Raw genomic sequence first — 45,855 nt, 5'->3', positions numbered from 1 at the left:
ACCAGAAGGATTTCCGATTTGTCCATTTTAGGTGCCCAGAACTGGAATCTCAACCAACTGGGAATCAATATGTTGCAGTCAAAGTGTGTCAACCGTGTGTCAACGCAAAAAGACCGTTTAAATACTACATGTTCCAGGAACCTTCTCCCTGTCGGGAGTAAAAGTACAAAAAAAAATAACTTGACACACAAAATTGACACACCAGGCTAACGGTACGGCTCCTGTTTTTGATTTATTCTTTCAAAAAAAACAATATTTTTTATCTTTAAGCATGGCTAAGAAAAAGAAAATCCCGACCTGCGATTACAGTAAAGAGCTCGAAGCGCTGGAGAAGAAGAAGTTTTATAAAATGCTACTTACCCCCATGCCGCTGGAAGAAAAGCTGGACGAATTGGGCGATCTGTCTAACGAAGACTTGACTACTCTCCTGGAACAATTTAAAGTTGATGAAGATTACGAGATTTGTCACGCAATTAAGGTTATCCGGGATGGCAGGAAAGCAGATGGCATTACCGATTGATGCTTCTCTCCACTACAAGTTGATAATTATAGCTAGAATCGCAACCAGTTCTTACCACATATTCCACTTTATTCACAAGTATTTCTAAATTTTTTCCTTTTGGAAATGTCCCTTATCCCCGGTTATGCTGATTTATTCGGTGAACCCCAACAGACGTATGAATAATTTCTTGCAAATACCCCCAGCCATCTTGTCATCGGTGTGTTGATTGTTCTTAATAACGAGCTAAACGGGCCGCTGGATGATGCCCCTAACCAGCAACGCCTTCGCCGAATACTTGACCAACATTTTACGCCACAAAGAGCGGCACTACTGAACCGGGCTTTTCATAATTTCCGTGTGCGGGCGAACGGTAGGTATGAGAATGATGTTTTTGGCTCCCGTTATCTCATTGCTATGCTTATCAAGGAATTTAATCGTAACCTGCAAATTGAACGGGCAGACACTACCCCCGACGACGAATTTAATATATTAATGGCCTACTTTTTAGTGGTCGATGAAGTGAACAAAGAAGACGAACTAAGAGGAATTGCGTTAAATGCTATTCCCGTCGATCATCTCACTCCTTACCGTTGGGCCTGGACGAACAATGTCAACCAATTTGAATATACAGACCTACCGCATCCTGGCATGAATATATTCAAGCTCCTTTGCCTTTGCAAATATGCGAAGGAACATTACCGGCCATTTCTAAAAGAATATTTGAATTCATTGGGCTTCAATAATCTTGCGGAGTTCATGGGCAGTTTTGTTCAACTGGCAATGATGGTAACAAAGGAATTTCCCGAAGCCAATTTTAAGAAAACCACCGTCATTGAAGTGCAGGAAGGTGTTAATCCTGCCCACTTGGATCAACAGTGCATTAACACGCTACTAGGAACGAAGGTCTTTGGTTTGGCTGATCTGAAACAATATCCTCTGTACAACCTTCCGGGCAAAGGCTACTGTATGATGGACCGTTTTCTTTTTCTAAAAAAAATGTTCATCGGACCTTTTTTTGAACTACTGTATAACACTTCAATGAGGACCCATTTTGATCCTGATCCCCGGCGAAATTTCAATCCATACAGCTCCATCATTTCTACCGAAGTATTGGAGAAGTTGTGTTTTCAGGGCATTCTTAAAGGAATGCGTAAAACGAAACACGATGTACTTAGTTTCGATGAAGGTGATAATAGTATTCCTGATGGCTATTTTCGGAACAATAAAACGATATTTTTGTTTGAATTTAAAGGATACATTTTTCCTGCTAGCCTAACACTGAACCCGGATTTTACTGCAATCAAAAACTATATCGATAATCGTTTTGTTGCCAACGAGCGAGGGCGAGCCAAAGGGGTGGGCCAACTCGCTAACCAAATTGCCTTACTACAAGAAGGCCAGTATGTATTCGATCCTAAATTTAATGCCACGCTGTTGAATAAACGATATACTATCTATCCCATTATCTGCCACACAGAGTATTACTTTGCGATGCCCGGTGTTAATGATTATTTAAATGATGCTTTTCGCAGCCTGGTCGATCCTATAGCGCATCCGAACGTAACAATAAAAGATTTGGCAGTTGTAGATCTAACCACCTTATTGCAACTAGCTATACATGGAAAAGGCTATTCCGATTTGCAGGAACTCATTGACCGGTATCTTCACATTTCTACAACCCGTAAAAAGAAGTACGCACGTACTCCGATGGCTCGCGACTTTTATAATAAAATGGCTGGTTTCGATGAAATCTACCGGACAAGAACAAGATATGATTTGATTGATCCAAAGGGCGGGCGAGATGAAAAGGTGGCAGAATTGCTGGGAATACAGGATGCCGAAATGCTCGAAATAATTTAGTTTCAGCTGCTGGCTTTTCATTGACCTCGGCGTGATTTCTTTTTATTCAAATTTTCTTCATAAGCCGTTTTGATGGCTACCCAGCGCCTGGCTGCCAGACCGGGGTGCAGCTGCTCTTTAAAAACAGGCGCCGCCAGTTCTTTGTCGAACTTTGCACATAACCGGCGCACTTTTGGAAAACCGCTTATTGCCTGGTCCAGCATGAACCTGTCCTTTGTACTGATAGTGCCGGCTATCCGCTGGACACATAAACAAAGTAGATCATCAGAAGTAAGGTTCATGACTGTAAAACGTTAAAAAGGAGGTCCGAAAGACCATATTAACAGGAACGTATTGCCAACTAAAGCAAACCCTTCTATTTATTCGGCGGTTTGTTCCTTTTGGTCGGAACCATCGTTTTTATGAAGTAATTTTTGGGTAGCGGCCGAAGTTTCATTCATCCTTTCGCGCAGATCATTGCTACGCTTTTTAAGATCAGCTGCCCTTTCCGACAGCTCCTTATTGATTTCTTCATTGGTGGGTTCATTAGGTAATGAACGCTCGCTTTCCAGGTTTTCCATGTTCATTTCCTTTTATTGAACTGTAAAAATAAAAAATCAGGAAAAGATTTACAAGAGAAAAACCAACGAGAAAATATATAAGTGCTAATGTTTTTTAGATTCTGAAACGCCGCTACCATGTATACCGGGTCTACTTCACGACCCTGCGGAGCCCGCGCACCTCACTGTTGGTCTTATAAATCATTACCAACCGGCCAAGCCGCGCTAATTTGTGGGTTTCCTGCCACCAGGCATCCGACATGCCGAGGCCGCTCCGGGCTTCTGTTACTTGCGTTTGTCCATCTTTGTCAGCGTACACGGGTAACAACGGCTGTTTATCCAGGATGATACTTCTTTTGGAAACAATGGCCATTTTCGTTTTGTACATAGTTCGTACAGATTAGGATTTTCGGTTAAGAATCGGTTTTGCCAATATACGAAAGATGGCAATATCCGGTTTGCATACGACCAATACTTTCTTTACTGCCAGGTTTTTTATTTTCACCAGAACAAGGAGTATATTTAGCAGATCAATATCCGAAAACTATGTCTGCTATTAATGCTTACCTTACTGATGATTTTGTAGTGATTGCTACCGATACCCTCGCCCATTATAAAAGCGAAACTGCGGTCATTCCAAAAAATTTTATATCAAAGACTTTTAACCTGCCGCAATTTAATTGCTGTTTTACAATCAGGGGTTATGTCGCACTGGGCATGACATTCTACCACTATTTAAACGAGCAGGTGATCGCCAATGATGTTGAAACCGTTCTCCAGGTAGTAAAGGCGTCTTTTTTCAATACTTTACCAATGGATGATTACCCGAATTCCCATATAGGAACCATTAACCTGTTCGGATATTCTCGTGCAAGCCGCACCCTGCAAGGGTATCAGCTAACCGTTACCAAAGCCGGTATCGAATGTTCACAGCGAAAAAAAAATGAATTTATTCTATGGCCGAGTGCCGAAGGAATCAATGACATAATTGAAACCTTCGCATCATCTGAAAATCCACGTTCCGAAGAATATTTCCAGCAACTGATGACTGCCCTTTTGGAAAGGCAAAAAGCGGCCGATCAGGAATTGCCGCTGAACCTGCAGGTGGGTATTGGCGGCCAGATCCAATTTTCCCTGCTTGTTAAAAATGAAGCAGGAACCTCTACCATTTACCGTACTCAAATGATACACGACTTCAACGATTTTGAATCAACCTATATACGAGCCCTACAAGGAGAAGCCTTGAAATAGCGTTACCATTTGGTTGCGCTTTTTCCCCTGAACGCTGCACGAAGCCGGCAGCATTCTTTATATGCTTCTTGGTATTCAGGACCGGAAGGTATTGTCCTATTATAATGGCGCAGTTGGTCCACCTCCATCAGTAAAGCGCATTTCAGGTGTAGTTCTTCGGAGTTTCCCAGGTAAATATATATGGATGGATCGAAAGCCCACATCCTACACGGCCAACTGAAACGGCTTTCCATGTATGATTTCAGCCCTATGCCCGAAACCGGATGTTCAACAACTTCTAGGTAAAGCACCGGTGATAACCGGGATTGATAAACATCCCCCACAATGGTGGACGGGAATACGTCTTTAAAAAATTTCATGCCTCAAATTACTAAATATTTTAGCAATCCAAACCCAGTTTTAACTGCACGAAAGTCAATCTTTTGATTGATAAAATATTCAGGAGTACTGCTGTCCGGGCGGTAAAGGATTTTATAAATAGGCAACGGCCGGAGTTACCCGGCCGTCTTCTTTTCTCCAATTTATACCCTTGCGGGTAAAAGTATATTATGTTGCTATGATGAATTATTTTTTAAAAAACAGCACGAGAGGAATCAAGAGCTGGTTGTCATCCATTGTTTGTTAACCCGATTGTAATATACTACACGGAAAAATACCTAAACGTTAAAGCAATGTTAATCACCTGTTCATTATTGTTCAAATTTTCACACTGCTTCCTACCAGATGTGGCAGATGTTCATACGGAACACCTACAAGTTTTGCTACAGCTACCGCCGCGTTAATAATTCGGTGAAGGCACGAATCAATATCATCATAAATTCGCGCAATTCTACTCCGCTCAAATTATTAAATTCTTTGTTCTTCATCGAAAAGTAGCTGGCAAGAGAATAGTCCAATTCTTTACAGAATGTTGTATGTACAGATCTGCCCAATCCCAGCAATAAATGATAAGTGTAAAATAATGGCTGCTGTCGTGATAATGGAGGGCTTGGTATATTCGGTATTACGACCAAATAATTTTCTATCGGTTTTACCGCTTCTAATAACATCTGAACAGCCAGGCTAATACTGGATTTGAGAAATATGGGAGTATTTTTTTCTGCTTTTATCCAGCGTGCAAATGTGGTGGCGGAAATACTATTTTCTTTCATGATTGCCGCGCGGTACAGGTTGGGTAACTGGTGGGCGGCTTCCGCTACCTTATAAACTTCATTAGAGGTCATACGGTAAATATTTAACCTATAAACAGCATTTTGATAACTGCGGGGTATTTCCTGCCTATTCATTTTCATTCAGTTTATAAATCGCTGGTCTGCGAGCCGTTTATTGCAAAAAAATCTTACACCTGTAATTTCTGGTGTAAGAAATCGCATGGTTGTTACACCACCTTTGTTTTCAATAAATCACAAAGGTTATGTCAAAGCAAAACCGGCAACAATCTCCGCCCGATCTAACTACCGTCACCGTGTACTTTGTCATTATGGGGCTTGCGCCCCTTCATGCCGAATGCTTCTTTCTTTATTATCAGAAAAGAAACTGGACGCTGCGGGATCGTAAGCCTGTCCGTAACTGGAAAGTGCTGGCCTTTAACTGGGTAAGGTCCTTTGAGAAAGCCCGGCCGCTGATGAAGCGGTCGATCCGCTGCTATTAACAAAAGTGAGCGAGCGCCATAAGGGCTACGATTACTTATTCCTGCGGATATGGCTAAAAAAACTCCATTGGCGATAGCCAATGTCCCAGCAAAACGTAAACAATGTGTGTGTATGAAAAAGAAGTTGTTGATAAGTTTTTCGGGCGGCCGGACGAGCGCGTTCATGACGCAATGGTTACTCATAAATAAGCAGCATGTATATGATATGATCGTGGTATTTGCCAACACGGGCAGGGAGCGGGAAGAAACCCTGGCATTCATTCAACAGTGCGACGAGCGTTTCGGTATGAACCTGGTTTGGATCGAAAGCGTACCGATATACGAAAGGGGAAAAGGTGTTACAGCACGCATCGTAGACCATGCGACAGCTTCCCGTAACGGAGAACCCTTTGAGGCTTTTATAAAAAAGCATGGTATTCCAAATATGGGAGCGCCCAAATGTTCCCGCGAACTGAAAGCCTATGCCATCCGTGCTTACGCCCGTTCTATTGGCTGGAAGAACTATACCACTGCCATCGGTATCCGAACAGATGAACGCCGCCGTATCAACTGGAAAGAGGCACAGCGTCAACGAATAATCTACCCGCTCGTGACGATGATTTCCACAACGAGCCAGGATGTAAACACATTTTGGTCGAAGCAGGACTTTGATTTGCGGCTTGCCAGCTATGAAGGCAATTGTGATCTATGTTGGAAAAAAAGCAATCGCAAACTGCTCACCATCCTGAAAGATAACCCGCACTTAGCATCCTGGTGGGCAGCAATGGAACAGAAGTATGAAAATTTTGTACCGCCGGGTAGTATTGCAAACCCACATATCAAACCGCCGTTGCGTTTTTACCGCGACCATCTTTCTATCCATCAACTTATAGAACAGGCCGGGCAACCGTTTCGCCGTGCTACCGATGAAAGCCGCGTTGGCATTTCCTGCACGCAAATGCAGCTTTTTCAAAACGAGCTGGATAAAGAGGACGCCGGGTGTGCCAATTCCTGTGAAGGGTGGGCATGACAACATGCCAAATAGTATTTGTGAAGATGAAAAGTGAAGTTGTATATGCGACATGGCAGTTTATTCAGCGGCATTGGCGGGTTCGACCTCGCCGCTAAATGGGTAGGATGGGAAAATGTTTTTCAGGTTGAAATTGATTCGTTTTGCCGGCAGGTACTTGCGCACCAGTTTCCGGGAACCGTCCAGTTTAAAGATGTTACACAGTTTAACACAACACAGTATGATGGAACAATTGACGTTATTTCAGCAGGATTTCCATGCCAGCCATTCTCTCTTGCCGGTAAAAGACGAGGCAGTTCGGATGACCGTTATCTCTGGCCTCACATGCTGCGCATTATTAACCAAATCCGACCCACTTGGGTGGTTGGTGAAAATGTTGCTGGCATCACCAGCCTGGTTCACACAGAAAGCCCTACTGGAATGGCGGACCAAAGAGCTTTATGGATGGAAGATCAGATCCATTACCACCGACAGCAATTTATCGTTGATACCATCTGCCAGGATTTTGAACGAGTGGGATATTCGGTCGTACCGCTTATCATTCCAGCTTGTGCCGTGGGTGCCTGGCACCGAAGAGATCGCGTTTGGTTTTTGGCCTACGCCAATGGCGGGCGATGTTCGGGGAACAAGTACCCGCTGGGCAGTGCAGAAGCGAACTTACTTGCGCAACTACATCCATGGTTCTCGCTTAGCCATATATCCGAAGTCGAAGGACTACTCTTATCCCAACCCGGACTTATACGGCTATTTGATGGGGTACCCCTCTCGCTGGTTAGACAGCAGATAAAAGCGTTCGGCAATGCCATTGTACCACAGGTAGCCTATCAAATATTCCGGTGTATTCAGCAGATAAATTTTCAACTATGAACGTAGAACTAAAAAAAATCCACATGCGCATCCCTCAATATGAGGACAGCATTCAGTTCCATGCGGAGCTTTACATTGACGGCAAACACGCCGGTGCGGCCAGCAATGACGGCAACGGAGGCCCGTGTTTTTATGAAGGCTATACCCCCGAAGGCAGGCAACTGATTGCAAAAGCAGAAGCATACTTTAAAGGGCTGCCGCCTGTCAACCTTGCTAAACAAGGTGAAGAACCATCGATGATGGATCAAAGCCTGGAATACCATATTTCAACACTTTCCTATGATTATTACAACAAGCAAGAGTTGCATCGCCAAACGCTAAAAGGTTTTGTGTTTGGACAAAATGGAGAAAACCAATGGTTGGAATTTAAAAAACCTATCTCTCATTTTTTGAAGCATCCTAACGGTGAGAGCTTCCTTAAAAAATTTCCTTTAAATTATTTATATAGGAAATGTTCTTTTTATTATAAATTTATTTTTGTAATAGCAATGAAAAAAATTCTTGAAAATGAAGTTGTACCGCTGATGAAAGAGGGGGATGTATTATTCAATACCAATCTTCCGGCATCAGTAACTGAAAAACTTTCTGAAAAACAACTGGCAAAAAAGGCTCCCCGCGTGGTCAAACCAGACCAACCCGGACGTAGAAAACGGCTGTAGTATTCATCACCAATAAATATAACCAGTATGTATTTACGTTATCAGTTAGAATCGAAAAAATTCAATGAGCCATTCACGATTGATTACCCGGTTGCCAATGCGGAACAATCGAAAGATTACATGAAAATGCTCCTAAGTAAGCAAGGGGATGGTAAACGTTATAGCCATTTTGCCCTCCTGGACATGGCAAAAAACGTGATTGAGCGGTACCCATTAATCCGAAGAAAAAGCCAGCAGCAAAAAAATATCACCACCACCCGTAAAAAATTATAACAATGGCAATCGTAAAAAAAGACACCATCGTTTTTTCAAACGGTAGGGAAATTTCTGCGCCTGGTGGTATTATCTCTATCACGCGGACATTGGAACTTTCGGACTATTATTCCCGTAGCGTTTTCTTTTTAGACGGGCAAGCATCGGGCGGTAAAGTCATTAATATCTATCAGCTTTCAAAAGACGAGTTGATAGAGATTGCAGATTTGATGATTCAGTTATGGATAGAACTTAAAGACAACGTACGCCAGTCCGATATTACCAACCCGGCAATTTTTAAAGCAAAAAGCGCAAGAAAATAACGTAAGATGAGCGAGTTTTTTCACATACTGGATGCCCACTTGGATTTACTGCGTGACAAGGGATACCATGAAAAGGATTTAGGCAGCCCTAATAAAGAGGGGTTGCTTTTCAAAAATTTCCAATCCAAATTGTCCACCGCGGTTAACGAGGCTTTGCGGTTTAACGAATCCACTGATTTTAGTATTGATGCCATCGGTTATTTTGAAAAGCAACTGAAAAATCCTGTAAACATCAATATAGCTTACCGGTTTGATCCTGATAGCGGTGATCTTTCCATAAACCGGTTCACCCTTGAAACGGATGGAAAGGTTACCGCAACAACCATTCATTCCAACAAAGAGTTACCGCACGCCCAGCAAATACCGGTCATCCTACAGCGGGAAAGTTTGCGAAGATCCCGGATACTCCGCTCCCCGCCGCCCGGAGATTCCAGCAGACGGAAGTTGTGAACAAGTGCGTGTAACATTTAAATTCTCCGATTATGTTCGATAGTAGTTTATATATAACAGACCTCAACGGATTAAGACAGTTGGTAGAAATTATGAAAAATATTTCCCACACCAATCTATTTCCGGTCGTGTTGTCTGATGATAACTATAAACGGATAAATGAAAATACTTTCCAGAAAGGAACAGAGCTGATAGAAATTGCCAACATCAAAGGAGAATGGCGCTACCGGAATAAAAACTGCAAATGGGATACCGGAAATATTGTTCAGTTTATCGCCAACAGATACCAGGAAGGTTTGCAAAAATGCGAAGACCTTTCCGTTCTTCACGTATCAGCCTTCGCTGCCAAACAGTATTACCAGGACCTTAAAAAATCCTATCGCATTGAACATAAACGCAAAGATAAAATCCAGGTAAAACCATCGAAGAATCCATCTGGAAATAAGTTATAGCCAGATAATTTTTCCGAAATATTCATGTAATAACAGTACGCGCAATTCCTGTTATTTCCAATTCCGGCTGCCTTTATTCGCATCCAGCAAGTTGTATCGTTGTTACACAACGAACTTGTTGGTGCCCTCCGAAGTCGGCCACCAATGGCGGGAAATAACGCTCGGAACTCGCGTTTTTCAGTCACCCAAAAATGGTTTAGTGTGTATGGAAAAGAGTGTTGAAAGTAAACCAAACCAGCGTAAGTATTGGTGCAATATCCGTCTTACTGAACAAGAATTTGCCTTGTTACACGGCAAGCTGCAAACCACTACTTGCCGGAAAATAAGCGAATATGTGCGCAACGTATTGTTCGATAAACCGATTACCGTCAGGCAACGAAACCAGTCTTTGGACGATCTGATGACCGTTCTTATTCTTTACCGGAACGATCTTAATTCGCTGGGAAATAATTTCAACCAGGTGGTAAAGAGGATCAACAGTGTTCCACCCGGACCGGAATTTTTTACCTGGCTTCCGGTAGCAGAGAACCTGCAAAAAGAACTATTGAGCAAGATTGGCAGCTTCCAGGAAAGGATCGATCAACTCGGTGAACAGTGGTTGGGAAAATAGAAAGCGGCCCTAATATCCGCGGTGCGTTGAATTACAACGAAAACAAAGTAAAGGAAGGAAAGGCCGCGCTTATCGGCGCCGGATTGTACCACAAGGATGCCGACAAGCTAACGTTTGCCGAAAAATTAGGCAGGCTTCAACATCGCGCAGATTTAAACGGAACCGTTGAACATAAGTGCATTCATATTTCCATCAATCTCGATCCATCGGAGAATATTTCAAATGAACTGTTCCTGAAATTGGCTGCCGAGTACATGGCGTTGATCGGCCTAGAAGAACAGCCGTACCTGGTTTACCGGCATTCCGATGTGGCGCATCCGCACATTCATATTGTTACGACGGCTATCCTGCCTAACGGAAAACAAAAAAACCTGCATAATCTTGGTCGCAAAGAATCGTTTGCAGCCTGCCGGGAAATTGAGTGCCGGCATAATTTGGTTGCCGCCGACAAAGTGCAGCCGAAAACGTTACACGCTATAAAACCGCTTGATCTTACCAAAGTGGAATATGGTTTAAAAGAAACCAAAGCAGCTATTGGCAAGGTGTTGTATTCTGTCCTTTCCAACTACGATTTCGCATCGCTGGCTGAATTAAATGCTGTGTTGAAACAATTTAATATCGTTGCTGATGCTGGTTCGCCGGGTAGTAGAATGGAGAAGCACAAGGGTTTAGTTTACGCAATGCTAGATGCCAGTGGACAGAAAGTCGGCATACCTATAAAAGCCAGTAAGTTTTATTTCAAGGCACAGCTTTCTCACATCGAAACACTCGCAGAGAAGGGAGAACAAGGGCGGAAAAAGCATCGATCTGCTTTAAAGGAGGACATTGAAGAAGCATTAAGAAGATCGGACAGCCGTACGGAGTTTATTCGCCTACTCTCGGAAAAGCACATCAATGCAGTATTTCGGAGTAATGCCGAAGGCAGATTTTATGCGCTAACCTTTATCGATAATAAGCGCGGTTGCGTATTCAAGGGGAGCGATGTTGACCGGGAATATTCCTGCAAAAAGATACTAGACCGGCTCGACCGGCCGTATCTGCATGAAGCAAAAGAGCAACATTTTAATACCCAATTCAGTGAATCGATCATAGCTGAAACTGATTTCAACAAGGGATTTAAAAACGTACTTGCGGAATGGACTGCCAAAGGTTTGTTGATCCAGCCCACCAGCGGTAATAAAACTCCTGGTTTTCAATCGGGGCATTTTCAACTACCGGCTTCCGGGTACCACGCAGTTCCCCCAAAAATATCCCATTATCTGCGGGCCAATAATTATTCGGTAAAGAGTGCCTACGAGATTGAGAAATTTCTCCACCATCACACGGACAAATTTTCTGTTGATGTTTCCAAACCTCCGATAACTCCCCTGATGTTGCTGCCATCAATATCTCAATTCTTTACCAATCTTTTCCAACCGGTCGATCCAGATCCGATTGATGTTCACTGGCTGCGGGAAAGCAAGAAAAAAAGGAAGCGGCGCCGGCCCTCCTAATTAATAATGAGCCTTTAAAATGTGTGTTATGAGTAGTGGAGAAAATGAACAAGGGCTTCGGGCCATCACCGATTTTATGCGCAAAGGAAGTATCGTAATGTTGATACTTCACTTCTATGTGTTTTGTTACACAGCATTTGAGCTATGGGGATTAACAGCAACACCCGTTAAAAACGTTCTTCTTAATTTGGGGAAGACGGGTTTGTTTTCCGATCTCCACATCACGAAAGGTTTTGCTTTATTACTGTTGCTGTTATCTGTTTTCGGAAGCAAAGGAAAAAAAGATGAAACCATCCGACCAGGGCAAGTGCTCGCCTATATTTTTTTGGGCGTAGCCATTTTCTTTGGAAGTTATTTTTTGCTAACGATAGGTTTTGCAGTTGATATAACCGCTGTCGCATACATATCTATTACAACCCTTGGATTTGTACTATTTCTTACGGGTGCTGCCAGGCTATCCAGGCTGATAAAAGTTAAACTTGGCGGCGATATTTTCAATGAGGAAAATGAAACCTTTCCCCAGGAAGAACGCTTGCTTGAAAACCCGTTCAGTGTAAATCTTCCAGGTAAGTATCAGTACAAAGGCCAGGTCCGTAAGATGTGGCTGAATATAATTAACGGCGCTCGTATGGTGCTCATTATCGGCGGTCCAGGCGCTGGTAAAACGTACTTCCTGATTCGCAATATTATTAAGCAAAAAATTGAGCGAAAGAATTTTCCCGGCATGTTATTGTATGATTTCAAGTACGATGATCTTGCCGTAATTGCTTACAACTCCTGGTTAAAAGCGGCGCATTTATACAAAAAAAAGCCGCGCTTCCTGGTTATCAATTTTGATAACCCTATCGACAGATGCAATCCGCTGGAACCTTCTACCATGCGGGACATTACAGATGCCAGCGAGAGCGCCCGTACCATTCTTCTCGGCCTGAACATGCAGTGGATACAGAAAACCGGGGATTTCTTCGTGGAGAGCCCAATAAATTTTCTTACTGCGATCATCTGGTTTTTAAAAAAATTTAAGGGCGGAAAGTTTTGTACACTTCCTCATGCTATTGAACTGATGCAGGCGGATTACGATGATCTTTTTCCTATTCTCTCTACAGAACCGGAGATTGAAGTATTGATAAATCCGTTTATATCTGCTTACATGAACCGCGCAATGGAGCAATTGGAAGGGCAGATTGCGTCCGCGAAAATTGCGCTTGCCCGTTTGGCTTCACCACTGCTTTACTATGTACTGGGCGCTAGTGATTTTACCCTGGACATAAATAACCCCGATGATCCTAAGATCGTAGTACTGGCAAACAATCCTGAGAAAACGCAAGTTTATGGTGCCGTAATCTCGCTGTACCTCAACCGTGTGTTCCGTATCCTCCCCAAAAAGGGCATGGAAAAATGCTGCATCATTGCGGACGAATTTTCCAGCTTATACGCAAATGGTATCGAAAATTTTTTGGCTATTTCGAGGGGTTATAAAATTTTTTGTTACCTGGCAATTCAAAATATTGCGCAGCTACGTAAATCGTATGGGCGGGAGCAGGCAGATGTGATCTTCAACCTGGCGGGCAATATAATTTGCGGGCAAGCCATCGGTGACACAGCAAAGTCCGTAAGTGAAGCCATCGGTAAAATCGTTCAGACGCGGGAAAGTATTTCCATCAACCGCCAGGATACCAGCATAAGCCGAAATACGCAGCTTGACTTTGCAGTACCTGCCTCAAAAATTTCAACCCTTTCTGCAGGCGAGTTCGTGGGTATCCTGGCCGATAATCCCGACCAGGTAATCAAGTACAAGGCGTTCCATACATCTATACAAAATGACCACGAGGCGATTAAAGCCGAGGAATCAAAATATAAGGCACTGCCATCCAGTAAGGTAACAGACCTGGACCTGCAAAACAATTACATTCAGATAAAAAACGATATTATCGACCTGATAGAAACGGAGATTGAGCGGATCAAAAATGACCCCGACCTGGCACACCTCATTTTTGTTAAGCAGGACGGTAAATAACGGTAAGCATTACACGGTTTTAGGCCAAAGTTCATTTGGTTCAACCTGTAATGCCCACATAATTTTTACCAGGGTGGTGGTAGCGGGATCTTTTAAACCACGTTCGATAAGGGATATTTGTGCTTCCGTGGTTTCCGAGAGGTCTGCCAGGTGCGCCTGGCTCCAACCCCGTATTGTACGGAGATTCTTTAAATTTCTTCCGAGCTCTAATAGTACTATGTTGTCGCTGTTGCCTGCCATCAAGGAAAAGTGGCATCAAAATTTGGCACCAACCTTATACGTGCGTATAATTCCGAAAAAATTGTTAAATTACTGCTTGTTTTTCTCTTGTTACAACAAATCCCCTAAAATAAACCTCGGACTATGATTTTTGGCTTTTCATTGTTTAAGAAGAAGAAATACCCCGGCAAATCCCTAGTAATTATTGACAGGGATAAGGCTGCGCTTGATAAGATTAAAAAGATATGTGAAGAACATGAAATCAAGTGCTTCACAGCGTATGACCCTACCGCCGGCTTGAAACTGGTAACATCGCATAAGCCTTACGCCGCGGTGTTAAGTGCAGACTATGCCACAGACTTGACCAGGCTACGTAAGGCGCATAAGGAATATGAGAATCTACTCGTTATCATTTTGGCAGAAGAAAAATGGGCCAACTCACGGCAGGCCCTGGTTGATGCTCTTATAAAAACCGGCGCACAGGAGTTTGTGGCAAAACCGGTAAGTGCTACAAACCTTATGACTGTAGTTCAACGGCTATTTGAAAACAAGGCCATCACCTCAAAATGAACAGACTGATAAATTCTTATCTCCTTATATTAGCTTAACGATGATCCTGTAGCCGCCAGCAGGTTATTTACCCCTGTCCCCTTAATAAATAACCGTAATGAATAAATTTTCATGTAATTGGCAATCATTCGGTGTAGAAAGCAGCTTGGAACTATTTAATAATTTGGAAAACACTTCTTTTGGCATGGCGATCAAAAGCACGCCTAAAGAACATCGAGGTCCACTTTTGGAAAAAATGGTAGATGAACTGGAACAATTGGTAAAAACTACTACCGACCTTCAAAAAGCAAATAACAACAACAATGACACGAAAGAAGCACTAAACGAATTAATTGAAAAGTATCACTATTACAACTTCGCTTATTTTACGTTTTTCAGAAAATTCAGAGAAGAAATAAATAAACCTGAAAATTCATCACTATGACTAAGAGCAAAAAAGTAAAAAATTATATGATGTGTCTGTGCCTGGTGTTGCTGGTATGTTTTACCGGCAGCTATTTTGATAAACCAGGTCTGCCCACATTACCGCCTGTAAAAGTATTTTAGCCAGTAATGCTGCCCTGGTATAAAATGGTGGCGCATAAGCATTTTGTATTCATTTTCAGATAGCGTGAATTATGGAAATAAATCTGGAATACATTAGACAGTTGTACTTACAGCAATTAAGCGCCGAACTTTCGCCGGTTGAGCAGGCGGTGCTTTCGGAAGCTATTCAGCATCCGCACATAGATCGTTTGTGTGCTGAACTCAACGAACTTTATCACAGCCCGGAAATGAAAAAACTACTTCGAGAGCGGCCGACTGAAAAACGATGGAGGGAATTAAAAAAGCGGGCAGAAAAATCGACAGAACCACACGACGATTTAATATTTCCCCCAATGAAAAATTTCATTGCCTGTTCATTACTTCTCATAATGATGATGTATATACTTTGGAAACTGGTATAGGCAATCGCAACTCTTAAAACCCATCCAGCAATAACCATAACCTCTTTACAATGACAACGAGCCCAATAAACCCAAATAACAACGTAACAACAGGAAACCTTTCCAATGTAAAACTACTAATCGCGGAAGACGATGATATTGCGCAAATGATTCTCCGCAAACAGTTGGAGCCATATACGTTTTACCATATTTTCTTTTGTAGTGATGGTGATGATTTTATGACGATGCTGGAAACAATAAACCCCGATCTTGTTATTATGGATGTTCGTTTGCCCAACATATCAGGGCTTGACCTCGCCTGCCAGGTGAGAAATCATCCTAAGTTCGAGGATATTCCGATTTTGATGTTGAGCGCATCCGCATTTCGGGAAGATATTAAAGCGGGACTGGATGCAGGCGCAACAGAATATATCACCAAACCGTACAATGTCGAGAAGTTTCTGGAAAGATTACTGTATTACACGATGGAGGTTGCTGAGCGTAGAAATCACACCAGTTCAAATTAAGTAAATTTTGCATTTATCTTAGGCAGCACAACAGGTTTAGCGTAAAAATCTGAATTATCCATTATATTTAGGGCAAATCCTTTTCATTGGAAAAAATATTAGCCTTAAATAATATACAAACAGTTGGCTTTATTGATGCCAGCAATGTAGAACGCAAATACGCATTCACCAGTAAAATGGCAGCAAGTAGCGTATTTATAGAATACTTTACCATTGACGAATTTGCGGTAGAAGTAGAAGATGACGAAGAGGAAGGGGAAGAAGACTTCAACGATGATGTTGAATCTCCTGAACATGGCAGCAGCTTATCTGTAATTATGAAAAATAAAGGCAAGTATTATGAGTTCCTAATGTACCACAATACTTTTGAAATCGGAGTTCCGGTAATACTGGTGCAGACGATTATATTTCTTGTAAAATTAATTGAAGAAAGCGGGCCAGATCAACTTGTCGAATACTTAACCAGTCTTGCAACAGATCCGTTAATTCCTCACGAGATTGCTGATAGAGAATTTAAAAATGTTGCGCTAAAGATGCTAAAAGTAAAGATTCAAACTATCGAGGATTTAATTCATAAAAGTAAATCCTCACTTAACTAAAATCGATAGCGGACGTATTCATTTTTCAGTATCAATTTTCGCAACGTGTAATCAGACCCGATTCTGGCACCTCAATTTTGGTGCAATTCAGCATCCAATACCAAATTATCCGTAGTGGCATCGTCGTTGCCCGCATAAATCAGTTTGTAAAATGCGCTTTTCCCCTTTTTCTCATACGAAAGCTGTATTATTTTTCCCTCACTGGTCGTAATGGTATCACCATCGTTCACGATGGCTTGCAACTTTCTGGCAATGGTTTCGCTTTTCATTTTCAGTTTTGCTGCTAAAGCGTTACAAAGATCAGTACGTGAAATTTCAGTACCTGGTGTCACGGTTTCCATGATCGTAGTCAGGATTGTTTCGCATTGATTAAATTCACTTTCTCCATCCGGTTTTTCACATCTTATGAGTGTCTGTAATTTATCATCAAATGTTACATAAATACTGGACAGCTTTTTTCGGTTTCTCGTTTTCTTAAACCTAACCTCGAAAACTTCTACATCTTCATCTGATTTAAAATTTCTTATGGCAATGGCAGTAGTCGCTTTATTTTCCAGTTCAGTACCTACATGACCTCGCGCCTTATCACTTCCGGGGTTTTCATGAATTACGCCTAAGAAAGTAGAATTTTGCTTATCACACATGGCGTTGATCCAATCTATTAAATCAAAAGCGGAAGAAGCTGAATTAATTTCCGAAATGCAATCCGTAATTACATCCAACACAATAAATAAATGGCCGCGTATGTCCTTCCTTGTTTTCTCAACATACATTTTAAGAACCTCTAATCGATATTGCCTCGGAATATTAATTAAAGAAATGGGAATAAAATTATCTGAAATTTCCAGTAAGTTATAGCCAGCCACTTTATGTACCTCCTGTACTGCAAATGGGAACTGATCCCGTATATTTCTTTCAGTATCTACGTACAACACCGTAGTCGAAATTTTCGGATTGGAAATAAAACCCAGCTTGTCGAAAATACGTTCACTTTTTTTAGGTGAAGGCATTATTGTTGACGAAATGATTTGCGACAACCTACTTTTATGGACACCTGTTTGCCCTTGCACCATGACAATTGTGTTCTGATGAATTATATCAACATTATCCAGTTTAACAAGCGCCGGTGCCGGTGTCACATTCTGTTGGGAGTTTTTTCGGACGCGCTCGGCATCCTTTTCAAGTTGTTCGAGGTATTTTTCTACCGGGGATTTGTTTTCAGTCATACGGATTTGGAAATTGGGATTTAAATGTAAAACTTACCGAATACAGAATATGCTAATAACCTGTTAACGGAAAAAGTATTATTTCTTTAAGTACTCATTACACATGTACGTATGTCCGGAGCCTATAAGTAAATACGTACATACTTGCGTCATAGTTCACGCATTATTACAAACCTCTATTTCTTCAATGGCAGTTATCAACTCCTGTGTGGTGAACGGCTTAAACAGTACCTTGCGATGATTGGTAGGTTTCGGCAATTGTACCCCTTTGTCAATAACTCCTATGAGAAGGAGTAAAGGAATTTTCGATGTAGGACCATGTGATGATACAGCGAATACGAGGTCGCGGGCGTATTGATTAAAATGATTAAACCCTAAAACAATCAAATTTGTCTTTTCAGTTATCGTTTGAAAATCTTCCTTATTGGAAACTATATCTACAGTAAATCTTTCCTTTAAAATCATGCTGTAGATATATCTGTTCTCTTGGTCCTGCTCAAATAATGCAACTGATCTCATGATGAACAATTTGAGTGAATAATAGCGTTACTGTCTGTCATTTGAAACGACAAACATCTGTTATTGAACATTCAAAATAATTCTCAAAATCACTTTCAAAAAATGCGCGGTTGTGATAACCTAAGTTTTTGGATACTTCCTCAACCTTTTTGCTTGAAGCAGCCAGCCATTCAAAAGCCGTCATCAATTTTTCCTGCCGAACGTATTCATGCAGCGTAATGTGAAAATAGCTTTCAAACCCTTCGCGCAATGTTTGAACTGATATGCCAAAATTCCGTGCGACACTCTCGTAAGATGAAAATAGTAGCGGTTGTAATTGTGCCTGCTCCCTTATTAATTGAAGAATCGTTTTTATTGTTTTAATCAGCTGGTACTTTCCCTTATTTTCATTCTGCTGCCAATAGCAATCCAGCAAATTTTTGAAATTCCTTTCCTGGTATATTTCTGCGCATCTTCCTAAAAATTTGCACGAGAATACCCGCTTAATTATTCTGAAAGATACGGGACTTATAGGATATGGAAACTCATTAATAATTTTTGATCTATGTGCGTCCGCGGCCACTTCTGAAACCTCCTGGTTACTGGAAGCGAATTCATCAAAGTTAATGTGAAAGCTGATCGCATTTCCAGGCATCGGCCAGGCAGTATATTCGGCTGCTGGCAGATAAAACAAAGTGCAGTCATCCAGGATCACGGTTTGTCCATGCTCCAGCTTTGCCGGAATCCTTCGGGCCAGCCAGAAATGAAGCGCCCAGGTATCTTTTACTGCAAAAGGATATAATAAAGTCAAATTGGAAAGCCATATTCTATGCACCCAGCCGGTATATTTTCTTCCTGGTATCTTTTGGTCAAGGATTACGCCTTCGTTGTCCTGGGTAAATCTGGTAAGCGCACCAGGGATTAGGTAGGATCTGTACTTTGCCGGGATTTTTGAGGATGGCTCGAAAAAATCGTTCGTGGCTTCAATAGGAAGAATCATTTGGGATAAGGTTTGGACGTTTGGGTTTATCCGAGGCCGCACAATTCTAAAGCGCTGTAATTTAACAATTTTTGAATGTACGAATTATTACGTATATTTTGTTCCGCATTTTTTTTTGAAAAAGTTCCCCAACGGTGTACCAACATTTTTATGTTTCTGCCACTATAAGCATGTGCGCGCCAAAATCTTTTATCAATCAAACTAACTTCAATGAGGAAAATATTGCTGCTTTTCGGGGTTTTCTGCGTGGTTCTACATGCTTACACATATGCAAATGCCGGCGCTGATCCAGAGCCCAAAATTTCAATAAACGGAACTTATACATTAAAAGCCATCTTTGGCATTATTAGAACACAAACGGGGAAAGAAGTTTCCTATGCCTCAACAGTTCTCAACGATAGGCAAAAAGTAAAAGTTAATCTATCAGATGCGTCGGTAGACGAGGTATTAACCACGGTCCTCCGGGGCTTAAACCTTTCGTGGAAAAAGACCGAACAATACATAACGTTATACAAACAGGCAGAGGGGAAAGCTGGTGCCGTTGTACCACCGCCAGTTGCAGACACCGTTCCTGTTATTGTACTTACCGGTACTGTGCGGGACACGGCGGGCAATCCATTACCTGGTGCCTCCATCCAGATTCAAGGAACCAGAAAGGGTACTTCCGCTGATGGGACCGGCAGTTTTCGTATAGCTGATGTAGGCACGAACTCTATTGTTCAGGTTGGATTTACCGGATATGAAACGAAGATCGTTGCGCTTACAGGAAGCGGAATCCTGAACGTGGTACTAAACGTAGCCGTTAAAGACCTGCAAGGCGTGTCAGTGTATTCTACAGGTTATCAGAAAGTGCCGAAGGAACGAGCTACTGGATCATTCGTACAGGTAAGCAACCAATTATATAATCGAAGCGTTGGGCCAAACGTATTAAACCGATTAGAGGGTGTAACTAGCGGTGTTGCTTTCAATAAGAATGGAAATCTTCAACAAGGTCAATCGTCTATATCCATCCGTGGTAGGAGTACTATTTTGGGAAACGCAGAACCGCTAATAGTACTTGACAATTTTCCATTTTCAGGTGATATAAATTCATTAAATCCCAATGACATCGAATCAGTGACAATACTGCGTGATGCTGCGTCCGCTTCAATTTGGGGAACAAGGGCTGCAAATGGAGTAATTGTCATTTCAACTAAAAGGGGTAACGCAAATACTCGGCCTACAATTACTTTTAATGCGAATGCAACGGTTTCTGAAAAACCTAATATCTTCTACACACCACAAATGAGTAGTTCTGAATACGTGGACGCAGAAAAGTTTCTTTTTTCAAAAGGCGCATACGACATTTATTTAGGGTTCATCCCTTACTTATATAGTTCTGATGTTATAAATGTTTTATGGGAAGAAAAAAACGGAATAATTTCAAATGATGAATCAGCGAGGAAGATAAAAGAAATTTCAAACACTGATATTAGAAATGATGTGAGCAAATATATATATAAGCCACTAGTCCAACAACAATATTCAATTGGCATTTCTGGTGGTAATAATTGGAACAGATACTATTACTCTTTCGGATATGATGGCGATAATGGACAAATAGTAAAGAATAACTCTAAAAGATTTACTGTTAACGGAAAGAATTCCTTTGTTATTATAAAAGATAAAGTTGAATTATCAACTGGTTTAATATATTCAAAAACAAACAATCATAGCACATCAATCCCAAGCAGCTATAAAACACCATATGGAGAACTAAAAACTTCTGATGGAAAGAATGCTGTAATACCAGGAAATTTTCGACGTGCATTTACTGATACAACTGGATCAGGTTTATTCATGAACTGGGATTATAGGCCCTTGGACGATATTAACGATGTTGATTTAAATAATAACATCAACGAGTTTATCGGCAATGTTGATTTGAAATACTCACTTCTCAAAAATCTAAGCCTACAATTGCTATATCAATATTCAAAAGGAGGTAGTGAAAGCAGCAACTACTACAGTAACAATTCTTATTTAGCTAGAAATTTAATAAATAGTTTTTCCCAGGTTAATAATCAGGATGTAATATATCAAGTCCCTAGAGGCGCAATTTTCGACTATGCACAAACTACGCATGAATCAAACGATTTTAGAGCTAATCTAACTTTTGTTAAAAATATTCTAAAACATTCGATTAACGTAATTACTGGCGCAGAGAAAAGGTCTAATAAAATTCTTTTCGCTCCCAACCAAAGAATGTATGGATATAACAAAGAAAATGAATCCTTTGTACAGATAGACTATACCAAATCCTATCAGCAGGTAACCGGTGGTACAGCAGCAATCCCCAACAGTTCATTCGGTATCCTTCGGCAACAACAAATTGATAATAACATTTCTTACTTCTTTAATGGTAGTTATAATTATGACAATCGTTATACAGCTTCGGTAAGTGTAAGAAAAGATGAATCAAATATTTTCGGCGTCAATACGAATAAGAAAGGTGTTCCATTATATTCATTAGGATTTGCGTGGGCAATTAGCAACGAGGATTTCTATTCTGTTAGGGAGGTTCCAAGTTTAAAAATACGACTTACCTACGGCTATAATGGAAACCTTGATAAACGTACAACAGCATACCTTACCGCTACCTCTTATATAAATTTGTTTAATAACCCTAGCATTTTTATTTCAAGCCCACCGAACCCTAATCTTACTTGGGAAAAAATATCAATGGCAAATGTTGCCATTGATTTTGCATCAATTAACAATAGAATTTCAGGATCGATTGAGTATTTCAAAAAGCACGGAATAAATATGATAGGAGTTAGTCCGTTAGCGCCGTCGGATGGAATTTCACAATACCGTGGTAATAACGCGAATATGAAAGGAAGTGGAATTGATCTTTCTTTAGCCACTATTAACCTTAATACATCAATAAAATGGGTGACCAATACGCTTATAAGTTATGCCACCGATAAGGTTACAAAATTTAAAACGAAACCGGGATCTGTGAGTAGCTATATGTTGTATGGGCTTAATCCGATTGAAGGGAATCCAGTTTATTCGATTTATAGCTATAAATGGGGAGGACTTGATCCGCTTACTGGTGATCCGATTGGGATTGTTGATGGAAAGCCAAGTAAAGACTATTCCGCTATTACAGGTACTAACGACAATACAACTCTTCGATTTCATGGTTCAGCCATACCAACAGTTAATATGAGCATACGGAATACATTTACTTATAAACAAGTTGACCTTTCCTTTAATATAACAGGCAAGTTTGGCTATTTTTTTAGAAGAAATTCTTTGGATTATGGAAGTATTCTTAATCCAGCTATATCTTTAAATTTCTACAACCCCGATTACGGAAAAAGATGGAAGGCGCCAGGCGATGAATTGATAACAAACGTGCCATCAATTGTATATCCTGATAATCCCTCTCGAAGTAATCTTTACTCAATGTCCGAAATAAATGTTGAAAAAGGAGATCACATTAGATTGCAAGATATTCATTTGTCCTACTTGCTTCCAACAGAAAGAATAATACGCTTCGTAAATGAACTCCGTTTATACGCCTATATTAATAATGTTGGGCTATTATGGCGATCTAATAAGTTTGGTATTGATCCCGATTTTATACCAGGAAACTTTATAAGCTACCCAAATCCAAGATCATATTCATTGGGTGTAAGTGTAAAATTTAAATGAATTATTATGTTGAAACTTTCAAGATATATCGTTTTGATAATGGCATTTTCCACAATAGTTTCCTGTAAAAAGGATTTCCTTGATGAAAAGCCAAGCTCTGATTTGGTTATACCAAATGGTTTGTCTGATTTAGATTTGATGTTGGAAGATATAAACACCACCTTCTCTTTTAGTCCTGAAATGGGAGAGTTTTCTTCGGACGATTACTACTTGCCGAATTTAGCTAGTTGGCAAGCATTTGGTGATACGAAAATTAGGAATTGTTACGTTTGGAACACTGATATTTATGAAGGACTTACAGATATTGATGACTGGAATGTTCCTTATAAACAGATTTTTAGCTGTAACAATATTCTTAAAGTACTTTCAGGTATTAATACAACAGATGATAATCGAAATCAGTGGAAGGGAATAAAGGGTAGCGCCCATTTCTTACGAGCTTACGCATATTTTAGCCTAGCTCAAATATTTTGCCTTGCTTACGATTCCTCTACGGCAAAAGAAAAATTAGGACTTCCAATTAAAACTGATCCTGATATAAATAATAAAGTAAGTAGATCAAATTTATTTCAAACATATAATCAAATAATTTCCGATTTAAAAGAAGCAGAAACAAATATCTTTCGTGACTTTAATGACAAGAAACCGTATAAACCAACCCTCCTTACAGTTTACTCCTTATTTGCAAGAGTATATTTGACAATGGGAAATTATGAGCAAGCTGGTTTATACGCTAACAAGGCAATTTCATTAAAAAGTACTTTGATTAAATTTTCAACACTTAGTAGAACAGCTAGAAATCCTTGGCCCGTTTTACCACAAAATATAAATCCAGAAATGATTTTTTATGACAGGTTTGTAAGAAATTTTTATTTATCCTCTTCAAATTCTGCTTTATTTGTAGATAGCAATTTAATCAAGCAGTATGAACCTAACGATCTTAGAAAAACTATTTATTTTCGCTCAATTGGGAGTAACTTGTTTACGTTGAAAGCCAGTTATATTAATGCTTCTTACTGTTTTACCGGATTAGCAGTTGATGAAATGTATCTAATCAGTTCTGAATCATCTGCAAGGGCAGGTGATTTTCAAACTGCTATGAAAACACTAAATGTACTATTGAAATCAAGATGGGAAGTTGATATAAATGGGCAATCAACGTACGTGGATAAAAATGCCTCCAATAGAAAGCATTGTCTATTATAATCTCTGAAAGAAGAAAGGAACTTGTATTTCGGGGGATAAGGTGGACAGATATTAAAAGACTAAACATAGAAGGATACCAAATTACTATAAAGAGAATTTTAGACAATAAAGAATATTTATTACAACCAAATGATAAAAAATATGCCCTACCTATTCCGAAAAATGAAATTGATCTAGGGAATATTGAGCAGAACGAACGATGATTAAATAGAAAAAGACCCGGAAACTTCTGTTTCCGGGTCTTTCTTTTACAATTGCACGCGGTTTCCAGTGCATTGAACAAAAGTTCCATCCGCCTTTTTTACGTAGCGACACGTTGCCTGAGTATTTGGCTGGCATTCGTAATTGTTCAGATAGGTTCCAGGAATCTGAAAACTAGGATTGTCTATCGGTTGAGTATAACCGATGGGCGCAGTTGCACAAAGCGGGTCATCTGCAAATGCAAAGGCAGCCAACGAACCGAGGACTAAAGCTGTAGAAACGAATACTACTTTGATCTTTTTCATAACACATATTTTTTGTTGTGATTGAATAGAATTACAGATTACGGAACCTGTAAGGCAGGTTTCACCTGTCATGTGCGCACAATAACGATATTGAAAAATTTATTTGTCGGGGATGATTAACCTACCCTTGCAGGCGATGAATGTACCATCCTGCTTTTTGACATACCTGCACACTTCCGTTTCACGGTAGATACATTCGTATCGGGTATCGTATGCACCTGGAATGATAAACGCGGGATCGTTAATTGATTGCGTGTATCCCAACGCTGAAACGGAACACAACGGGTCATCTACATAAGCCAACGCCGGAATAATAGCGAGTGTAAACCCGGCTACTATCAGCAAGGATTTAGCTTTTTTCATAAGCATTTCATTTACGCCGCGAGGCGTCTTTCTGTAGATATGAAAGGTCTGTTGTGTAAGTAAATACCGATGATTCCAAGCGCCACATACGTAAGGTTAAACCAGAAATGTTCCGGCCAATCCATTGCTGCCAGGAAGCCCCCGCAGCTGCACGGTACTTTAAAGTTGTCGCGTCCAAACCAAATGATCCCGACGTACACCGTGAACACGGCCATCAGTGCCGTGGCACCATACAGGCCCCATTTCCGTGTTCGCCCCCATGCCAGTAATACACACAGCAAAATTTCCAGTGACGGTATAAACCAGGTTAAAAAAGGGGCAAACATGGTATCAAAAGGCTGATTCCACATTTGCTGATACGTTTTGTCGTAGTGTATCAGCTTACTCACCCCAGCGTACATAAGCATAACGATGTAGAGGAATACAATCACCTCCAGGGCAATAGCGCGTCTTTTCATGGTCAACGTCAATAAAGGTTTGCAACAATGGCTTTACGGCATCAGGTAACATAACGTGTTCGTAAATCCAATTCAAAAATCCTCAATTTATGCTGCGCCTGGTTATCATTTGTTGATTGCTGTATTCATCCGCTATACTTTTAGTAACGTACCCGGCAACCCCTTATCTTTTCGTACCTGGCTGGGCGTAGCCTGGTAGTACCTGAAAAACGCACGGGTGAAGTTGGATTTGGAATTGTACCCCAGTTCGTCGGCTATCTCCGTAATGGTCCTTTCGGTATCCACTATAAGCAGAAAGGCTTTTTCCATCACCCGCAACCGCAGGTAATCCATGAAATGAATCTTGAATAAATAATGGAACTGCCTGGAAATTGTAGAAGGTTCGATGTGGTACTGCTTTGCCAGTACTTCCAGAGAAAACACTTTGATGTTCGGGTCATTACTGATAGCCTGCTTTATTTGGAGTAAAGTTTCCTTGTACACGGAATGCGGCAGGTCCTCCGTACTCCGGTCTTCCAGGATCGAGGAATTCGCCTGTACCAGTAATTGCAACAGCTGCGTTTTTAGTTTTAACGCGGCACCCGCTGATCCATCACAAGCAAGGAATTGATGTATCAATTGCCGCAACTCATAGGTAAGGGGGAATGTTACTAACGGAAGGCCCGCCTGCGGGCTTTCCCGGATATAAGTCAGCGCCTCGTTAAAATCTTTGAGATCCTGCGACAACTCTTCCAGCAGGTGGTCCGTAAACTCTACATGGAAAGAAATAAAGGGTGCGGCACCTATCGTTGCCAGGTTGGCACCTGGCACCAGGTAAAAAATGCCTGCCATACCTTCTTTCAAAATGTGTATGTGGCCACCGCCGGCCATCTTCCCCAGCGCATTGCCCTGTAAAGTGAACTGCAACGCAATTGTCGGTTTGCTGGCAACGATCTGTACCTGTTGCGATGCCTGGAAATGCAGGTAATAGTAATGCAGCGTAAAGTCACGATGAAATAACTTTGCTTTGGCGGCCCATCCATCGGGGTATTCCCGGTAGTCTAAGGTTAACCATCGGGGAAGCAATTTTTTTAACGCTACAGGCAATGGCCGGGGCCTTCCATTGTCAATGCCGCCAGCAAAGGGTTGAACAAGGAGCTCCATAACGGAATAAGGTTTAGTTTTTCATTTATCACGGGTTCAAACGCCTTACAATTTACAAATTTAATAGCGCAAACACCGGCTGAAAAACTTTGTGCCACTGCAACACGGATGCAGGAAAAAACGCTATGGGCCTACTCAAACCACTGATCCGGCATGAAATATTTCGGTGAACAATCCAACGCTTTTGCCAGATCATTCAGCATACGGATACTGAACGCCTTACCGCGTTTATGGCTTTCAAACTGGCTGATATAGCCTTCTGATTTATTCAACCGGAAAGACAAATCTTCCTGGCTTAACTTCAATTCCTCCCTTCGCTTCTTGACCTGTGCTATTACGTATATATCTATCGCTGAAATCTTCGGCATACTATTTTTTGCCGCAATCAAATCCGGTATTTCGTAGAAAATACATAACTATAGTTATGTATTTATGTGGATTTTTGTTAAATTACTGCTGGTAAAGGGTAAAGGAACAAAAAAAACTTTCTGCTACCTCCACTTAATATCCAAAAAAATACTTCTATGAATTCAGGTTAAAAAAATATTACTTTGCGAGCCTAAAATATTTCGCATTGTCATCCTCTTATCACCTGTGTAGCTTGGCGGCAACAGGGAGTAAGTAGCGATGCCTGCGTTCCATCACATGGGCGCAGGCTCGCTTGTATGTGTATCCGTTGCCGCCAAGCTACACGGTTCGCTGCAAGTCTGAGCCCTGCGCCCTCCCTATGTCAAGGAAGGCCCTCGCTCCACCAAACTTTACTGAACAAGGCACGCCGCTTATACTTATCGAACCATTTCGGAGAAATTGCCGTATATTATATGTGTTCTTCCGGGCACCCCCCATGCACTGTTGAATTACATTCTCCAATTAGACGTAAGAGGTTAGGAATCATCGCCGTTCAGCTAGTTTGCGGATAATTTTATAATTTTGCTAATATGAACACCGATCCGCTCCTGCAACAATTGAAGGAAGGAGATCCTGGGGCTTTGAAGAATCTCTATACCACCTATTTCAACATGCTCTATGCAAAGGCATTCAGCATTGTAGGTGATGAGTTTATAGCCAAGGACCTGGTTCAAAACTGCTTCCTGGAAGTGTATGAGAAAAAGACGTACTTGCAGGTTCACACATCCCTGCAGGCGTACCTTATGGTCAGCATCCGCCGCCAATGCTTTTTGTTCATCAAAGAGCAACGGCGTAAAAACGCCCAAATGAGCCGCTACTTGCTAACCCTTGAAAAACCTACCGATTTCATTTCCGAGCAAATCAAAGAAGAAGAAAGGGCATACCTGGACAAAAAAGTAAACAAAGCATTGGGCAAATTATCGCCACAGGAAATGAAAGTCGTGGAGAGTGTGGTATTTCAAGGGAAAACCCACAAAGAAGCGGCCCAAAGCAACGGCATGAATGCTGGCACCCTGCATACTTACATCTACCGGGCATTTGGAAAGTTGAAAAAATATGTTTCAGCCTCATAACACTATTTTCGATGAATAATGAACAAAAGGCGTATTACGAAGGACTGATATTGCGCAATTACTATAACGAACTTTCACCCGTTGAGCAAATAGAGCTGCACAGTGCTTTGCAGAACTATTCACAGGTGCGGGCGATCCATAACAACCTCACGCAGTTCCTGCAAAAGAACCGGCTGCCTGATAAATTGGAGCAGCAGGCTGTACTCGCTGAATATGAAAAATTTGAACATAAGATCGATATACAACGGGTAGACCGTCGCTTATGGATGGTAGCCGCCAGCGTCATTTTGTTGGCAGGGGCCTCGATAGCATTTTTTTTATTCCGTCATATTCCAGGGGGCGATAAAGTAGCGCCAGGACCGCTTGCCGGCGTCCAGCTTAAACTATCCGACGGCTCCACCCAGCTACTGGATAAAGACATTATGATCGCCAACAACGGCTTTATTAAAGCCAATAAAGATACCTTAACCATCATTGACCATGCAACAGGTCAGGGCATGAACGAATTGATCGTGCCAGCTACCTACGATTATACACTGGTCCTTATGGATGGATCTACCGTTCACTTAAACGCCGATTCCAAATTGCGCTTTGCCAATGATAACAGCAATAGTCAGGAAGTGTACCTGGAAGGGGAAGCCTATTTTGAAGTGATGCCAAACGCGAAACGGATATTCTACGTGCATTATCCCGGTGGTACAGTGAAGGTGTTAGGTACCAGCTTCAATGTAAACACGTACACACGGGGGCAACCTGTAACGGTTTTAGTTGCTGGAAAAGTTGACCTGATCGCCCAAGACAGCAGCCACGCGCAGCTCACACCGGGTAATGCAGGCATTTACGTGGCGGGTAAATGGCAAATCGAACCCGTTGACACGATGCAGGCATTGGCCTGGCGGCAGGGCATCCAGTATTTTGACAATGCGCCGTTGATTGATATTATTCCTACGATTCAACGGTGGTTTAATATGAAAGTGGAGTTATCAGCCGCAGCCGCGGAGGTTAAAATTACTACCCGCATAAACAAGCACCGGCCGGTAACAGAGTTCTTGGACATGTTGAGTACAACGTCCGGACTGAAATACAATCAGCAAGAAAACATCATCAGTATTCATCAATAGCCCTCACCAATATGTTTGTAAGTTTCAGATTTACAGCGTTTTAACATGCAAAGACATAATAATTCGTTATCTTAACCTGGCTAAAGTTTACCTCAAATGCCCAACCCTGCTATAGAGGACCTTTCTAAAGAAGCGGTCTTTTTGAAAAAAATCAAAACAGGCGATCTGATAACCTGGCAGTTCTTTTACGTCGCTAACCGCGACATTTATATTCGCTGCTTTTTATGGATGGGCTGCACGCCTATCACCAGTTACAGCATGGTGCAACGTTTTTTTGTAGAGCTGCTCATAACGGAAGCATACAAAACATTCAACAGTACTTCCTACCAACTGTTGAAAAAAGAAGTGTACCGGGAGTTAAAGAAGTTCTCAAAGAAAGCGGCACCTCCGAAAAGGAAAAGGCTGTTCAGCCTCATGGGAAAGTAAGCGTTATTCTGTCACTTCCTGCTGGTAAAATTGCCTTGCTTTCTCAATCGAAAGCGCAGACCGCGCTTTGAGCAATTCCAGCGTGGCTTGTTGCAAATCGGCTTCGGCTTCCAACAATGCTTTTCGGCTGATCCTGCCAGCACCAAACTGCACCTGGCGTAATCGCAGCAACGCCTGCGCCGCCTTTTCCTTTTCCCCGGCTATCTGCATTGTTTCACTGGCTGTCTGAATGTGCGCCGACAATTCCTGCCGCGCCAGTTCGAGATTTGCCGCGGTCAACTGTTCCTGGTATTGCGTCGCCGCCAGCCGTGACTTCAACGCTGCCATTTGAGTGCGCTTTACCCCGCCATCAAAAATAGGTACTGTGAGCCCTATGGTGGCGTATCCACTGATAAAAGATGATTGGGGCAGCAAACCGCCTCCTTTTCCGGCAGACCCCAACCAGTAATAAGGGCCACCGGAAAGTCCGATCTTTGGAAGGCCCGCGGCCTTCAACAAATCTATCTCCACCTGCAGCTGTTGGGTATGTAAGATGGCCTGTCGTGCCGCGGGATGCAGCGCCGTATTGTTCACAGATCCGGTTAGCACAGCTTCCCCCTTTTCAGACCACTGGCCCGTACTAATTTCCACGCCGGCCGTATCGACGCCCATTAAAAAGCATATCCTGGCTTTTAACAATTTTAACTGGTTAGTCAGTTGACGGCACTGAACCGTATTTTCCATAAGGGCAATGGTGAGTAACAAAGAATCCTCTTGCTGCACGGTACCTGCGCGGATACCTTCTTTTATTTCAAAGAGGTTTCGCTCGATAGCCCGCGCACGGGTGTTTATCACTTCCATTCCAGCAAATGCCGACTGGTATTGCCAAAATAATTTTTCGGTGCTGAACAATACTGCATTGATCCGGGCGTCCAAATCTACCTGCGCCGCTTGCTGCACCAGTTCCGCCCCGCGGGTTTTTAGCCGGTTGTAACCACCGGCATATAAGAGTTGTTCAACGCCTATGGCCCCAATGCCTCCATAGGGAACCAGTATATCTTTCACAGGCGCCCCGGCAGCAAAGCCATACACATTGCCCGCAATTTTCGGCGCAGCCGAACGCCTCAACGCCGTAACGGACTGCATACTGTATTTTACCTGCTCCTTATTGCTTTTAATACCTAAATTATTTTCCAGGGCTTTGGCTTTGCAGTTCTCCAGGTCCAGTACCTGGGCTTTCACCGGAACAACAGCAAAGAGGATGATGATAAATAGAGAAATAGCCGCGTACCTGCGTGGCCGTGTGAAACGCGCCGCCGGTTTTTTGTACCACATCGATAATAAAACCGGTATTACAATAAGCGACTTATCTACGGAATACAGTATGCCAAATGCGATCACGGTCGCTAGTGGCGCCCACATCGGTGATCCACCTGCTATCATGGTAACCAATCCTAAAGAAGCAACAACGGAGGTCAGCACAACAGGCCGCATCCTGCGTTTGGAGGCTTCTTTGCAAGCATCTTCTATACCATGTCCTGCTTTCATGTATAAAATGGCGTATTCCAATTTGGTGATGGCATTGCGTAGTACCATAGCTATCAAGGCAAGCAAACCAACTCCTGCCATAAAGCCCAACGGATACTGCATAATAAACAGCCCCAAAGCGGCACCGGGAATACTTAGTATAAATGTCAGTACTACGAGGGCTGCCATTACAAAACTCTTATAGACAAACAAGGTGAGTAAGAATATAATAAACAACCCAGCCAGTATAGCGGTAACCAGTCCAGGTAAGTTTTCTAAAATAGTAGCTATTTCGCCGCCGTAAGTTTGGGTATATCCATTGGGCAGCTTTATGGCTTTTACTCTTTTATCCACTTGCCGGAAAACATCAAAAGCAGTAATGCCTTTTTGCGCTTCTGCCCGAACCGTAAGCACCCGTTCACCATTGCGGTGAGTAATGGTCGCCGTGTGATTTTTTAACCGGAAGTTAACGGCATCGCCCAGCGTCGTCATGCCCCCATTAATAGAACGTACGGGAACCATACCCGTGCCTTCTCCCTGTCCGTCTGCTTTTGCCAGGTGTAGCACCAGGTTAACCTTTTCATCATTCTCATAAAACGATCCAGCCGGGATGCCATCACTAGCTGCCTGAATAACATAGCCTATTGCCGACTTAGGCACCTGAAAGTCACCAGTAACCGAACTTTTCGCAACAACGTCAAGTCCGGTATAATCACGTCCAAAAGAGGTACGTATATAATTTATGCCCTCAATATTTCTTATACTATCACAAATTTCAGCACCGATTTTTTTGAGTACCTCTAAATCATTCCCCGCGATGTGAATTTCAATGGGCGCCTCGGTCTGATTGAAATTAAGAGGTCGCACCTGTATATCCACACCGGGAATACTACCTTCCAGGCTGTCCACGTACTTGCGCGATAGGCGCCGGGTGCTGGCAACATCCTGCGTTGAAATAAAAAGTTGTGCAAAATTTTCATCAGCAAAAGCCGGAGCATAGGTAACATGAAACCGGAAGGCGGAAACGCCCAGGAAAGTAGTTACGTCCTGTACGCCATCGTCTTCCCTGATTTTCTTTTCCAGTTGTGCCGCTACAGCGCGGGTCTGTGCCAGGCTGGCATTGACCGGTAAATTGACCAGCACATTAAATTTATCAATGTCTGCATTCGGAAAGAAAACGAGTTTAACAAAGAACAGCAATATGATCCCTGCCACAGTGGAGGCAAAGGACGCAACTATTACTTTCCTCTTGTTGTTAAATGCCCAATCAATGAGTTTGTCGTATTTATTCTGTAGCAACTTACTCCACCGACTTTCCTTGTGTGCAACCTCAATTTCCTTGCGACGAAGCAACTCCCATTTTGCCGTGTAAAAGCATAAAACAGGGGTGATAAAAATGGCTACCAGGTACGATGCTCCCACGGCTACGGCCACCGTTATAGGCAGGGTAATCATAAACTCCTTTGCCAGCCCCACGGTAAACCACGCCAGCGGGAAGAAGATCACCATAATGCACACCGTTGCCAGTGTTAAAGGCCGCAACAGCAAATGCGCCGACTTCCAGGCAGCAGTCCTTATACTGTACCCTTGCCTGAGCAAATCGAGGAAATTGTCTGCCACTACAATAGCATCATCCACAACAAGGCCGAGAGAAAGAATCAACCCTGCAAGCGACACTTGTTGAAAAGGAATGCCCATCAGGCTAAGAATTGCTATCGCCATAAATATTGAGATCGGGGCGGCGATTGAGGATACCACTGCCGTTCGGAATGGAAGACTTACCATCAATACAAAGGTGATTACGATGAACACCACCAAAAATTCTTTGGAAAATTGATTCATAGTATAGTGAACATATTCGGGTTCACTTACCACCTTTTTGATGTCAATGTCCTTTGGCAGATTCGCCCGCAGAAGCGCTATTCGCTCGTCAAGCTGTTCCCCGATTTTTACTTCGTTAATATGCGCCTTTAAATTGATCCCAAGCATGATAGCATTTCCCTGTGTTCCAATAGCCATCTTCTGCCTGCTGTACACCCTGGTCACATCTGCAACCGCCGCAAGCGGGATGTTTTTGCCCAGGCCAACGGCAATAGGAATATTTTTTATGGCCTCTACGCTATGAAGCGTACCCCCAACTGTATAGGGCAAATTGTATCCTCCATCGGCGAAACTTCCACCAGCCTGCTGCTGGTGACTTACTGCCACTCCCTGCAACAGATTTTCCAAATCAAGTTGGTATAACTTCAATTTTTCCGCGCTGGTGGTTATGCTGATTTCCTCCGTTTGTTCGCCAATCTGCCGGACACCGGCCACGCCTTCCTGTTTTGCTACACCCAGGCGAATAAAATCAGCGAACCGTTTTACTTCGCGTGGCGAGTGTTCGCGTGAGGATACCACCAAAATCACCTGCGTGATTTTTGACCAGTCGTTTTGAATAGTAGCACCGTGAAAAGGTCGTTTGTTCAGTTCAAGTTGCAGGTCACTCCAAAACTGGGTAGGATCGCTAACATCGGGGTTTAATTCAACCTTTATGTTAGAAAGACCAGGACGGGATTCGGATTCTGTTTTTTCACGGTTAATCTCTTTAAAGGTAGCCAGGTATGCTTCCAGTTTGTTGGTTACTTCCTGTTCCACCTCCAAGGCAGTGCCGCTGCCGTATTTCGTTACAATGGCCCCCTGCAAAGGCCGGATAGTGGGGTCGGCCTGCCTGTCCATTACAAAGAGTTGCAAAACGCCATAGGCCACTACCAACGCAAAAATGCTTACTACAATGGACCGGTACCGAATTGACCACAATGGAATATTATTCAGTTTCCGCATAGCTTAATATTGATTAGGTACAGGGGTAACAGGTTTATTATCCAGATTCGCAGGTCCAGCCAGTACTACACTATCACCAACAAGCAAGCCCTCTATGGCGGGCTGGTTTACTTTCCCACCGGCGCCTTTCACGCTGATAAAGGTTTGCCTGCACGTATCGTTGTGAATGGAATAAACGTAGGTCCGTCCGCTGTCATCCAGGTGTATAGCTGCCTGCGGTAAAACCAGCACCTTTGTTCGCTGGCGCGAAAAAGTCACGGAAACGGCTGTTGCCGGGGGGAGCGGCGACTGCGATCCGTACAAACTGATCTTCACCCGGAATTGTTTATCAGTGGGATCAGGCACCGGATTTATAAAATCAATCTTGCCATCTAAACGGCCTGTATCATCACCCGCGCGGCTGATGATACAGGACATGCCCTCGTTAAGTTGGTTACGGATATTAACCGGAACAATACAAACAATTTTCAACGGCTCTTTGCGCATGAACTGAAAGATTTTCTGCCCTGGGTGGATAAACGCACCTACATCCACGAACCGCGCCGTAATAATGCCATCCGCACGCGCGTATAATGTAGTTTGTTTTTGCTTGACGACCGCCAGCTTTTCGGCTGCAAGGGCGGATTCGAGCTGGTGAAAATCTTCCCGGTACGCTGCGCGGGCAATACTGCCGGTACTGTCCAACTGCCGGGAGGTGGCAAACCGTTCCTGGGCGGCAGCCGTTGCTGTGGACGCCGCGGCCGTGGAAGCTGCATACATTGTCTGCTCCAATTGCGCCAGGCGCTGCCCGCTTTTGACAATAGAACCTTCCTGCACGTACAGGCGTTCAACCATACCCTCCGTGGAAAATCCAAGATCAGTGGTAAATGGTAATTCTACGGCACCCGGCAGGATAACGGGGCTTTCCGTAATTTCTTCCCCTACGACGGTAACCGTAACGCGGTCCGCAACTGTTTTCGTGGTTTGCTCTGATGATGTACTACATGCTGAAAGCAAGACAGTTATTAAACATAAGGAATAGACAAATAGATGAAGGCGATTAAACATGCTTTTGGAATTTTACAACAAGGCTATTACTACCAGGATGGGTGGGGAACGGGTGAACGCCCCGGTAATAAGTACAATGGGGTAAATGAAAATGGGTATGGGCTAATAATTATTTCTTAAAAAAGAACCAATAAAGTAAAAGGGCAATCAAAATAATACCAACAATTAAATAGAAACGGAGGAACTTGCGGTTGAGGCGTTTTACCTTCACCCGCGAAATTACTTCCTCCCAGCCATCAACACGTGACTTGGGCGTAAAGAACCCTTTGGAAATATTGCGGTTCATCCGCTCCAACTGTTCTGCCCACAGTGCGGCAACCTCTGTATTGGAGGCAATCAATTCATCTACTATCGCTTCATCCGATTCACTGATAACACCCGCTGCCTTTTGCATCAGTAGATCCAGTACCACTTCTCTAGTAAGTTTCATTGGAGGGTATCTGCGTTTTTATACAGTTGATCGCTTTTTGTACATACTGTTTTACCGAGTGTACGTTGATATTGAGCGTGGCGGCAATCTGCTTATACTTGAAACGGTTAAAATAGGCTTCGGTAACGCTTCGTAACTTCTGTGGCATGTGCAGTACAACGTCGTCCATCCGTTCAAAAACCTGGTCTGAAAAGTGGGGTAACTGGTGTTGCCCGCAGTATGCTTGGTACGCCCGCAGCTTTTCGGCTTCCTTTTTCTTCTTATGCAGAAAATTGATGGCCCGCTGCCGGCACATCAGTTTTAACAGGTGAACCAACGAAGTAGACGTTTTATAGTACTGTTCTGTAAATAAAGTGATAAAAACAGTTTGCACAACATCGGCCACATCATCGCTATCGTCTACCAGCGCATTGACACACTGAAAGCAATAAGCGTAGTATTTATCGTATATGTCTTTAAATACAGCATCCAGATTTTCACCTTTTTGGAGCCGTGCTAAGAGTTCATTTTCTTTGGAGAACACGGGAATTCATATTGGTTGACCGAACGAAATATACCATTTATTTTACTTTATTAGACAAAAAATCCGGTACGCGGCCGTACCAACATTTGCCGGTTTTATACACTATAGGGAAAACAGTATAATGAAATTTGTTCTCTTTTCCTGTATGTTGCTTATGGCGGCCACTGGCTTTGGTCAGATTGTAACTATATCCGGCCGGATAGACGGATTGGAACCCGCGGATTCCGTGGAATTGCTGCTGTGGAAGAATCTGCCAGAAATCAGCCAGGCATCCAACATGCCCCACGTCCGCCAGGCAGTAGCGGCCCCAAAAGGCAACTTTCGGTTCACCAGCGCGGGGCTTTCCAAACCCGGTTACTTTACCCTTAACATCCTGAAACCGGAGAAGAAAACCATCTTATTAAACTATTATTTAATAGAAACAGGTGATGCTATTGATCTGCGTTTCACGTCCTCCGCTCATGCGTTTACTCCGCAGCAGTATCCTACCTACATGCAGCAGCTACCGTACGACTTAATCGCCAAGGGTAACGGGACCGCCAAAATAATGACGCAGTGGAAGCTGGAAAAAGCCACCGGCAGTATGCTGTTATCCAACAACGCGGCCGAGGTGCCTTCCATCTTTAATCCTGCCTATTCGGCCACGCTTTCGGAGCTGGGCAATTTTGAAAAGAAGTTGCACCTATTGGATTCCATGAAGCACCATTCCCTGGCAGAACTGCAACGTACTGCCGGTTCCTTTACACCGGATGCCCTGAACCTTACCACCCTGAACATAATCACGCATTTTAATTACTCAAAACTGCGGGAATATGTTACAAAAGCCTGGTTGTTGGGCTTGCAGAAAAGAGATACCCTGCTGCCGGCGTTACAGGCGATCTACACCCGCATGATCCGAACAGACACCACCCCCGGCAACCTTACCCGGTATTATCCGTTGGCTCCGCTGTGGTTGAGCTACACCGTAGAGCGTACCTACCAGGATGAAAAAGTCCAGCATTCTACCTTGAAAATAGACAGTCTGGCTATCCTGTTGCAACGTTACCCCGGTAAAGACCTGCAGGAATACCTTACCACCAATCACCTGATAACCATGTATGGAACTGGTGGCTTTAAGGGCCTCGATTCCGTGGCGCGAAGTTATTTCGACGGAATGCAAGATCCCACCCTGAAAGAAATACTATTCCCGTATGTGCAGCTTTCCAAAGGTGCTTCTGCCTTTCCATTTTCGCTACCCGACAGCGCAAATGCCTACCATGCGTTGGCTGATTACCGGGGGAAAGTAGTGTTTATAGACTTCTGGTACACCGGCTGCGGCGCCTGTATTTCCTATTACAAGCATACCTTGAAGGATGTGGAAGCGCAATACGCAGGAAATGACAGCACCGCTTTTTTCACCATCAGCATTGACCGCCAGCTGCCGCTATGGAAAAAGTCTTTACAAACCGGCAACTTCACCGGTGAACACGCCATCAACCTGATTACCGAACAACGGGGTACGGAACATCCCATCATTAAATACTATAAAATACAGGGATACCCGGCGCCGCTGTTAATTGATAAGAACGGAAAGATATTTGCTAAAGGCCAGGAACTACGCACGAAAGAAGGGCTTTCAGCCAGCATTACCGCAGCATTACAGTACCACGAATAAAATAGCATAAACCGAGGCGCTGGGCTTAACCTACGAATTCGCTGATAAACTCAACTTCGGTGTATTCATCGGCCAGGACTGGATGTTTGGCGCAAACAAAAACTGGTATTACCAGGGCAAGCCCTGGATCGGCCTTGGCGTCGGTTTTAAGTTCGAGTAATACCGATTAATGGCACACCTCCCCATGACTGCATTACTGTCGCAGGCACTTTATGTAACTTCCTGAAAGTCTTTTGAAATCGCTTTGGCAAAAAATGGGCTGCTTTCTCGTAAAGCGCCCATTTTGCATTGTGCCTGAAAACGTCTGCATCACGATAAGAAGTTACTGTTGTTTAGCTTTTTACAGCGGTATGCTGCATTTATGCGTTATAACTTTTAATTTGTGATACATAAATATGTATCTATGTGATAACTAGATAATTATAAAGGAAAAGTGAAGCGGGACTATACCAGAAATGAAGGAAATACGTTATATTAGCTAACCACCCGGTTAACAGGGGAAAAATTTTAACCAGTCTATTATTTGTGTTTGTTTAGCCTAAAAACGGAATTACCCATGATAATGAACGAGTTATCCAATGTAGAAAAATGGCTTACGACGATTAATCCCGACCAGTTAATTTCCCTGCCTGTTGATCAACCACAGCTGAAAGAGGAACTGGCCTGGCTGGCGGCTGAGAGTTACCGCATCAAAGGTGACTTTCAGACGCGCTTCCACGACTATAAAGTGCGGCACGCGCATGATTACATCCGCAAAAATCAAATGAGCCTGCTTAGATTACTGGACCAGATCGAGGATTTTTTACAGCAAGCAGCAACCGCCAACGTTCCTGAACTGATGGCCTTCTACGAAGACGTGTACCTGCACGTGGAAAAGATCCTGCTGCACCTTACCCGGTACTACAGCGCGGTAATAGATGACAGCCTTCCGATGCCGGCGCGGTACACCGCGCACAAAAGGGCGAAATTATTGCCTGATTACGAACAACTGTTGCAACTCTATGAACATCCGGGCATTCAAAAGCCATTGCTGGATGTGGTTTTCAGGCCCTTGAAAGCGTTTTTTCAGCGTGATTCACTGGTATTTACCTTTCAACAGTGCAATTATTTCAAAATATTCATGGGGGAACTGCTATCCCTCCTGGACGTTGCTGCCCGTTTTACCACGGAACCCGGCCCCCAGCCGGTGAACGGGAACGGATATACAGCCGTTAACGGGGAGCACCTGAACGGCGAAGATTTTCCCGAAATGGATGATCTCAACTGGCAGCTACATTACAAGCTGCATTTTCTCAATTTTAATAACCTGGAATACCGCAACTTTTGCACCCGGCAGCTGCACACGAAATTGGAAGCCATGTCCTCACTGGCAAAAAAGGTGGAGCGTGTAAACTGGTACATCAGCACCGAACGGCGCCAACATACCAAACCAGGCGTAGCGCTGGAACCCGGTTTGCCCGTTATCAGCGAGCAAATATTGCGGGTGATCGAGGAAGAATACAAGTACCTGCTGGAACAGGACAATTTATTGAGCCCCAAACAGGCACGCCCATACGAAAACGGTTTTACCAAACTCAAATTGCGGTTAACTTCCCTGGAACTGGCACAATTCGCCGCCGCCTGCGAAGAAGCGGGCATGCTGGAAGGCAAAAAAGTGGACATTATCAATTACCTGGCCCGTAATTTCATTTCCGAAAATGGGGAAGAATTGCAGGAATCCTCCCTGCGGACGCAGTATTATGCTACCCGTCACAACCCGGCCGCTTATCAGCGCCTCATTGACTGGCTGCAAAAAGTGCAAGATATACTGGCTGTAAAAATCAATAAAACTGCCTTAACGATATTTTGGGTAATTACTGGTAATTGCTTTTGGTGGTAATTATAGCCCGCACCGCTTGGGACTTTGTTTTGTGGTTATAGAGGCAATCATAACCATAAAATGAAAAGCTATGCAAATGACCCATCCTATTTGGAATGCCCTCCAAATAAACCTTAACCATGAACAGACCACCGAACAGGCGAGCATCGCCCGCATCAACCGCTGCCTCCACCTGGTACAGACTGCCCTTTCCGACTTAAAGAACCTCGTCTTGCAAACTGGCTTCAAAGACCCTGCCGAAGAAATTGAATTTTTTAAAGAGGATCTGCCCCGGTTCTATGCCATGTACCTCCATTACACCCGTATCCACCAGATAGAAACACGCATGCCACCTGGTAAAGAAAACCAGTTGAAGTTTCTCGAAAAGGAAATCAAACGGCTGGCCTTCTACTTTGAACAAAACGCCGATTGGGTACTGTACTACCGCAGCGGCGCTACACACCTGGATGAACGCTATTTCCTGCGCCAAACCACTAACGGTTTTCCCACCGTGTATTGCCCGGTAGTGCTCGATCTGCGCTTTACCACCTACGGCACGTATCCTTTTTCAAAAATTCAATCCCTGGAACTTACACAAACCTACCTCGATCAGAAAATGGCTGTGCTGCGCAATTACCCCTTGCGTACCGACACGTCCAAACCCAAAGCCATGCTGCGCTGGACGGGTTCCAAATCCGACCTGATCGAACTGCTGTATGCCCTGCATTCCTCCCGGCTATTCAACAACGATGAATACCTGGACGTTCGCCAGATCGCTACCTGGCTGGAAACAACGCTCAACATCGACCTGGGCAACTACTACCGCGTATTCCAGGGCATCCGCATCCGGAAGAAAAGCCGTACGCAATTCCTCGATACGTTGAAGGAAAACCTGATCCGAAGAATGGACGATGCCGATGAACATCCGCGCAACTAAATCTTCCAGCTAACAGTTCTGGTGTAAGAAACCCCTCTCCGGCAACCGCATATTTGTGATGTAAACAAGCAACAACATTGTTACACCAAAATATGATCGTTATGCTGGAAAATATTTCATGGTCCCAATTTATACTTTTTACAGGTGCTGCCCTGGCCGTTTATTATGTATTGCTCGTTGTGGTGTTTGGCAAGAAAGCGGGGAAGGGCAATTCATCGGCCGGGCAGCTTCCTGTATTGTCTACCCGTAAACGGGTATGGCAACCACAGGACACCGAAGAACCGGCGGAAGTACCCCTGCCTGTTGGAGAACCTGTACAAACATCAAAGCAGGTCATTTCCGCGGAAGAAGAATTGTTTGATCTGCTGGAAACACTGGCAGACGAAATTCAGGAAATGGTCAGTCAATCCGACCGCAACGACTGGCACACGCTGCGCCCGCAGCTGCAACAACTGGTTGCCAGTTATCCCGTTTTGCACAATGAACCCTACCGCAAAGCCATCATTACCCATACCGAAAAATGTGTAAAAGACTATCTCGATATGGAGTTGCCTGCCGATACGTTAACCGGCGTATGGCGCCAGTAGTGCCGCGGTGTTGCCCCTTTGTGTAATTCAGAAATATAAAATAGTGTAGAATGAAAAGTGATGTTGTAAAATTTTTGAGAAGCCGGCGCTTCTCCAGGGAAAATATTGCCCTAACTGTTTTGGTAATGGCGCTGCTGGTGAATTGCGCCGAGGTGTTTGCCCAGGCCGGCGGCAACGGGAATGCCGGTATCACTGCCGCAGAAACGCAAGTTAAAGGCTATTTCAGTACCGCCGTCAATTTGGTCTACGCCATTGGCGCTATCGTTGGCCTGGTGGGCGCTGTGAAAGTCTTTAACAAGTGGAATTCAGGCGATCAGGACACCGGCAAAGTGGCGAGCGCGTGGTTCGGCTCCTGTATTTTCCTGGTAGTAGTTGCGACGGTATTAAAAGGATTCTTCGGCGTATAACGCGGGTTTTATTAGTGTCCAATTTTTAACAGTTACCAATATGGGCGAAGTAAGAGAAGTACCGGTGATTCATATTCAGCAAGGCAGTTTCAAAGCGACTTTCGTGGTGGATATACCGAACAATGGGATAAAAAATGTAATGCCTCCTTTCAATGCCATTGCTTTCACGCAAATGGATTATGCGCCAAACTACGAGGACTATATTTTTTTACTGGACAAGCAAACCGGCGAACAGTTTCATCCACCGAATGGCGCCCACTTTCTACCGGCTAGTGTAATCGCTGTGAAGATTCCGAATGAGCGCGTGCTCGATCCCGAAGGGATGAAGTTGCATCATGGCGGATGGCCCGACTGGTTGAGTGAATATAAACAGCGCAGTGAACACGAAGCTGTTATTATTCCGGTTCATAAAATTGGATATAAACTAATAAAGCCACGTAACGTTCGTGAACCAACGAAAAGAACTGGTAACGTGAAAATGAAATCGTGATGACGGGTGTGTTTACCATCAACAAAGGCATCAACAAGGCAATTGAGTTCAAGGGTATCAAAGCGCAATACCTTGTCTACCTCGTGATTGGGTTAATCAGCTTGTTGATTGTCTTTGCGGTATGTTATATGGCGGGAGTGCCTACTTACGTGTTGATTCCGGGTGTGTTGCTGTTGGGTATAGTGCTTTTCTCATGGGTATCCCGGTTCTCACACAAGTACGGCCAGCATGGCTTGATGAAGCTCGCTGGTTACCGACAGGTTACTCCTGCCATTACATGCCGAACTAGAAAAATGTTCTTTGACATATTGAAAAATAAGAAGTGATGATTGTAGTTGTAGCGTGTGCATTGGTGGCGCTGGCCGCCCTCTTATTGCATTTAAAAGAAGAAACATCAAAAACGCTGTCACTTGAAAAAGTGCTGCCGGTGTATAAAGTGGAAAGTGATTTGATCCTTTCCAAACATGGGGATGTAACCTGTGCCTTTAAACTTGACCTGCCGGAGATTTTCACGCTCTCCAATACCGAATATGACACCATTCATCAGGTATGGTTAAAAGCGTTGAAAGTACTTCCGGCAGGCACTATTATTCATAAGCAGGATTGGTTTTGCAAACAGGCATACCAACCGCCCGCGGATCAACCGGAACAAACCTTCCTGGCTCAAAAGAGCAATACCTATTTCACAGGAAGGCCGTTCCTCGCGCATTCCTGCTACCTTATGCTTACCCGTAAAGCCGCTAACCGCAAGCCTGCCAGCTCGATGTTTTCCAACCTGCTGCGCCCCTTGCTGCATGCGCAACCGGCTAACCTCAAAGCGCTCGGCGATTTTGTAGACAAAGCCAGTCAGTTTCAAAAGCTGCTTTCCGAAGGCGGTTTTATCAAAGTCGAACGCATGAAAGATGATGCGCTGGCCGGTACCGCGGAATATCCGGGCTTGCTGGAACGCTACTGTTTTTTGCTTTCCGAAGCGGAAGAACCGATGATCCGCGACGTAACCTTCAAACCGGAATGGAAAATCGGTGACCGGTATTGCAATATGTATGCGCTAAGTGATGTAGAGGATTTGCCAGGTGTGTGCGGCAGCAAAATGGTATATGACAAGTTTTCCACCGACAAAACGCGCTTTCCCATAGGCTTTGCCGCACCTGTTGGCCAGTTGCTTTCCTGCGATCATATCTACAACCAAGTAATTACTATCGAGGATACACAAAAGACGTTAAAGCAATTGGAAAGTAAACGCCGGCGCCTCCAATCACTGGCTGCTTACAGCCGCGAAAATGCTTACAGCATGGAGGCGACCAACGCCTTTTTAAATGAAGCCGTGAGTGAACAGCGCCAGCCGGTAAAAGCGCATTTTAATTTGATTGTGTGGACAGAGAACAGGGAACAGTTGGGCGAGCTGCGTAACCAGGTATCTGCTGCTATTGCACAGATGGATGGTACGCCGAGGCAGGAGGTGCATGGAGCCCCACAGGTTTTTTGGGCCTGCCTGCCCGGCAACGCAGCCGATTGCCCCGTAAATGACATGCTGGACACCTTTGCTGAACAGGCGATCTGTTTTCTCAACATGGAAACAGCCTATCGTTCCGCATCCCCGCAAGATGGCATCCGCTTTTCAGACCGGCTATCCGGCCGCCCGGTATATGTAGACCTCTACAACGGGCCTCGTAAAGCGGGTATTACCAGCAACATGGGAACCCTCGTTTGCGGCACCAGCGGCGGCGGCAAGAGCATGACGGTCAACCATATCTTGCGTACCCTGTTCGATCAGGGCGCCCACTGCGTTACCGTCGATATTGGCGGTAGCTACAAAGGGTTGTGTGAACTGGTAAAAGGGTACTACTTCACGTACGAAGAAAGTAACCCCATTAAGTTCAATCCGTTTTATCTTACCGAAGGCGCCACGCTGGACACGGAAAAGAAAGAAAGCCTGAAAAGCCTGCTGGTAGCCCTTTGGAAGCAGGACAACGAAAATTTCAACCGCAGCGAATATGTAGCTTTATCCAATGCGCTGCAAGGGTATTACCTCCATCTGGAAAAATACCTCGACATTTTTCCCTGCTTCAACAGCTTTTACGAATACCTGGAAACCATTTACACCCAGGAACTAAAAGCCTTCAACGTAAAAGACCGCGATTTTGACGTAAATAATTTCCTGTACGTACTCAGGCCGTTTTATAAAGGGGGCGAATTCGACTATCTGCTGAATGCGACCGAAAAACTGGATGCCTTCAATCAGCCGTTCGTGGTTTTTGAACTGGATAACGTCAAGGATCATCCTATACTTTTTCCAGTTATTACCTTGATAATCATGGAATTATTTATTAGCAAAATGCGCAAACTAAAAGGCGTGCGCAAAGTGCTAACCATTGATGAAGCATGGAAGGCCATTGCCAAATCAGGCATGGCGGAGTTTTTGAAATACGCCTTTAAAACCATCCGTAAATTCAACGGCGTACCGATTGTTATTACCCAAGAGCTGGACGACTTGATTTCATCGCCCATTATCAAGGACGCCATCATTAACAATGCGGATATAAAGATTCTCATGGACATGCGCAAGTTTGTGAATAAGTTCGACAAACTGCAAGACGTGCTGGGCATGAGCGAGAAGGGAAAAAATATACTGCTTTCCGTGAACAAAGATAACCGCGAAATATTTATCGACATTGGCGGCCAAATCATGAAAGTGTATAAAAACGAATTGTGTCCGGAAGAATACTTTTCCTACACCACGGAAGGTAGGGAACGGGTGATGGTGCTGGATTATGCAGAGCGGCACGGCAGTATGGAGGCCGGTATTGAAGCACTCATAAAAGACAGGAAAACAGCGTAAAAACCGGGTATTTTTTAGTAAATTCAGGGATAAACAATTTCACTATGAAAAAAATGCTTTTAACTATTGTTTCTGTTACCACCGTGTTAGGATGCTTTTATGGGTGTGCCAGCAAAGGCAATCTGAAAGCGATTGAAGGCGAATACGTTCGGTACGATAAAACAGAACGCGCCATTGTAAAAGACCAGTATTTCATTACACTGTTTAATGAAAAGACGGGGCAGGTATCCATCAACCGAATCGCGAATATTACCCGTATCGTTGATGGTCAACCGCAAACGCCTTCCGTTAAAACAGATAACTATACCGGCTTTTATCTCCCGGATGATGACAAATTAACCATCAACGAACGGGGGTTAGACTTTAAGGTGAATTTAAAAGACAGCACCCTATCGGTTCCCAATGAAGTGTTTAAAAAAGTGAGTTCCAACACCGCTCCCTGAATTACGCCCGCTTTATCATATTCCATGCACGTATGCAGCCACTCCCTATAGGCTATTTGCATACGTGCATGGATCAAGTGAACACCTTTTTTAGTTAACCTACTCCCTACCAAGCCCACACCACACTATTTCCCGCTTCTTATTTTTCGATATGTGACCGCCCTCGCAGTCATCAGGTACTTATTGTGTCAAATGAAAATGTGTACGAATGAAAAAGTGTATCTGGTTATCCATAATCGTATGCCTGTTCACCATTATGCCCACCAAACGCAGTCACGCAATTGTGTGGGTGGTGGTCAAAGCGGCAGCAAAAAAAATTATTAAGGCCATCGACCTGCAGGTGCAGCGCCTGCAAAACAAAACCATCGGCTTGCAGAATGCGCAACGCGCCGTAGAGAATACGCT

The 45,855-nt window shown here is 43.5% G+C and carries 50 protein-coding genes and 1 pseudogene; 34 read left to right on the top strand and 17 right to left on the bottom strand.

All coding sequences use genetic code 11. From position 1 onward, the window contains the following. Window positions 1–271 precede the first annotated feature (271 nt). Together Q0510_RS07725 and Q0510_RS07720 are read left to right on the top strand one after the other, a co-directional pair. On the top strand, window positions 272–520 hold the full coding sequence (locus Q0510_RS07725) for a hypothetical protein (RefSeq protein ID WP_298709779.1): 249 nt from the start codon (window positions 272–274) through the stop codon (window positions 518–520). A 201-nt stretch (window positions 521–721) separates the two neighbouring features. After that, window positions 722–2,362 carry a hypothetical protein gene (locus Q0510_RS07720; RefSeq protein ID WP_298709777.1) on the top strand — a complete coding sequence of 547 codons (1,641 nt, stop codon included), beginning with the start codon at window positions 722–724 and terminating at the stop codon, window positions 2,360–2,362. A gap of 17 nt (window positions 2,363–2,379) precedes the next feature. Here the strand turns inward: Q0510_RS07720 and Q0510_RS07715 are convergent, their stop codons facing one another. The 3 genes from Q0510_RS07715 to Q0510_RS07705 form a co-directional block, all read right to left on the bottom strand. Continuing rightward, complete coding sequence (locus Q0510_RS07715) at window positions 2,380–2,643, bottom strand: hypothetical protein (protein WP_298709775.1); 264 nt, start codon at window positions 2,641–2,643, stop codon at window positions 2,380–2,382. A gap of 78 nt (window positions 2,644–2,721) precedes the next feature. Continuing rightward, window positions 2,722–2,922 (bottom strand): hypothetical protein, encoded by a 201-nt coding sequence (locus Q0510_RS07710; protein ID WP_298709773.1) that lies wholly within the window; start codon window positions 2,920–2,922, stop codon window positions 2,722–2,724. Window positions 2,923–3,052: 130 nt separating this feature from the next. Continuing rightward, a complete protein-coding gene (locus Q0510_RS07705) occupies window positions 3,053–3,289 on the bottom strand; it encodes a hypothetical protein (protein WP_298709771.1) in 237 nt (78 codons plus the stop codon). Window positions 3,290–3,447: 158 nt separating this feature from the next. Between Q0510_RS07705 and Q0510_RS07700 the strand changes: the two genes are divergently transcribed. After that, window positions 3,448–4,152, top strand: a complete 705-nt coding sequence (locus Q0510_RS07700; protein WP_298709769.1) for a hypothetical protein — start codon at window positions 3,448–3,450, stop codon at window positions 4,150–4,152. A gap of 767 nt (window positions 4,153–4,919) precedes the next feature. Here the strand turns inward: Q0510_RS07700 and Q0510_RS07695 are convergent. Further along, entirely contained in the window at window positions 4,920–5,438 is a 519-nt protein-coding gene (locus Q0510_RS07695; protein WP_298709768.1) for a hypothetical protein, read from the bottom strand. A 128-nt stretch (window positions 5,439–5,566) separates the two neighbouring features. Here Q0510_RS07695 and Q0510_RS07690 point away from each other — a divergent pair, with 128 nt between their 5' ends. The 11 genes from Q0510_RS07690 (at window position 5,567) to mobC (ending at window position 13,935) form a co-directional block, all read left to right on the top strand. Continuing rightward, complete coding sequence (locus Q0510_RS07690) at window positions 5,567–5,803, top strand: hypothetical protein (RefSeq protein WP_298709766.1); 237 nt, start codon at window positions 5,567–5,569, stop codon at window positions 5,801–5,803. Between the two features lie 112 nt (window positions 5,804–5,915). Further along, window positions 5,916–6,812 carry a phosphoadenosine phosphosulfate reductase family protein gene (locus Q0510_RS07685; protein WP_298709764.1) on the top strand — a complete coding sequence of 299 codons (897 nt, stop codon included), beginning with the start codon at window positions 5,916–5,918 and terminating at the stop codon, window positions 6,810–6,812. Between the two features lie 45 nt (window positions 6,813–6,857). Then, window positions 6,858–7,679 (top strand): DNA cytosine methyltransferase, encoded by an 822-nt coding sequence (locus tag Q0510_RS07680; RefSeq protein ID WP_298709762.1) that lies wholly within the window; start codon window positions 6,858–6,860, stop codon window positions 7,677–7,679. Next, complete coding sequence (locus tag Q0510_RS07675) at window positions 7,676–8,338, top strand: hypothetical protein (RefSeq protein WP_298709760.1); 663 nt, start codon at window positions 7,676–7,678, stop codon at window positions 8,336–8,338. Before Q0510_RS07680 ends, Q0510_RS07675 begins: the two co-directional genes overlap by 4 nt. A gap of 27 nt (window positions 8,339–8,365) precedes the next feature. Beyond that, the gene (locus tag Q0510_RS07670) at window positions 8,366–8,611 is read left to right on the top strand and encodes a hypothetical protein (RefSeq protein WP_298709759.1); all 246 of its coding nucleotides are present in this window, start codon (window positions 8,366–8,368) and stop codon (window positions 8,609–8,611) included. Between the two features lie 2 nt (window positions 8,612–8,613). Continuing rightward, on the top strand, window positions 8,614–8,913 hold the full coding sequence (locus Q0510_RS07665) for a hypothetical protein (RefSeq protein WP_298709757.1): 300 nt from the start codon (window positions 8,614–8,616) through the stop codon (window positions 8,911–8,913). A gap of 6 nt (window positions 8,914–8,919) precedes the next feature. After that, the gene (locus tag Q0510_RS07660; protein ID WP_298709755.1) at window positions 8,920–9,363 is read left to right on the top strand and encodes a hypothetical protein; all 444 of its coding nucleotides are present in this window, start codon (window positions 8,920–8,922) and stop codon (window positions 9,361–9,363) included. Window positions 9,364–9,395: 32 nt separating this feature from the next. Continuing rightward, on the top strand, window positions 9,396–9,815 hold the full coding sequence (locus Q0510_RS07655) for a hypothetical protein (RefSeq protein ID WP_298709754.1): 420 nt from the start codon (window positions 9,396–9,398) through the stop codon (window positions 9,813–9,815). A 205-nt stretch (window positions 9,816–10,020) separates the two neighbouring features. Next, a complete protein-coding gene (locus Q0510_RS07650; RefSeq protein ID WP_298709753.1) occupies window positions 10,021–10,425 on the top strand; it encodes a plasmid mobilization relaxosome protein MobC in 405 nt (134 codons plus the stop codon). 26 nt (window positions 10,426–10,451) lie between these two features. Further along, on the top strand, window positions 10,452–11,918 hold the full coding sequence (locus tag Q0510_RS07645; RefSeq protein ID WP_298709751.1) for a relaxase/mobilization nuclease domain-containing protein: 1,467 nt from the start codon (window positions 10,452–10,454) through the stop codon (window positions 11,916–11,918). A 28-nt stretch (window positions 11,919–11,946) separates the two neighbouring features. Beyond that, window positions 11,947–13,935, top strand: coding sequence for a conjugal transfer protein MobC (gene mobC / locus Q0510_RS07640; protein WP_298709749.1), 1,989 nt, complete (start codon window positions 11,947–11,949; stop codon window positions 13,933–13,935). A gap of 9 nt (window positions 13,936–13,944) precedes the next feature. On the opposite strand, the gene Q0510_RS24860 is transcribed toward mobC, so the two are convergent. Then, a complete protein-coding gene (locus Q0510_RS24860) occupies window positions 13,945–14,175 on the bottom strand; it encodes a helix-turn-helix transcriptional regulator (RefSeq protein ID WP_366941002.1) in 231 nt (76 codons plus the stop codon). Between the two features lie 123 nt (window positions 14,176–14,298). Here Q0510_RS24860 and Q0510_RS07635 point away from each other — a divergent pair, with 123 nt between their 5' ends. From Q0510_RS07635 to Q0510_RS07615, 5 genes are all read left to right on the top strand, one after another. After that, on the top strand, window positions 14,299–14,724 hold the full coding sequence (locus Q0510_RS07635) for a hypothetical protein (protein WP_298709747.1): 426 nt from the start codon (window positions 14,299–14,301) through the stop codon (window positions 14,722–14,724). Between the two features lie 97 nt (window positions 14,725–14,821). Further along, on the top strand, window positions 14,822–15,148 hold the full coding sequence (locus Q0510_RS07630; protein WP_298709744.1) for a hypothetical protein: 327 nt from the start codon (window positions 14,822–14,824) through the stop codon (window positions 15,146–15,148). Between the two features lie 193 nt (window positions 15,149–15,341). After that, complete coding sequence (locus Q0510_RS07625; RefSeq protein ID WP_298709742.1) at window positions 15,342–15,671, top strand: hypothetical protein; 330 nt, start codon at window positions 15,342–15,344, stop codon at window positions 15,669–15,671. A 50-nt stretch (window positions 15,672–15,721) separates the two neighbouring features. After that, window positions 15,722–16,177 (top strand): response regulator, encoded by a 456-nt coding sequence (locus Q0510_RS07620; protein ID WP_298709740.1) that lies wholly within the window; start codon window positions 15,722–15,724, stop codon window positions 16,175–16,177. Between the two features lie 86 nt (window positions 16,178–16,263). Continuing rightward, a complete protein-coding gene (locus tag Q0510_RS07615; protein ID WP_298709738.1) occupies window positions 16,264–16,776 on the top strand; it encodes a hypothetical protein in 513 nt (170 codons plus the stop codon). Between the two features lie 71 nt (window positions 16,777–16,847). On the opposite strand, the gene Q0510_RS07610 is transcribed toward Q0510_RS07615, so the two are convergent. The 3 genes from Q0510_RS07610 to Q0510_RS07600 form a co-directional block, all read right to left on the bottom strand. After that, window positions 16,848–18,002: a hypothetical protein gene (locus Q0510_RS07610; RefSeq protein ID WP_298709736.1), complete on the bottom strand. Its 1,155-nt coding sequence runs from the start codon at window positions 18,000–18,002 to the stop codon at window positions 16,848–16,850. Window positions 18,003–18,158: 156 nt separating this feature from the next. Continuing rightward, entirely contained in the window at window positions 18,159–18,521 is a 363-nt protein-coding gene (locus Q0510_RS07605) for a hypothetical protein (protein WP_298709733.1), read from the bottom strand. A 37-nt stretch (window positions 18,522–18,558) separates the two neighbouring features. Then, window positions 18,559–19,500, bottom strand: a complete 942-nt coding sequence (locus Q0510_RS07600; protein WP_298709732.1) for a helix-turn-helix domain-containing protein — start codon at window positions 19,498–19,500, stop codon at window positions 18,559–18,561. Window positions 19,501–19,710: 210 nt separating this feature from the next. Between Q0510_RS07600 and Q0510_RS07595 the strand changes: the two genes are divergently transcribed. Both Q0510_RS07595 and Q0510_RS07590 read left to right on the top strand, forming a co-directional pair. Continuing rightward, the gene (locus Q0510_RS07595) at window positions 19,711–23,202 is read left to right on the top strand and encodes a SusC/RagA family TonB-linked outer membrane protein (protein ID WP_298709730.1); all 3,492 of its coding nucleotides are present in this window, start codon (window positions 19,711–19,713) and stop codon (window positions 23,200–23,202) included. A 6-nt stretch (window positions 23,203–23,208) separates the two neighbouring features. Beyond that, on the top strand, window positions 23,209–24,408 hold the full coding sequence (locus tag Q0510_RS07590) for a RagB/SusD family nutrient uptake outer membrane protein (protein WP_298709728.1): 1,200 nt from the start codon (window positions 23,209–23,211) through the stop codon (window positions 24,406–24,408). A 248-nt stretch (window positions 24,409–24,656) separates the two neighbouring features. Here Q0510_RS07590 and Q0510_RS07585 read toward each other — a convergent pair whose 3' ends face one another. The 5 genes from Q0510_RS07585 to Q0510_RS07565 all read right to left on the bottom strand — a co-directional run bounded on the left by Q0510_RS07585 (window position 24,657) and on the right by Q0510_RS07565 (window position 27,246). Continuing rightward, window positions 24,657–24,914, bottom strand: coding sequence for a hypothetical protein (locus Q0510_RS07585; protein ID WP_298709727.1), 258 nt, complete (start codon window positions 24,912–24,914; stop codon window positions 24,657–24,659). A 99-nt stretch (window positions 24,915–25,013) separates the two neighbouring features. Then, window positions 25,014–25,277, bottom strand: a complete 264-nt coding sequence (locus Q0510_RS07580; protein WP_298709725.1) for a hypothetical protein — start codon at window positions 25,275–25,277, stop codon at window positions 25,014–25,016. Between the two features lie 11 nt (window positions 25,278–25,288). Then, entirely contained in the window at window positions 25,289–25,735 is a 447-nt protein-coding gene (locus tag Q0510_RS07575) for a MauE/DoxX family redox-associated membrane protein (RefSeq protein ID WP_298709723.1), read from the bottom strand. 132 nt (window positions 25,736–25,867) lie between these two features. Further along, window positions 25,868–26,878 (bottom strand): AraC family transcriptional regulator, encoded by a 1,011-nt coding sequence (locus Q0510_RS07570; protein ID WP_298709721.1) that lies wholly within the window; start codon window positions 26,876–26,878, stop codon window positions 25,868–25,870. Between the two features lie 131 nt (window positions 26,879–27,009). Then, window positions 27,010–27,246: a helix-turn-helix transcriptional regulator gene (locus Q0510_RS07565; protein ID WP_298709720.1), complete on the bottom strand. Its 237-nt coding sequence runs from the start codon at window positions 27,244–27,246 to the stop codon at window positions 27,010–27,012. A 570-nt stretch (window positions 27,247–27,816) separates the two neighbouring features. Between Q0510_RS07565 and Q0510_RS07560 the strand changes: the two genes are divergently transcribed. From Q0510_RS07560 to Q0510_RS07550, 3 genes are all read left to right on the top strand, one after another. Further along, on the top strand, window positions 27,817–28,359 hold the full coding sequence (locus tag Q0510_RS07560; RefSeq protein WP_298709719.1) for an RNA polymerase sigma factor: 543 nt from the start codon (window positions 27,817–27,819) through the stop codon (window positions 28,357–28,359). A gap of 11 nt (window positions 28,360–28,370) precedes the next feature. Further along, on the top strand, window positions 28,371–29,480 hold the full coding sequence (locus Q0510_RS07555; RefSeq protein ID WP_298709717.1) for a FecR family protein: 1,110 nt from the start codon (window positions 28,371–28,373) through the stop codon (window positions 29,478–29,480). Between the two features lie 96 nt (window positions 29,481–29,576). Beyond that, on the top strand, window positions 29,577–29,906 hold the full coding sequence (locus Q0510_RS07550; RefSeq protein ID WP_298709716.1) for a hypothetical protein: 330 nt from the start codon (window positions 29,577–29,579) through the stop codon (window positions 29,904–29,906). Between the two features lie 3 nt (window positions 29,907–29,909). On the opposite strand, the gene Q0510_RS07545 is transcribed toward Q0510_RS07550, so the two are convergent. From Q0510_RS07545 to Q0510_RS07530, 4 genes are all read right to left on the bottom strand, one after another. Next, the gene (locus Q0510_RS07545) at window positions 29,910–34,235 is read right to left on the bottom strand and encodes an efflux RND transporter permease subunit (RefSeq protein ID WP_298709714.1); all 4,326 of its coding nucleotides are present in this window, start codon (window positions 34,233–34,235) and stop codon (window positions 29,910–29,912) included. Window positions 34,236–34,238: 3 nt separating this feature from the next. After that, entirely contained in the window at window positions 34,239–35,282 is a 1,044-nt protein-coding gene (locus tag Q0510_RS07540; protein WP_298709712.1) for an efflux RND transporter periplasmic adaptor subunit, read from the bottom strand. A gap of 109 nt (window positions 35,283–35,391) precedes the next feature. Further along, a complete protein-coding gene (locus Q0510_RS07535) occupies window positions 35,392–35,712 on the bottom strand; it encodes a hypothetical protein (protein ID WP_298709711.1) in 321 nt (106 codons plus the stop codon). Further along, a complete protein-coding gene (locus Q0510_RS07530; RefSeq protein ID WP_298709709.1) occupies window positions 35,699–36,235 on the bottom strand; it encodes a sigma-70 family RNA polymerase sigma factor in 537 nt (178 codons plus the stop codon). Before Q0510_RS07530 ends, Q0510_RS07535 begins: the two co-directional genes overlap by 14 nt. Window positions 36,236–36,461: 226 nt before the next feature. Here Q0510_RS07530 and Q0510_RS07525 point away from each other — a divergent pair, with 226 nt between their 5' ends. The 10 genes and pseudogenes from Q0510_RS07525 to Q0510_RS07480 all read left to right on the top strand — a co-directional run. Next, window positions 36,462–37,889 carry a TlpA disulfide reductase family protein gene (locus Q0510_RS07525; protein WP_298709707.1) on the top strand — a complete coding sequence of 476 codons (1,428 nt, stop codon included), beginning with the start codon at window positions 36,462–36,464 and terminating at the stop codon, window positions 37,887–37,889. A 556-nt stretch (window positions 37,890–38,445) separates the two neighbouring features. After that, window positions 38,446–39,768, top strand: coding sequence for a hypothetical protein (locus Q0510_RS07520; protein ID WP_298709705.1), 1,323 nt, complete (start codon window positions 38,446–38,448; stop codon window positions 39,766–39,768). A 76-nt stretch (window positions 39,769–39,844) separates the two neighbouring features. Then, on the top strand, window positions 39,845–40,684 hold the full coding sequence (locus Q0510_RS07515; protein WP_298709703.1) for an RteC domain-containing protein: 840 nt from the start codon (window positions 39,845–39,847) through the stop codon (window positions 40,682–40,684). Between the two features lie 92 nt (window positions 40,685–40,776). After that, window positions 40,777–41,271, top strand: a complete 495-nt coding sequence (locus Q0510_RS07510) for a hypothetical protein (protein WP_298709701.1) — start codon at window positions 40,777–40,779, stop codon at window positions 41,269–41,271. A gap of 125 nt (window positions 41,272–41,396) precedes the next feature. Continuing rightward, the gene (locus Q0510_RS07505; RefSeq protein ID WP_298709781.1) at window positions 41,397–41,678 is read left to right on the top strand and encodes a DUF4134 domain-containing protein; all 282 of its coding nucleotides are present in this window, start codon (window positions 41,397–41,399) and stop codon (window positions 41,676–41,678) included. A 40-nt stretch (window positions 41,679–41,718) separates the two neighbouring features. Continuing rightward, window positions 41,719–42,168, top strand: a complete 450-nt coding sequence (locus tag Q0510_RS07500) for a hypothetical protein (RefSeq protein ID WP_298709699.1) — start codon at window positions 41,719–41,721, stop codon at window positions 42,166–42,168. Continuing rightward, window positions 42,168–42,494 carry a DUF4133 domain-containing protein gene (locus Q0510_RS07495; protein ID WP_298709698.1) on the top strand — a complete coding sequence of 109 codons (327 nt, stop codon included), beginning with the start codon at window positions 42,168–42,170 and terminating at the stop codon, window positions 42,492–42,494. The genes Q0510_RS07500 and Q0510_RS07495 overlap by 1 nt, the downstream gene beginning before the upstream one ends. Then, window positions 42,494–45,007, top strand: coding sequence for a TraG family conjugative transposon ATPase (locus Q0510_RS07490; protein ID WP_298709696.1), 2,514 nt, complete (start codon window positions 42,494–42,496; stop codon window positions 45,005–45,007). Before Q0510_RS07495 ends, Q0510_RS07490 begins: the two co-directional genes overlap by 1 nt. A 44-nt stretch (window positions 45,008–45,051) precedes the next feature. After that, window positions 45,052–45,450 (top strand): hypothetical protein, encoded by a 399-nt coding sequence (locus Q0510_RS07485; protein WP_298709694.1) that lies wholly within the window; start codon window positions 45,052–45,054, stop codon window positions 45,448–45,450. 208 nt (window positions 45,451–45,658) lie between these two features. Further along, a pseudogene (locus Q0510_RS07480) lies at window positions 45,659–45,855 on the top strand (hypothetical protein); the annotation flags it as partial.

Origin of the sequence: uncultured Chitinophaga sp. (assembly GCF_937874145.1) — a bacterium.
Lineage (GTDB): Bacteria > Bacteroidota > Bacteroidia > Chitinophagales > Chitinophagaceae > Chitinophaga.
The sequence above is the reverse complement of the archived record's forward strand: the minus strand, read 5'-3'. Positions and strand labels throughout refer to the sequence as shown.

Excerpts from the sequence above, each read along its gene's own strand:
- Q0510_RS07630 (WP_298709744.1), top strand. The coding sequence starts at position 14,822 with ATGAATAAATTTTCATGTAATTGGCAATCATTCGGTGTAGAAAGCAGC.
- Q0510_RS07665 (WP_298709757.1), top strand. The coding sequence starts at position 8,614 with ATGGCAATCGTAAAAAAAGACACCATCGTTTTTTCAAACGGTAGGGAA.
- Q0510_RS07725 (WP_298709779.1), top strand. The coding sequence starts at position 272 with ATGGCTAAGAAAAAGAAAATCCCGACCTGCGATTACAGTAAAGAGCTC.
- mobC (WP_298709749.1), top strand. The coding sequence starts at position 11,947 with ATGAGTAGTGGAGAAAATGAACAAGGGCTTCGGGCCATCACCGATTTT.
- Q0510_RS07505 (WP_298709781.1), top strand. The coding sequence starts at position 41,397 with ATGGCGCTGCTGGTGAATTGCGCCGAGGTGTTTGCCCAGGCCGGCGGC.
- Q0510_RS07495 (WP_298709698.1), top strand. The coding sequence starts at position 42,168 with ATGACGGGTGTGTTTACCATCAACAAAGGCATCAACAAGGCAATTGAG.
- Q0510_RS07580 (WP_298709725.1), bottom strand. The coding sequence starts at position 25,277 with ATGAAAAAAGCTAAATCCTTGCTGATAGTAGCCGGGTTTACACTCGCT.
- Q0510_RS07595 (WP_298709730.1), top strand. The coding sequence starts at position 19,711 with ATGAGGAAAATATTGCTGCTTTTCGGGGTTTTCTGCGTGGTTCTACAT.
- Q0510_RS07605 (WP_298709733.1), bottom strand. The coding sequence starts at position 18,521 with ATGAGATCAGTTGCATTATTTGAGCAGGACCAAGAGAACAGATATATC.
- Q0510_RS07660 (WP_298709755.1), top strand. The coding sequence starts at position 8,920 with ATGAGCGAGTTTTTTCACATACTGGATGCCCACTTGGATTTACTGCGT.
- Q0510_RS07715 (WP_298709775.1), bottom strand. The coding sequence starts at position 2,643 with ATGAACCTTACTTCTGATGATCTACTTTGTTTATGTGTCCAGCGGATA.
- Q0510_RS07675 (WP_298709760.1), top strand. The coding sequence starts at position 7,676 with ATGAACGTAGAACTAAAAAAAATCCACATGCGCATCCCTCAATATGAG.
- Q0510_RS07620 (WP_298709740.1), top strand. The coding sequence starts at position 15,722 with ATGACAACGAGCCCAATAAACCCAAATAACAACGTAACAACAGGAAAC.
- Q0510_RS07705 (WP_298709771.1), bottom strand. The coding sequence starts at position 3,289 with ATGTACAAAACGAAAATGGCCATTGTTTCCAAAAGAAGTATCATCCTG.
- Q0510_RS07550 (WP_298709716.1), top strand. The coding sequence starts at position 29,577 with ATGCCCAACCCTGCTATAGAGGACCTTTCTAAAGAAGCGGTCTTTTTG.
- Q0510_RS07575 (WP_298709723.1), bottom strand. The coding sequence starts at position 25,735 with ATGAAAAGACGCGCTATTGCCCTGGAGGTGATTGTATTCCTCTACATC.
- Q0510_RS24860 (WP_366941002.1), bottom strand. The coding sequence starts at position 14,175 with ATGGCAGGCAACAGCGACAACATAGTACTATTAGAGCTCGGAAGAAAT.
- Q0510_RS07515 (WP_298709703.1), top strand. The coding sequence starts at position 39,845 with ATGACCCATCCTATTTGGAATGCCCTCCAAATAAACCTTAACCATGAA.
- Q0510_RS07490 (WP_298709696.1), top strand. The coding sequence starts at position 42,494 with ATGATTGTAGTTGTAGCGTGTGCATTGGTGGCGCTGGCCGCCCTCTTA.
- Q0510_RS07535 (WP_298709711.1), bottom strand. The coding sequence starts at position 35,712 with ATGAAACTTACTAGAGAAGTGGTACTGGATCTACTGATGCAAAAGGCA.
- Q0510_RS07585 (WP_298709727.1), bottom strand. The coding sequence starts at position 24,914 with ATGAAAAAGATCAAAGTAGTATTCGTTTCTACAGCTTTAGTCCTCGGT.
- Q0510_RS07565 (WP_298709720.1), bottom strand. The coding sequence starts at position 27,246 with ATGCCGAAGATTTCAGCGATAGATATATACGTAATAGCACAGGTCAAG.
- Q0510_RS07655 (WP_298709754.1), top strand. The coding sequence starts at position 9,396 with ATGTTCGATAGTAGTTTATATATAACAGACCTCAACGGATTAAGACAG.
- Q0510_RS07625 (WP_298709742.1), top strand. The coding sequence starts at position 15,342 with ATGGAAATAAATCTGGAATACATTAGACAGTTGTACTTACAGCAATTA.
- Q0510_RS07685 (WP_298709764.1), top strand. The coding sequence starts at position 5,916 with ATGAAAAAGAAGTTGTTGATAAGTTTTTCGGGCGGCCGGACGAGCGCG.
- Q0510_RS07540 (WP_298709712.1), bottom strand. The coding sequence starts at position 35,282 with ATGTTTAATCGCCTTCATCTATTTGTCTATTCCTTATGTTTAATAACT.
- Q0510_RS07610 (WP_298709736.1), bottom strand. The coding sequence starts at position 18,002 with ATGACTGAAAACAAATCCCCGGTAGAAAAATACCTCGAACAACTTGAA.
- Q0510_RS07560 (WP_298709719.1), top strand. The coding sequence starts at position 27,817 with ATGAACACCGATCCGCTCCTGCAACAATTGAAGGAAGGAGATCCTGGG.
- Q0510_RS07545 (WP_298709714.1), bottom strand. The coding sequence starts at position 34,235 with ATGCGGAAACTGAATAATATTCCATTGTGGTCAATTCGGTACCGGTCC.
- Q0510_RS07650 (WP_298709753.1), top strand. The coding sequence starts at position 10,021 with ATGGAAAAGAGTGTTGAAAGTAAACCAAACCAGCGTAAGTATTGGTGC.
- Q0510_RS07590 (WP_298709728.1), top strand. The coding sequence starts at position 23,209 with ATGTTGAAACTTTCAAGATATATCGTTTTGATAATGGCATTTTCCACA.
- Q0510_RS07635 (WP_298709747.1), top strand. The coding sequence starts at position 14,299 with ATGATTTTTGGCTTTTCATTGTTTAAGAAGAAGAAATACCCCGGCAAA.
- Q0510_RS07690 (WP_298709766.1), top strand. The coding sequence starts at position 5,567 with ATGTCAAAGCAAAACCGGCAACAATCTCCGCCCGATCTAACTACCGTC.
- Q0510_RS07500 (WP_298709699.1), top strand. The coding sequence starts at position 41,719 with ATGGGCGAAGTAAGAGAAGTACCGGTGATTCATATTCAGCAAGGCAGT.
- Q0510_RS07510 (WP_298709701.1), top strand. The coding sequence starts at position 40,777 with ATGATCGTTATGCTGGAAAATATTTCATGGTCCCAATTTATACTTTTT.
- Q0510_RS07485 (WP_298709694.1), top strand. The coding sequence starts at position 45,052 with ATGAAAAAAATGCTTTTAACTATTGTTTCTGTTACCACCGTGTTAGGA.
- Q0510_RS07555 (WP_298709717.1), top strand. The coding sequence starts at position 28,371 with ATGAATAATGAACAAAAGGCGTATTACGAAGGACTGATATTGCGCAAT.
- Q0510_RS07695 (WP_298709768.1), bottom strand. The coding sequence starts at position 5,438 with ATGAATAGGCAGGAAATACCCCGCAGTTATCAAAATGCTGTTTATAGG.
- Q0510_RS07680 (WP_298709762.1), top strand. The coding sequence starts at position 6,858 with ATGCGACATGGCAGTTTATTCAGCGGCATTGGCGGGTTCGACCTCGCC.
- Q0510_RS07600 (WP_298709732.1), bottom strand. The coding sequence starts at position 19,500 with ATGATTCTTCCTATTGAAGCCACGAACGATTTTTTCGAGCCATCCTCA.
- Q0510_RS07670 (WP_298709759.1), top strand. The coding sequence starts at position 8,366 with ATGTATTTACGTTATCAGTTAGAATCGAAAAAATTCAATGAGCCATTC.
- Q0510_RS07520 (WP_298709705.1), top strand. The coding sequence starts at position 38,446 with ATGATAATGAACGAGTTATCCAATGTAGAAAAATGGCTTACGACGATT.
- Q0510_RS07570 (WP_298709721.1), bottom strand. The coding sequence starts at position 26,878 with ATGGAGCTCCTTGTTCAACCCTTTGCTGGCGGCATTGACAATGGAAGG.
- Q0510_RS07710 (WP_298709773.1), bottom strand. The coding sequence starts at position 2,922 with ATGGAAAACCTGGAAAGCGAGCGTTCATTACCTAATGAACCCACCAAT.
- Q0510_RS07700 (WP_298709769.1), top strand. The coding sequence starts at position 3,448 with ATGTCTGCTATTAATGCTTACCTTACTGATGATTTTGTAGTGATTGCT.